At 68.5% G+C, this 50,034-nt stretch carries 43 protein-coding genes, 1 tRNA gene and 2 pseudogenes (1 of these 46 cut by a window edge); 22 read left to right on the top strand and 24 right to left on the bottom strand.

Features of this window, described 5'->3' with window-relative positions; translation table 11 throughout:
- Positions 1 to 595: 595 nt before the first annotated feature.
- The 4 genes from nhaA to ACIRA5_RS18090 all read left to right on the top strand — a co-directional run bounded on the left by nhaA (position 596) and on the right by ACIRA5_RS18090 (position 3,867).
- Complete coding sequence (gene nhaA / locus ACIRA5_RS18105) at positions 596 to 1,996, top strand: Na+/H+ antiporter NhaA (RefSeq protein WP_403691748.1); 1,401 nt, start codon at positions 596 to 598, stop codon at positions 1,994 to 1,996.
- A 117-nt stretch (positions 1,997 to 2,113) separates the two neighbouring features.
- Positions 2,114 to 2,590, top strand: coding sequence for a phage holin family protein (locus tag ACIRA5_RS18100; protein ID WP_403691747.1), 477 nt, complete (start codon positions 2,114 to 2,116; stop codon positions 2,588 to 2,590).
- On the top strand, positions 2,587 to 3,537 hold the full coding sequence (locus ACIRA5_RS18095) for an alpha/beta fold hydrolase (protein ID WP_403691745.1): 951 nt from the start codon (positions 2,587 to 2,589) through the stop codon (positions 3,535 to 3,537). Before ACIRA5_RS18100 ends, ACIRA5_RS18095 begins: the two co-directional genes overlap by 4 nt.
- A 150-nt stretch (positions 3,538 to 3,687) precedes the next feature.
- Positions 3,688 to 3,867: a hypothetical protein gene (locus tag ACIRA5_RS18090; protein WP_079065266.1), complete on the top strand. Its 180-nt coding sequence runs from the start codon at positions 3,688 to 3,690 to the stop codon at positions 3,865 to 3,867.
- Between the two features lie 60 nt (positions 3,868 to 3,927).
- Here ACIRA5_RS18090 and ACIRA5_RS18085 read toward each other — a convergent pair whose 3' ends face one another.
- The 3 genes from ACIRA5_RS18085 to nth form a co-directional block, all read right to left on the bottom strand.
- Entirely contained in the window at positions 3,928 to 5,127 is a 1,200-nt protein-coding gene (locus tag ACIRA5_RS18085; RefSeq protein WP_403691743.1) for a MarP family serine protease, read from the bottom strand.
- A gap of 13 nt (positions 5,128 to 5,140) precedes the next feature.
- Positions 5,141 to 5,800 carry a CoA pyrophosphatase gene (locus ACIRA5_RS18080; protein ID WP_075033588.1) on the bottom strand — a complete coding sequence of 220 codons (660 nt, stop codon included), beginning with the start codon at positions 5,798 to 5,800 and terminating at the stop codon, positions 5,141 to 5,143.
- Positions 5,801 to 6,053: 253 nt separating this feature from the next.
- The gene (nth, locus tag ACIRA5_RS18075; RefSeq protein WP_403691741.1) at positions 6,054 to 7,139 is read right to left on the bottom strand and encodes an endonuclease III; all 1,086 of its coding nucleotides are present in this window, start codon (positions 7,137 to 7,139) and stop codon (positions 6,054 to 6,056) included.
- A 303-nt stretch (positions 7,140 to 7,442) separates the two neighbouring features.
- On the opposite strand from nth, the gene ACIRA5_RS18070 reads away from it, so the two are divergent.
- Complete coding sequence (locus ACIRA5_RS18070; RefSeq protein WP_006382668.1) at positions 7,443 to 8,117, top strand: Crp/Fnr family transcriptional regulator; 675 nt, start codon at positions 7,443 to 7,445, stop codon at positions 8,115 to 8,117.
- Positions 8,118 to 8,232: 115 nt separating this feature from the next.
- Here the strand turns inward: ACIRA5_RS18070 and ACIRA5_RS18065 are convergent, their stop codons facing one another.
- From ACIRA5_RS18065 to ACIRA5_RS18050, 4 genes are all read right to left on the bottom strand, one after another.
- Positions 8,233 to 9,063, bottom strand: a complete 831-nt coding sequence (locus ACIRA5_RS18065; protein WP_352051317.1) for an MBL fold metallo-hydrolase — start codon at positions 9,061 to 9,063, stop codon at positions 8,233 to 8,235.
- Positions 9,060 to 9,929, bottom strand: coding sequence for an NUDIX hydrolase (locus ACIRA5_RS18060; protein ID WP_403691740.1), 870 nt, complete (start codon positions 9,927 to 9,929; stop codon positions 9,060 to 9,062). The genes ACIRA5_RS18065 and ACIRA5_RS18060 overlap by 4 nt, the downstream gene beginning before the upstream one ends.
- A 107-nt stretch (positions 9,930 to 10,036) precedes the next feature.
- On the bottom strand, positions 10,037 to 10,507 hold the full coding sequence (locus tag ACIRA5_RS18055) for a RidA family protein (RefSeq protein WP_054237401.1): 471 nt from the start codon (positions 10,505 to 10,507) through the stop codon (positions 10,037 to 10,039).
- Positions 10,504 to 10,665, bottom strand: coding sequence for a DUF4177 domain-containing protein (locus ACIRA5_RS18050; RefSeq protein ID WP_075033571.1), 162 nt, complete (start codon positions 10,663 to 10,665; stop codon positions 10,504 to 10,506). Before ACIRA5_RS18050 ends, ACIRA5_RS18055 begins: the two co-directional genes overlap by 4 nt.
- A gap of 95 nt (positions 10,666 to 10,760) precedes the next feature.
- Here ACIRA5_RS18050 and ACIRA5_RS18045 point away from each other — a divergent pair, with 95 nt between their 5' ends.
- Together ACIRA5_RS18045 and ACIRA5_RS18040 are read left to right on the top strand one after the other, a co-directional pair.
- Positions 10,761 to 11,738: an ArsA family ATPase gene (locus ACIRA5_RS18045; protein ID WP_403691739.1), complete on the top strand. Its 978-nt coding sequence runs from the start codon at positions 10,761 to 10,763 to the stop codon at positions 11,736 to 11,738.
- A complete protein-coding gene (locus ACIRA5_RS18040) occupies positions 11,735 to 13,156 on the top strand; it encodes an ArsA family ATPase (RefSeq protein ID WP_403691737.1) in 1,422 nt (473 codons plus the stop codon). Before ACIRA5_RS18045 ends, ACIRA5_RS18040 begins: the two co-directional genes overlap by 4 nt.
- 225 nt (positions 13,157 to 13,381) lie before the next feature.
- Here the strand turns inward: ACIRA5_RS18040 and wblA are convergent, their stop codons facing one another.
- Positions 13,382 to 13,720: a transcriptional regulator WblA gene (gene wblA / locus ACIRA5_RS18035; RefSeq protein WP_028799159.1), complete on the bottom strand. Its 339-nt coding sequence runs from the start codon at positions 13,718 to 13,720 to the stop codon at positions 13,382 to 13,384.
- Between the two features lie 408 nt (positions 13,721 to 14,128).
- Here wblA and ACIRA5_RS18030 point away from each other — a divergent pair, with 408 nt between their 5' ends.
- Complete coding sequence (locus ACIRA5_RS18030; protein ID WP_403691735.1) at positions 14,129 to 16,435, top strand: transglycosylase domain-containing protein; 2,307 nt, start codon at positions 14,129 to 14,131, stop codon at positions 16,433 to 16,435.
- Positions 16,436 to 16,648: 213 nt separating this feature from the next.
- On the opposite strand, the gene ACIRA5_RS18025 is transcribed toward ACIRA5_RS18030, so the two are convergent.
- A complete protein-coding gene (locus tag ACIRA5_RS18025) occupies positions 16,649 to 17,113 on the bottom strand; it encodes a GatB/YqeY domain-containing protein (RefSeq protein ID WP_403691734.1) in 465 nt (154 codons plus the stop codon).
- A 153-nt stretch (positions 17,114 to 17,266) separates the two neighbouring features.
- On the opposite strand from ACIRA5_RS18025, the gene ACIRA5_RS18020 reads away from it, so the two are divergent.
- The 3 genes from ACIRA5_RS18020 (at position 17,267) to ACIRA5_RS18010 (ending at position 19,416) form a co-directional block, all read left to right on the top strand.
- Positions 17,267 to 18,193, top strand: coding sequence for a metallophosphoesterase (locus tag ACIRA5_RS18020; RefSeq protein WP_403691733.1), 927 nt, complete (start codon positions 17,267 to 17,269; stop codon positions 18,191 to 18,193).
- A 320-nt stretch (positions 18,194 to 18,513) separates the two neighbouring features.
- On the top strand, positions 18,514 to 19,314 hold the full coding sequence (locus ACIRA5_RS18015; protein ID WP_403691731.1) for a Pr6Pr family membrane protein: 801 nt from the start codon (positions 18,514 to 18,516) through the stop codon (positions 19,312 to 19,314).
- Between the two features lie 28 nt (positions 19,315 to 19,342).
- Positions 19,343 to 19,416: transfer RNA gene (locus tag ACIRA5_RS18010), tRNA-Pro, on the top strand.
- A 121-nt stretch (positions 19,417 to 19,537) separates the two neighbouring features.
- Here the strand turns inward: ACIRA5_RS18010 and ACIRA5_RS18005 are convergent.
- From ACIRA5_RS18005 to ACIRA5_RS17985, 5 genes and pseudogenes are all read right to left on the bottom strand, one after another.
- Positions 19,538 to 20,818 (bottom strand): LacI family DNA-binding transcriptional regulator, encoded by a 1,281-nt coding sequence (locus tag ACIRA5_RS18005; protein WP_403691940.1) that lies wholly within the window; start codon positions 20,816 to 20,818, stop codon positions 19,538 to 19,540.
- A 3-nt stretch (positions 20,819 to 20,821) separates the two neighbouring features.
- Positions 20,822 to 22,059, bottom strand: a protein-coding gene (locus ACIRA5_RS18000) for an IS3 family transposase (RefSeq protein ID WP_403691938.1) whose coding sequence is annotated in 2 segments (ribosomal slippage) — positions 20,822 to 21,733 and positions 21,736 to 22,059 — 1,236 coding nt in all. Because the reading frame shifts where the segments join, the coding sequence is not laid out codon by codon here.
- A 245-nt stretch (positions 22,060 to 22,304) separates the two neighbouring features.
- The gene (locus ACIRA5_RS17995; protein WP_403691730.1) at positions 22,305 to 23,264 is read right to left on the bottom strand and encodes a hypothetical protein; all 960 of its coding nucleotides are present in this window, start codon (positions 23,262 to 23,264) and stop codon (positions 22,305 to 22,307) included.
- Between the two features lie 337 nt (positions 23,265 to 23,601).
- A pseudogene (locus ACIRA5_RS17990) lies at positions 23,602 to 23,763 on the bottom strand (DnaB-like helicase C-terminal domain-containing protein); the annotation flags it as partial.
- Positions 23,764 to 23,941: 178 nt separating this feature from the next.
- Entirely contained in the window at positions 23,942 to 24,820 is an 879-nt protein-coding gene (locus ACIRA5_RS17985) for a hypothetical protein (RefSeq protein ID WP_403691728.1), read from the bottom strand.
- A 1,075-nt stretch (positions 24,821 to 25,895) separates the two neighbouring features.
- On the opposite strand from ACIRA5_RS17985, the gene ACIRA5_RS17980 reads away from it, so the two are divergent.
- Positions 25,896 to 26,288: a hypothetical protein gene (locus ACIRA5_RS17980; RefSeq protein ID WP_403691726.1), complete on the top strand. Its 393-nt coding sequence runs from the start codon at positions 25,896 to 25,898 to the stop codon at positions 26,286 to 26,288.
- A 501-nt stretch (positions 26,289 to 26,789) separates the two neighbouring features.
- Here ACIRA5_RS17980 and ACIRA5_RS17975 read toward each other — a convergent pair.
- Entirely contained in the window at positions 26,790 to 27,695 is a 906-nt protein-coding gene (locus ACIRA5_RS17975; protein WP_403691724.1) for a hypothetical protein, read from the bottom strand.
- Positions 27,696 to 27,983: 288 nt separating this feature from the next.
- Between ACIRA5_RS17975 and ACIRA5_RS17970 the strand changes: the two genes are divergently transcribed.
- Positions 27,984 to 30,914: a tetratricopeptide repeat protein gene (locus ACIRA5_RS17970; RefSeq protein ID WP_403691723.1), complete on the top strand. Its 2,931-nt coding sequence runs from the start codon at positions 27,984 to 27,986 to the stop codon at positions 30,912 to 30,914.
- A gap of 391 nt (positions 30,915 to 31,305) precedes the next feature.
- Here ACIRA5_RS17970 and ACIRA5_RS17965 read toward each other — a convergent pair.
- A pseudogene (locus ACIRA5_RS17965) lies at positions 31,306 to 31,659 on the bottom strand (tyrosine-type recombinase/integrase); the annotation flags it as partial.
- Positions 31,660 to 32,210: 551 nt separating this feature from the next.
- Here ACIRA5_RS17965 and ACIRA5_RS17960 point away from each other — a divergent pair.
- On the top strand, positions 32,211 to 32,681 hold the full coding sequence (locus ACIRA5_RS17960; RefSeq protein WP_403691721.1) for a GNAT family N-acetyltransferase: 471 nt from the start codon (positions 32,211 to 32,213) through the stop codon (positions 32,679 to 32,681).
- Between the two features lie 171 nt (positions 32,682 to 32,852).
- Here ACIRA5_RS17960 and ACIRA5_RS17955 read toward each other — a convergent pair whose 3' ends face one another.
- A complete protein-coding gene (locus ACIRA5_RS17955; RefSeq protein ID WP_101896790.1) occupies positions 32,853 to 32,927 on the bottom strand; it encodes a 50S ribosomal protein bL37 in 75 nt (24 codons plus the stop codon).
- Between the two features lie 362 nt (positions 32,928 to 33,289).
- Between ACIRA5_RS17955 and ACIRA5_RS17950 the strand changes: the two genes are divergently transcribed.
- The gene (locus tag ACIRA5_RS17950; RefSeq protein WP_403691719.1) at positions 33,290 to 33,574 is read left to right on the top strand and encodes a hypothetical protein; all 285 of its coding nucleotides are present in this window, start codon (positions 33,290 to 33,292) and stop codon (positions 33,572 to 33,574) included.
- Positions 33,575 to 33,737: 163 nt separating this feature from the next.
- Entirely contained in the window at positions 33,738 to 34,085 is a 348-nt protein-coding gene (locus ACIRA5_RS17945) for a hypothetical protein (protein WP_403691717.1), read from the top strand.
- A gap of 54 nt (positions 34,086 to 34,139) precedes the next feature.
- On the opposite strand, the gene ACIRA5_RS17940 is transcribed toward ACIRA5_RS17945, so the two are convergent.
- Positions 34,140 to 35,414, bottom strand: coding sequence for a glycoside hydrolase family 3 N-terminal domain-containing protein (locus tag ACIRA5_RS17940; protein WP_403691716.1), 1,275 nt, complete (start codon positions 35,412 to 35,414; stop codon positions 34,140 to 34,142).
- Between the two features lie 629 nt (positions 35,415 to 36,043).
- Here ACIRA5_RS17940 and ACIRA5_RS17935 point away from each other — a divergent pair.
- Both ACIRA5_RS17935 and ACIRA5_RS17930 read left to right on the top strand, forming a co-directional pair.
- The gene (locus tag ACIRA5_RS17935) at positions 36,044 to 36,475 is read left to right on the top strand and encodes a (2Fe-2S) ferredoxin domain-containing protein (protein ID WP_403691714.1); all 432 of its coding nucleotides are present in this window, start codon (positions 36,044 to 36,046) and stop codon (positions 36,473 to 36,475) included.
- A gap of 111 nt (positions 36,476 to 36,586) precedes the next feature.
- A complete protein-coding gene (locus tag ACIRA5_RS17930) occupies positions 36,587 to 38,533 on the top strand; it encodes an NAD-binding protein (RefSeq protein WP_403691936.1) in 1,947 nt (648 codons plus the stop codon).
- 246 nt (positions 38,534 to 38,779) lie between these two features.
- On the opposite strand, the gene ACIRA5_RS17925 is transcribed toward ACIRA5_RS17930, so the two are convergent.
- On the bottom strand, positions 38,780 to 40,666 hold the full coding sequence (locus ACIRA5_RS17925; RefSeq protein ID WP_403691712.1) for a S9 family peptidase: 1,887 nt from the start codon (positions 40,664 to 40,666) through the stop codon (positions 38,780 to 38,782).
- 153 nt (positions 40,667 to 40,819) lie between these two features.
- Here ACIRA5_RS17925 and ACIRA5_RS17920 point away from each other — a divergent pair, with 153 nt between their 5' ends.
- On the top strand, positions 40,820 to 41,731 hold the full coding sequence (locus ACIRA5_RS17920; protein ID WP_403691710.1) for an SURF1 family protein: 912 nt from the start codon (positions 40,820 to 40,822) through the stop codon (positions 41,729 to 41,731).
- Here ACIRA5_RS17920 and ACIRA5_RS17915 read toward each other — a convergent pair.
- From ACIRA5_RS17915 to ACIRA5_RS17900, 4 genes are all read right to left on the bottom strand, one after another.
- A complete protein-coding gene (locus tag ACIRA5_RS17915) occupies positions 41,701 to 42,942 on the bottom strand; it encodes a hypothetical protein (protein WP_403691708.1) in 1,242 nt (413 codons plus the stop codon). The two genes, ACIRA5_RS17920 and ACIRA5_RS17915, sit on opposite strands and share 31 nt — an antisense overlap.
- Entirely contained in the window at positions 42,939 to 43,607 is a 669-nt protein-coding gene (locus tag ACIRA5_RS17910; protein ID WP_079065272.1) for a SigE family RNA polymerase sigma factor, read from the bottom strand. Before ACIRA5_RS17910 ends, ACIRA5_RS17915 begins: the two co-directional genes overlap by 4 nt.
- Before the next feature lie 684 nt (positions 43,608 to 44,291).
- Positions 44,292 to 45,350, bottom strand: a complete 1,059-nt coding sequence (locus ACIRA5_RS17905; protein ID WP_403691706.1) for an aspartate-semialdehyde dehydrogenase — start codon at positions 45,348 to 45,350, stop codon at positions 44,292 to 44,294.
- Between the two features lie 34 nt (positions 45,351 to 45,384).
- Positions 45,385 to 46,662: an aspartate kinase gene (locus ACIRA5_RS17900; protein WP_101399547.1), complete on the bottom strand. Its 1,278-nt coding sequence runs from the start codon at positions 46,660 to 46,662 to the stop codon at positions 45,385 to 45,387.
- Positions 46,663 to 46,960: 298 nt separating this feature from the next.
- On the opposite strand from ACIRA5_RS17900, the gene ACIRA5_RS17895 reads away from it, so the two are divergent.
- Positions 46,961 to 47,734, top strand: a complete 774-nt coding sequence (locus ACIRA5_RS17895; RefSeq protein WP_403691704.1) for a response regulator transcription factor — start codon at positions 46,961 to 46,963, stop codon at positions 47,732 to 47,734.
- On the top strand, positions 47,731 to 49,026 hold the full coding sequence (locus ACIRA5_RS17890) for a sensor histidine kinase (protein WP_403691702.1): 1,296 nt from the start codon (positions 47,731 to 47,733) through the stop codon (positions 49,024 to 49,026). The genes ACIRA5_RS17895 and ACIRA5_RS17890 overlap by 4 nt, the downstream gene beginning before the upstream one ends.
- Here the strand turns inward: ACIRA5_RS17890 and ACIRA5_RS17885 are convergent.
- Entirely contained in the window at positions 48,992 to 49,492 is a 501-nt protein-coding gene (locus ACIRA5_RS17885; RefSeq protein ID WP_403691700.1) for an SgcJ/EcaC family oxidoreductase, read from the bottom strand. The genes ACIRA5_RS17890 and ACIRA5_RS17885 overlap by 35 nt on opposite strands.
- 193 nt (positions 49,493 to 49,685) lie before the next feature.
- Here ACIRA5_RS17885 and ACIRA5_RS17880 point away from each other — a divergent pair, with 193 nt between their 5' ends.
- On the top strand, positions 49,686 to 50,034 hold the 5' portion of the coding sequence (locus ACIRA5_RS17880) for a TSUP family transporter (RefSeq protein WP_403691934.1). 359 nt of this gene lie beyond the right edge of the window; the window shows 349 of its 708 coding nt (coding positions 1-349); the start codon lies at positions 49,686 to 49,688; the stop codon falls past the right edge of the window.

Genomic DNA, 50,034 nt, shown 5'->3' with positions numbered 1-50,034 from the left:
TTGGGACCCCGCGCCCCCGACATCGCTCGGCCCCGCCCTGCGTCCGTAACCCACCCGGGGGCTCCGCCCCGGCACCCCGGCGGGGATCGCACCCCCTGACCACCCCGCGCTTGCGTGGCCCCGCTGAGGCCTGGTGCCCGGCCCCGGCCGTGTTCCCCGCGGCGGCGAGGCACTGGGAGGTCTCCTCCTGGGGCGTGCTGGGTCTGAGGGCTCGTGAGGTCTTTGTCGAGCCGGTTACCACCGCTCCGGCCTCCGTGCCCGGTGAGGCCCCGCCCCGCATGGCCTCGCGTCGCGGCCGCCACCCGGCCATGGGCTCGCTCCCCCGCGCCGCGTCCCGGTCAGGCTCTCGCAGGTCCGTGCGGCGCGGCCGTGCGCCATCACGTCCAGCCCTCGTTGGTGCCGGGGCGCGCCCCGGCATATCTGCGCGACCACTCACCCCCTTGCGCACCATATGTCCGTAACACGAAGTATCTCGCTGTAATGGCAAGGTAAAGTAGTGGCCTCAGGGTGTGCCGGGAAGTCTGGTCGGCGGTGTCGTCAGCGATCCCGTGTGGCGGCCGTCAGTAAACAGCCGTAACTACCCGGAGGTCCCGCCGTGGCGACGACGCCCAGCGCCAACAACCGCAAGCTCCTCGGGCGCCTGTCCCTGCCCGAGCGGAACTTCGTCGCGGATGCGTTGCGGACCGAGACCGTCGGTGGGGTGCTGTTGCTCGTCGCGGCGGTTGCCGCGCTGGTGTGGGCCAACACGCCGCTGCGGGACAGTTACGCGAGCGTCAGTCAGTTCCATCTCGGGCCCTCCGCGCTCGGGCTGAACCTGTCCGTTCAGCACTGGGCGGCGGACGGACTGCTGGCCGTGTTCTTCTTCGTCGCCGGTATCGAACTCAAGCGCGAGCTGGTGGCGGGGGAACTGCGCGACCCGAAGGCCGCGATACTGCCCGTCGTCGCGGCCGTGTGCGGAATGGCCGTACCCGCGCTGGTCTACACCCTCACCAATGCGATCGGGGGCGGATCCCTCGTCGGGTGGGCCGTACCCACCGCCACCGACATCGCCTTCGCCCTCGCCGTACTCGCTGTGATCGGCACCTCCCTGCCGTCCTCCCTGCGCGCCTTCCTGCTCACCCTCGCCGTCGTCGACGACCTGTTCGCGATTCTCATCATCGCGATCTTCTTCACCGACCACATCGACTTCGGCGCGCTGGGCGGGGCCGTCGTCGGGCTCGGCGTGTTCTGGGTACTGCTACGCAAGGGCGTACGCGGGTGGTACGTGTATGTGCCGCTCGCGCTCGTCATCTGGGGGCTGATGTACAACAGCGGCGTCCATGCCACCATCTCCGGCGTCGCGATGGGGCTGATGTTGCGCTGTCACCCGCACGAGGGCGAGGAGCACTCACCCGGGGAGCACATCGAGCATCTTGTACGGCCCCTTTCCGCCGGGCTCGCCGTGCCGCTGTTCGCGCTCTTCAGCGCCGGGGTCGTCGTCTCCGGCGGGGCGATCGGTGACGTGTTCACGCGGCCCGAGACACTCGGTGTCGTGCTGGGGCTCGTCGTCGGGAAGGCCGTGGGCATTTTCGGGGGGACCTGGCTGGCTGCCCGGTTCACCAGGGCCTCGCTCAGTGAGGACCTCGTCTGGCCCGACGTCTTCGCCGTCGCCTCCCTCGCCGGAATCGGCTTCACCGTCTCCCTCCTCATCGACGAACTCGCCTTCAAGAACGACCCGGTACTCACCGACGAGGTCAAGGCCGCCGTACTGATCGGCTCGCTCATAGCCGCCGTACTCGCCACGGCGCTGCTGAAGGTACGCAACGCCAAGTACCGTGCGCTGTACGAGGCCGAGGAGCTCGACGAGGACAGCGACGGCATCCCCGACATCTACGAGCAGAACAACCCGGCGTACCACCTGCGGATGGCCGAGATCCACGAACGGAAGGCCGCCGAGCACCGAAGGCTTGCCGAAGTGGCGGGCGGGGCAAGCGAGGAGAACCACGGTCCGGCATGATCTGAGCAGAACGGGACGGTCAGGGCCGGATGGTCGGGACCGTGCCGGCACCGTTGGCAGCCGGACCGTACAGAGCAGCCCGTACAGAGCAGGCACATACAGAAGAGGGAGTCCGCGATGAGCGCACCCGACGGCAGCCCGGTCGGCGCCGAACGCAGCATCGGCCAGTTGTTCGCCTCGGCGACGACCGAGATGTCCGCACTGGTGCACGACGAGATCGCACTGGCGAAGGCGCAGCTCAAGCGGGACGTCAAGCGCGGCGCGGCCAGCGGCGGCGCGTTCTCCGCGGCCGGAGCGGTGCTGATCTTCTCCCTCCCGATGCTGAACTTCGCCCTGGCATACGGCATCCGGACCTGGAGCCACTGGAATCTCGCGATCTGTTTCGTCCTGTCGTTCGCCGCGAACGTGCTGGTCGCCGGCGCCCTCGCGCTGATCGGCCTGGTCTTCGCGAAGAAGGCGAAAAAGGGCAAGGGCCCGCAGAAGGTCGCCGCCTCGGTCAAGGAGACCGCGGGTGTGCTCCAGAACGCCAAACCTCACCCCCGGACCGCCCCTGTGAGTGACGCGGTCGAGGTTGTGGCACGCTCGACGTCATGACGGACCCCGCCACACCTTCGGCGCAACCCACCTCAGTCGTGCGGCTCGACATCCCCGGCGGGAGAGAAGTGACCCACCGGGACGTCGCCGCCAACGGCGCGCGCTTCCACATCGCCGAGATGGGCGACGGGCCGCTCGTCCTGCTGCTGCACGGCTTCCCGCAGTTCTGGTGGACCTGGCGCCGGCAGATGGTGGCGCTCGCGGACGCGGGTTTCCGGGCCGTGGCCATGGATCTGCGCGGCGTCGGCGGCAGCGACCGCACGCCGCGCGGTTACGACCCCGCCAACCTCGCGCTCGACATCACCGGGGTCGTACGGTCCCTGGGTGAGCCCGACGCCGCGCTGGTCGGACACGACCTGGGCGGCTATCTGGCGTGGACGGCGGCCGTGATGCGCCCCAAGCTCGTCCGCCGGCTCGCCGTGTCGTCCATGCCGCACCCGCGGCGCTGGCGCTCGGCCATGCTCTCCGACCTCAAGCAATCGGCGGCGGGTTCGTACATCTGGGGGTTCCAGCGGCCCTGGATCCCGGAGCGCCAACTCGTCGCCGACGACGGCGCCCTGGTGGGTCGTCTGGTACGGGACTGGTCGGGGCCGCGACAGCCTGACGACGAGGCCGTGGAGACGTACCGCCGTGCCATGTGCATCCCGTCGACGGCGCATTGTTCGATCGAGCCCTATCGGTGGATGGTCCGTTCGATGGCACGACCGGACGGGATCCAGTTCAACCGGCGCATGAAGCGGCCGGTCCGGGTGCCGACGCTGCATCTGCACGGATCGCTCGATCCGGTGATGCGGACGCGGAGTGCGGCGGGTTCTGGGGAGTACGTCGAAGCACCGTACCGTTGGCGGCTGTTCGACGGTCTCGGGCACTTCCCCCACGAAGAGGACCCGGTGGCGTTTTCGACCGAATTGGTCAACTGGCTGAAGGATCCCGAGCCTGACCGGTGACCCGTCGGTGACTGTCCGATTGCGGCCCGTGGCCTGCCCGGTATGCGGACACGAACGCGTGTCCTACGAACAGCCAAATGCCTCGCGCATAGGCCAATTGGGGGGCTCGGGCGAGGTTATAGACCTTGGGGCAGGGGCAGACGTCGAGGTATGGGCTGGACGCACGACTACAGTGACGCACCACGCAACCGCCGCTCGGCGACGGGCCTGAGCTCCCATCAGAGGGGCACCCCGCAGTTGCCGGGCGCGGACCCCCACGTGGGGATCCCGCGCATTTTGCGCCGCCGGGCCCGCTGGGTTTCGGTACGGCTGCGTCACCCACGAGGCTGAGGCCCCGCACGCCGCCGCCCGTCACCCTTCGCTCCCGGAGCGGCCCGTCACCCTTCGCTCTCAGAGCGCGCAGCTGTCGCTGTCCACCTGCTGATCGGCCGTACGGCCCTTGGTGGCGTCCGGCTGGACCTCGTCCGCGGTGAGCGCGTACCCGGTGTTGGCGTCGTCGAGGGACTTCGCGAAGACCACTCCGTACACCCTGCCGTCGGGCGTGAGCAGCGGGCCGCCCGAGTTGCCCTGGCGCACGGTCGCGTAGAGCGAGTAGACGTCGCGGCGCACGGTTCCGCGGTGGTAGATGTCCGGGCCGTTGGCCGTGATGCGGCCGCGCACGCGCGCGGGCTGGACGTTGTACGCGCCGTTCTGCGGGAAGCCCGCGACGATCGCGTTGTTGCCGCTCGCCGCGTCCTTGGCGGTGAACTGGAGCGCGGGCGCGTTCAGGTTCGGTACGTCGAGTACGGCGATGTCGCGCTCCCAGTCGTACAGGACGACCTTGGCGTCGTACTTCCTGCCCTCGCCGCCGATCTGGACGGTGGGCTCGTCGACCCCGCCGACCACGTGCGCGTTGGTCATCACGCGGCGGTTGCCGAAGACGAAGCCGCTGCCCTCGAGGACCTTGCCGCAGCTCTGCGCGGTGCCCATCACCTTGACGATGGACTTCTGGGCGCGGAGGGCGACGGGGCTGTTCGCGAGCGCCGGGTCGGGGGGCCGGACGTCGGTGATGGGTTCGTTGGCGAACGGGCTGAAGACCTGCGGGAAGCCGTTCTGCGCGAGGACCGAGGAGAAGTCGGCGAACCAGGTGTCGGCCTGGGAGGGCAGGGCACCGGAGACGCCGTGGAGCACCCTGGAGCCGCGGACCTCCTTGCCGAGCGTCGGCAGCGTCGTGCCCGCGAGAGCCGAACCGATCAGCCAGGCGACCAGGAGCATCGCGACGACGTTGACGAGGGCGCCGCCGGTCGCGTCCAGGGCACGGGCCGGGGACCAGGTGATGTACCGGCGCAGCTTGTTGCCCAGGTGGGTGGTGAGGGCCTGGCCGACGGAGGCGCAGACGATCACGACGATCACCGCGACCACGGCGACGGTCGTACTCACCTTGGAGTCGTCTGTCAGGGCACCCCAGATGACGGGGAGCAGATAGACGGCGACGAGGCCGCCGCCCAGGAAGCCGATCACCGACAGGATGCCGACGACGAAGCCCTGGCGGTAGCCCACGATCGCGAACCACACGGCGGCGACCAGCAACAGGATGTCCAGCACGTTCACGGGGGCCACCCTGTCATGCGCGCCAGTCGAGCGGGACCTGCTTCTCGCGGTCCCAGGGCAGCTCCCAGCCCGCGTAGTGCAGCAGACGGTCGATGATCCCCGCGGTGAAGCCCCAGACCAGGGCCGATTCGACCAGAAATGCCGGACCTCGGTGACCGCTGGGGTGCACGGTCGTCGCACGGTGGGCGGGGTTCGTGAGATCCGCCACGGGGACCGTGAAGACCCGGGCCGTCTCGGCCGGATCGACCACGCCGACCGGGGTCGGCTCGCGCCACCAGCCCAGGACCGGGGTGACCACGAAGCTGCTCACCGGGATGTAGAGCTTCGGCAGCACGCCGAAGAGCTGGACGCCGCTCGGGTCGAGCCCGGTCTCCTCCTCGGCCTCCCGCAGCGCGGCCCGCAGCGGCCCGTCGGCCTTCGGGTCACCGTCCTGCGGGTCGAGGGCGCCGCCGGGGAACGAGGGCTGTCCCGCGTGCGAGCGCAGGGAGCTGGCACGCTCCATCAGCAGCAGCTCCGGGCCGCGGGCGCCCTCGCCGAAGAGGATGAGCACGGCGGACTGGCGCCCCGCGCCGTTCGCCGGCGGCAGGAAGCGGCTCAGCTGGAGCGGTTCCACGGTCTCCACGGCGTGCACCACCGGGTCGAGCCAGGCGGGCAGACCGTCCTTGGTCACCACGACCCGGCCGTTGTGCGAGTCGGGGCCTTCGTGGGTGCGGTGGTGTGCGCCGGGTCCGTCGTATGTGCGGTGAGAGCCCGTCTCGTTCTGCGTGCCGTGCGTCCCCGTCTCGTTCTGCGTGCGGTGTGTGTCCCGCTCGTTCTGCGTGCGGCGTGTGTCCGGCTCGTCGTGCCTGCTGTGCGTGTTGCTCGCGTGCGTCATCGCCACCCCCGTTCTGCTCTCCCCAACGCCGGGCGGCGCCGTGTTCGTTCCGTCATCCGGCGCCCAGTGGGGGTGCCGGGATGCCGCCTGCGTCCAGGTAGGACTGCGGCGGGTTGAGGCGTTGGCCGGGGAAGCCGCCCTTCTCGTACTTCAGGAGCTTGCGCGCCTTCTCCGGGTCCGTCTCGCCTTCCCCGTAGGCGGGGCAGAGCGGGGCGATGGGGCAGGCGCCGCACGCGGGCTTACGGGCGTGGCAGATGCGGCGGCCGTGGAAGATCACGTGGTGCGAGAGCATCGTCCATTCGCTCTTCGGGAAGAGCGCGCCGACGGCGGCCTCGACCTTGTCCGGGTCGGTCTCGTCGGTCCAGTGCCAGCGGCGCACGAGCCGGCCGAAGTGGGTGTCCACGGTGATGCCGGGGCGCCCGAAGGCGTTGCCCAGGACGACGAAGGCGGTCTTGCGGCCTACGCCGGGGAGCTTGACGAGGTCTTCGAGGCGGCCGGGGACCTCGCCCCCGAAGTCCTCCACGAGGGCCTTGGAGAGCCCTATCACCGACTTGGTCTTGGCCCGGAAGAAACCGGTCGGCCGGAGGATCTCCTCGACCTCCTCCGGATTCGCGGCGGCGAGGTCCTCAGGCGTGGGGTACTTGGCGAAGAGCCCCGGCGTCGTCTGGTTCACCCGCAGGTCGGTCGTCTGGGCCGACAGGACCGTGGCGATCACCAACTGGAAGGGGTTCTCGAAGTCCAGCTCCGGGTGGGCGTACGGATACACCTCGGCGAGCTCGCGGTTGATGCGGCGGGCGCGGCGCACGAGAGCGGCGTGGGACTCGGCGATCGCCTTCTTGGGGGCGGCTTGGGCCGGGGCGGCCTTCTTGGCCACGCTCTTGGCAGGCGCCGCCTTCTTGGCGGCCGTCTTGGCGGCCGTCTTGGCGGCCGTCTTGGCGGCCGTCTTGGCAGGCACCGCCTTCTTGGCCGGTGCCTCCTTCTTGGAAGCAGCCGACGCCTTCGTGATCGAGGCCGCCGCCTTCTTGGCCACGCCTGTCGTCTTCCCGGTCGTGGCTGTCGCCTTTTTGGCAGCCTTCTTCGCGACCTTCTTCGCGACCGGCTTCACCGGCGTCGGTTTTGTCGCTTTTGTCGTTTTCATACTTTCGGCGGAACTCTGTTCGCCCACAGCGGAATCGCGACGTACAACCACCCGCCCAGCCCCCTTGGCCTGTGCTCTCACCGGCGATTTGGACACCCAGCCAGCCTAAAGCCCCCCACCGACATCCGCCCCGGACCCAGAAGATCAGCCCCCAATTGGCCCCCTGCCGCACTGCCCGGCACGCCAGTGCGGCAGACTTGTGACTGATCACACTGTTTGGACCGTCCAGCAAGATGGGGAACACGCTCCCCTGGTATCACGGGGGAGCAAGATCCCCTGAGCAGGTCGACAAGGAGAGAACTCGTGGACGACGTTCTGCGGCGCGCCCCGCTCTTCGCGGCGCTCGATGATGAGCAGGCCGCGGAGCTCCGCGCCTCCATGAGTGAGGTGACCCTCGCACGCGGCGACGCTCTCTTCCACGAGGGCGACCCCGGTGACCGCCTTTACGTGGTCACCGAGGGCAAGGTGAAGCTCCACCGCACCTCACCCGACGGCCGCGAGAACATGCTGGCCGTCCTGGGCCCCGGTGAGCTCATCGGCGAACTGTCGCTGTTCGACCCGGGCCCGCGCACGGCGACCGCCACCGCGCTGACCGAGGTCAAGCTGCTCGGCCTCGGCCACGGCGACCTCCAGCCCTGGCTGAACGCGCGGCCCGAGGTGGCCGCCGCGCTGCTGCGCGCCGTCGCCCGGCGCCTGCGCAAGACCAACGACCAGATGTCCGACCTGGTCTTCTCGGACGTGCCCGGCCGCGTGGCCCGCGCGCTCCTCGACCTCTCCCGCCGCTTCGGCGTGCAGTCGGAGGAGGGCATCCACGTCGTGCACGACCTCACGCAGGAAGAGCTGGCCCAGCTGGTCGGCGCGTCCCGCGAGACGGTCAACAAGGCGCTCGCCGACTTCGCGGGCCGCGGCTGGCTCCGGCTGGAGGCCCGCGCGGTCATCCTGCTGGACGTGGAGCGCCTCGCGAAGCGCTCGCGCTGACCGCACCGCGCATCGGCTTTCGACGCACCTGAAGGGCCTCGCTGCACAGCGGGGCCCTTCTCGCATCCCTGGTATCGCACGGGCCCCCACCGGCCGCCCGGACGCTCCCTGGCGCCTAGATGAGGCCGTGTTCCCGGAGGTAGTCCATCTGCGCCCGGACCGACAGCTCCGCCGCCGGCCACAGCGAGCGGTCCACGTCCGCGTACACGTGCGCGACGACCTCGGCCGGCGACCGGTAGCCGCTCTCGACCGCCGTCTCGACCTGGGCCAGGCGGTGAGCGCGGTGGGCGAGGTAGAACTCGACCGCGCCCTGGGCGTCCTCCAGGACGGGCCCGTGCCCCGGCAGCACGGTGTGCACGCCGTCGTCCACCGTCAGGGACCTGAGGCGCCGCAGCGAGTCCAGATAGTCGCCCAGACGGCCGTCGGGGTGGGCCACGACGGTCGTACCGCGGCCGAGGATGGTGTCACCCGTCAGGACCGCCCGATCGGCCGGGAGATGGAAGCACAGCGAGTCGGCGGTGTGGCCCGGGGTCGGTACGACACGCAGTTCGAGCCCGCCCACGGCGATGACGTCCCCGTGCGCCAGCCCCTCGTCCCCGAGCCGCAGCGCCGGATCCAGCGCCCGCACCTTCGTGTCCGTCAGTTCCGCGAACCGCCCGGCGCCCTCGGCGTGATCGGGGTGCCCGTGGGTCAGCAGGGTCAGCGCCACCCGCTTGCCCGCCTTCTCGGCTGTGTCCACGACATTGCGCAGATGTACGTCGTCCAGGGGCCCTGGGTCGATCACCACCGCGAGGTCGGAGTCCGGCTCGGAGACGATCCAGGTGTTGGTGCCGTCCAGGGTCATCGCGGACGCGTTGGGCGCGAGCACGTTGACGGCGCGCGGGGTGGCGGAGCCGGAGAGGACCCCGCCTCGCGGCTGGCCTGGGAGGGCTGCGGCGTCGGTCATGCGGGGGCTCCACCGGTCGGGATGTGCTTGGTGAACTCGTCGTGGCCCGGCCAGGCGAGGACGACTTCGCCGTTCTCCATGCGGGCCTTGGCCAGGACGGGGGTCAGATCACGGGTGGGCGCGGCGGCGAGGACGTCGGCGGCGCTGTCGTACGGGATGAGCTGGCGCAGGGTCGCGACGGTGGGCGGCATCATCAGGAGCTCGCCCTTGTCGTACCCGTCCGCCGCGTCCGCGGGGCGGATCCAGACCGTGCGGTCGGCCTCCGTGGAGGCGTTGCGGGTGCGCTGGCCCTCCGGGAGGGCTGCCACGAAGAACCAGGTGTCGTAGCGGCGGCTTTCGAACTCCGGGGTGATCCAGCGGGTCCAGACGCCCAGGAGGTCGGACCTGAGCACGAGTCCGCGGCGGTCGAGGAACTCGGCGAAGGAGAGGTCGCGGGCGACCAGGGCCGCGCGGTCCGCCTCCCAGTCCTCGCGGGTGGTGTCGCCGACCACGGTGTCCGGGGTGGGCCCGGCCAGCAGGACACCGGCCTCCTCGTACGTCTCACGGACCGCCGCGCAGACGACGGCCTGGGCGGATGTCTCGTCGGTGCCGAGCCTGTTCGCCCACCACGCGCGTGTGGGGCCCGCCCAGTGGATCTGGTGCTCGTCGTCGCGTGGGTCCACGCCGCCGCCCGGATACGCGTACGCGCCTCCGGCGAAGGCCATGGAGGCGCGTCTGCGCAGCATGTGCACCACGGGGGTGGTGGGGGTGTCCTTGAGCAGCATGACGGTGGCCGCGCGCTTGGGGGGTACCGGGATCAGGGTGCCCTCCGCGAGCGCGCGGATCCGCTCGGGCCACTCCGGTGGATACCACTGCCCATTCGCCATGGCCGGAGGCTATCCCGAGCCGGGCGAATGTTCGAGGGGCCCAGGGGATCCCCGGGCCGGGGGCGGGGGCGGCGGGGGCGAAGAAGACCGCCGCCGGTCCCGACCGCCTACGCCTCCGTCAGCTCCACCTGGATCTCGACCTCGACCGGGGCGTCCAGCGGGAGGACGGCCACGCCGACCGCGCTGCGGGCGTGGACGCCCTTGTCGCCCAGGGCCGCGCCCAGGAGCTCGCTCGCGCCGTTCAGGACACCCGGCTGGCCGGTGAAGTCCGAGGCCGAGGCCACGAAGCCGACGACCTTCACGACACGCGCGATGCGGTCGAGGTCGCCCGCGACGGACTTGACCGCGGCCAGCGCGTTCAGCGCGCAGATGCGGGCCAGGTCCTTGGCCTCCTCGGCCGTGACCTCCGCACCCACCTTGCCGGTGAGCGGAAGCTTGCCGTCCACCATCGGCAGCTGCCCCGCGGTGAAGACGTACACGCCGGACTGCACGGCGGGCTGATAGGCGGCCAGCGGCGGAACGACGCCCGGCAGCGTCAGACCGAGCTCCGCGAGCTTCGCCTCAACGGCGCCGCTCATGCCGACTTCTCGCGCTTCAGGTAGGCCACCAGCTGCTCGGGGTTGTTCGGCCCGGGCACGACCTGGACGAGCTCCCAGCCGTCCTCGCCCCAGGTGTCCAGAATCTGCTTCGTGGCATGGACGAGCAGCGGCACGGTTGCGTATTCCCACTTGGTCATGTCGCCGACTGTAGTCGTTGCCGCGGGGGGCCTCGCGCGCACGTTGTCCACAGCCTCCTGCGTAGTACGGCGGCGGACTGGTTAGGCTCGAAGACGTGAGCAGGCTCCAGGTCGTCAGCGGCAAGGGCGGTACCGGCAAGACCACGGTAGCCGCGGCCCTCGCGCTCGCCCTCGCGACCGAGGGCAAGCGCACCCTCCTCGTCGAGGTCGAGGGCAGACAGGGCATCGCGCAGCTCTTCGAAACAGAAGCGCTGCCCTACGAGGAGCGGAAGATCGCCGTCGCTCCGGGGGGCGGGGAGGTGTACGCCCTCGCCATCGACCCCGAACTGGCCCTTCTGGACTACCTCCAGATGTTCTACAAACTGGGCGGCGCCGGCCGGGCCCTGAAGAAGCTCGGCGCCATCGACTTCGCGACCACCATCGCGCCCGGTCTCAGGGACGTGCTCCTCACGGGGAAGGCGTGCGAGGCCGTCCGCAGGAAGGACAAGAGCGGGCGGTTCGCGTACGACTACGTCGTCATGGACGCGCCACCCACGGGCCGCATCACCCGCTTCCTGAACGTCAACGACGAGGTCGCGGGGCTCGCCAAGATCGGGCCGATACACAATCAGGCGCAGGCCGTGATGCGCGTCCTGAAGTCGCCGGAGACGGCGGTGCACATGGTGACGCTGCTGGAGGAGATGCCCGTCCAGGAGACCGCGGACGGCATCGCCGAGCTGCGGGCGGCGAAGCTGCCGGTGGGACGGATCATCGTGAACATGGTGCGGCCCGCTCTCCTGGACGACGTCGACCTGGAGCTCACGGGCGCCGTCGCGCGCAGCGCCATCGCCAAGTCGCTCTCGGCGGCGGGGCTCGGCGGCGCCCGCCGCGGCGGGAACGCCGAGCGGCTCGTCGGGCCCCTCCTGGAGCAGGCCGAGGAGTACGCCGAACGGCACACCCTGGAGCGCGAGCAGCGGGCCGTCCTGACCGAGCAGGGCCTCCCGCTGCACGAACTCCCCCTGCTCGCCGAGGGAATGGACCTGGCGGGCCTGTACGAGCTCGCTACGGAACTGCGCACTCAAGGGATCTCATGAGTCTGGACCCGGCCCGCGTACTCGACCTCGACCCACTGCTCGACGACCCCGACACCCGCATCGTGGTGTGCTGCGGCTCGGGCGGTGTCGGCAAGACGACCACGGCGGCGGCCCTGGGGCTGCGCGCCGCCGAGCGGGGCCGCAAGGTGGTCGTTCTCACCATCGACCCGGCGCGCCGCCTCGCCCAGTCGATGGGCATCGACTCCCTCGACAACGTCCCACGCCGGGTGAAGGGCATCGACGACTCCGCGGGCGGCGAGCTGCACGCCATGATGCTCGACATGAAGCGCACGTTCGACGAGATCGTCGAGGCGCACGCGGACGGCGAGCGCGCGGCCGTGATCCTGAACAACCCCTTCTACCAGTCGCTTTCGGCGGGCTTCGCGGGCACGCAGGAGTACATGGCGATGGAGAAACTGGGGCAGCTGCGGGCCCGGGACGAGTGGGACCTGATCGTCGTCGACACGCCGCCGTCCCGCTCGGCGCTCGACTTCCTGGACGCGCCCAAGCGGCTCGGGTCGTTCCTCGACGGACGGCTGATCCGGCTCCTGACGGCGCCGGCGAAGCTGGGCGGGCGTGCGGGGATGAAGTTCCTGAACGTCGGGATGTCGATGATGACCGGCACCCTGGGGAAGCTGCTGGGGGGACAACTCCTGAAGGACGTGCAGACGTTCGTGGCGGCGATGGACACGACGTTCGGGGGCTTTCGCACGCGCGCGGACGCCACGTACAAGCTGCTCCAGGCGCCCGGGACGGCGTTCCTGGTGGTGGCGGCCCCGGAGCGGGACGCGCTGCGCGAGGCCGCGTACTTCGTGGAGCGGCTGGCGGCCGAGGACATGCCGTTCGCCGGTCTCGTGCTCAACCGGGTGCACGGCAGCGGTGCCGCCCACCTCTCCGCCGAGCGGGCGCTGGCCGCCGCCGAGAACCTCGATGCCGAGGCCGCGGAAGATCTTGAAACCACAGCTGTAGAAAATCTTGACGACGCCCGCATTGTGGATCAGGAGGGCGGGAAAGCTGGACTTCGTAACTCTCCCGACACGTACGGCAGTTCAGAATCTCCCGCTTCCGAGACATCAGCTCCCGACGGCTCCGAAGGTCCAGCCGGCTCCGACGGTTCCGATGAAGGCTCCCCCGCCGCCACGGACAGCGCAGACGCCACGGACAGGACCGACACGCCGCCGCACGCGCACCGGACCGTCGAACAATTCACCGCAGGTCTGCTGAGGCTGCACGCCGAGCGCATGCAGCTGCTCTCCCGCGAGCAGCGCACGCGTGACCGCTTCGCCGCGCTCCACCCGGAGGTGGCGGTTGCCGAAGTGGCCGCACTGCCCGGCGACGTACACGATCTCGCGGGACTGCGGAACATCGGAGACCGGCTCGCGGCCAACCGGCCGGAGCTGCCTGAAACCGACGCCTGAGTGGCGCCGTCCACGGACCCGGGGCCAGGTCTGAGTCAGAACTCGTGGTCACGAGTTCATGGTCATGAGTTCATGTCATGAGCTCGTGACCGACCCGAGGTGGCCTGAGGCGGCAAGCCCGAGATGGCCTGACGCAAGTGGGTCCGAGGCGGTGAGTGGGTCTGAGGCGGCGGGTGGGTCCGGCGCGGGCCGAGGTAGCCCCGCGGGACGCCCTCCGTGGCGCCCTCAGCCCACCGCCGCGTAGCGCTCGTACACCTCTTCCTCGTCGAGGGGCAGCAGGCCCGCGCCGCGCTCGTACTCCGTACGCGCGGTCTCCAGCAGGCGACGCCACGAGGTGACGGTGGGACGCCTGCGCAGCAATGCGCGACGCTCCCGCTCCGTCATGCCACCCCACACGCCGAATTCGACGCGATTGTCGAGCGCATCGGCGAGGCACTCCGTGCGTACCGGACATCCGGTGCACACTGCCTTCGCCCTGTTCTGCGCTGCTCCTTGAACGAACAGTTCATCCGGATCGGTAGTGCGGCAGGCCGCCTGCGCACTCCAGTCGGTTACCCAGCCCATACCGGCGCCGTCCTCTCCCGAATCGAGGCTCCCCCACGGCGGCAGCGGCATATTCACCGCCGCCAGTTGAGGACGTTACGGAAGGCAGGCACAGCGCAACACCCCCTGCGGGCCCAATCTTGAATGGCCCGAACGGACTATGCGTAAGCGGCAGATCACCCGGGGGAGTGAGCGGCGGACATACGTGAGTATCCCGGCAAAGCGGGACAGTTCAGTTGAGTCACAACGGACGCCAGGTGACGCATGAGGCTGATTCGGACACGACCTCCCCAAAAAAGTTGGGGAACCTCCGGAACGATTCGGGGTCGCCGGACGTATTGATACGTGGCCATACTGCTGTGACAGTTGAGAGCAGCTTAGGCCAAGGCATATACGCGTGTCCGGCGAATGAGAACGTAGGCTGCCCCTATGCCAAAGAAGCGCTCGGGCGGTGGTCTGTCGCCAACGCAGCAGGCCGCCAAGTTCCTCGGTGTCAGCGTGCTCGCTGGAGCAGTCATGGCCGGAATCGCGCTGCCCGCAGCGGGCGCGCTCGGTCTCGCGGCCAAGGGTTCCGTCCAGGGGTTCGACGAGATTCCCGACAACCTGAAGAGTCCCGCGCTGAGTCAGCGCACCACCATCCTGGACAGCAAGGGCGGTCAGATCGCGACGGTCTACTCGCGCGACCGCACGGTGGTCGACCTCAAGGACATCTCGCCGTACATGCAGAAGGCGATCGTCGCGATCGAGGACTCCCGCTTCTACCAGCACGGCGCGATCGACCTGAAGGGCGTCCTGCGCGCCCTGAACCAGAACGCGCAGAACGGCGGGGTCGCCCAGGGCGCCTCCACGCTCACCCAGCAGCTGGTGAAGAACTACTTCGTGGAGGAGGCCGGCGACGACCCGACGAAGGTCGCCCAGGCCACCCAGCAGACCCTCGGCCGCAAGGTTCGCGAGCTCAAGTACGCGATCCAGCTGGAAGAGAAGCTCGGCAAGAAGAAGATCCTCGAGAACTACCTGAACATCACGTTCTTCGGCGAGCAGGCCTACGGCATCGAGGCCGCCGCCCAGCGCTACTTCTCCAAACCCGCCAAGGACCTGAACCTCCAGGAGTCCGCGCTGCTCGCGGGCATCGTCCAGTCGCCCAGCCGGTACGACCCGGTGAACGACGAGGCGGAGGCCACCAAGCGCCGCAACACCGTGCTGCAGCGCATGGCCGAGGTGCACGACATCTCCCAGCAGGAGGCCGACAAGGCCAAGGAGGCGAAGCTCGGTCTGAAGGTCAGCCAGCCGAAGAACGGCTGCATCACGGCGGTCAAGGGCGCGAGCTTCTTCTGCAAGTACGTGGAGAACGTGTTCCTCACCGACCCGGTCTTCGGCAAGACCAAGGAGGCCCGGGCGAAGCTCTGGAACCAGGGCGGCCTGACCATCCGTACGACGCTCGAACCGCAGGCGCAGCAGTCGGTGCAGTCCTCGATCAAGTCCCACGTCAACAAGTCGGACTCGGTCGCCACGGCGGCCACCCTGGTCGAGCCGGGCACCGGGAAGATCGTCGGCATGGGCCAATCGAGGCCGTACGGCTACGGGAAGAACGAGACGGAGTACAACTACTCGGTCGACCGTGACATGGGCGGTTCGAATTACGGCTTCCCGACCGGTTCGACCTTCAAGCCGTTCGTGGCCGCGGCCGCGCTGGAGGAGGGCCGGCCGGCGACCCAGCAGTACCCGTCGCCGTACGAGATGGCCTACCCCAGCCCCGTACAGACGTGCAGCAGCAAGCCCTGGACCAACCTGACCGGCGAGAAGCTGTCGAACGAGAGCACAGAGGAGAAGGGTCCGTACGCACTGAAGACGGCGATGGCCAAGTCGGTCAACACCTACTTCGTGCAGATGATCTCGGACATCGGCATCTGCCCCGTGGTGAAGATGACCGACAAGCTGCACGTCGTGCAGGGCAACGGCGACAAGCTGCCCGAGGTGCCCGCCATCACCCTCGGCTCCAAGGGCATCTCTCCGCTGACCATGGCGAGCGCCTACGCCACCTTCGCCTCTCGGGGCATGTACTGCACGCCGATCGCCATCGAGTCGATCACCCAGAAGGCCGACGGCAGGGAGAAGTCGCTCGAGGTCCCGAAGTCGACCTGCTCGCGGGCCATGTCCGAGAAGACCGCGGACACCGTCAACACGCTGCTCCAGGGCGTGATCGACTCCGGTACGGGTCAGCAGGCCGGCCTCTCCGACCGCGACAACGCCGGTAAGACGGGTACGACGGACGAGCGCAAGAACGCCTGGTTCGTCGGGTACACGCCGAACCTGTCGGGCGCGGTCTGGGTCGGCAGCCCCAAGCAGAACGTCAAGATGACGGGCATCCGCATCGGAGGCGTCTACCACGACCTCGTCTACGGCGGTCAGGTGCCGGGCCCCATCTGGAAGGACGCCATGACCGGCGCCCTCTCGGGCAAGGACTCCCCGTCCTTCAACCTCGTCGACATTCCCGACGAGAAGCCCAAGGACGACGGCCATGGCCCAACCGACGGGAACAACGGCAGCAATAACGGCAACAACGGCAACAACAACGGTGGGAACACCATCAACGGGAACACCATCAGCGGCAACACCATCAGTGGCGCCAACGGCGGCACAGGTGACACGAACGGTGGCGGATTCCCGACGCCCACGTTCTCGATCCCCTCGGGCTTCATTCAGGGTCAGAACGGCAACGGGGGTCGTCACGGGTAACCCGCCCCGTCACGGCCGCTGACAGAGAACGGCACAGCACAGCCGTCGGCCTCGGCGCTCCCTCTGTCGGGAGCGCCGAGGCCGACGGCTTTTGGTGAGCGGGGTGGTGCGGGTGCAGGTACTCGTGCGGGTACAGGTACAGGTAGGTACAGGCACTCGTACGGGTACAGGTACAGGTTCAGCGTCTGCTACTGGTTCCGGTCCCTCTCGGACTCAGCCCGCGAGCAGCTGCTTGACCACGGCGGCGACACGACCGCCCTCGGCCTGCCCCGCGACCTTCGGGTTCACGATCTTCATGACCTGGCCCATGGCGCGCGGCCCCTCGGCACCCGCCGCCCTGGCCTCCTCGACGGCCTGCCCGACGATCTGCTGGAGCTCCTCGTCGGACAGCTGCTTGGGCAGGTACGCGGCGAGAACCTCCCCCTCCGCCTTCTCCCGCTCGGCCGACTCGGGACGCCCGCCCTGCGCGAAGGCGTCCGCGGCCTCGCGGCGCTTCTTCGCCTCGCGGGTGATCACCTTCTGTACTTCGTCGTCGGAGAGCTCGCGCTTCGTCTTGCCCGCGACCTCCTCCTTGGTGATCGCGGCGAGGGTCAGCCGGAGCGTCGCGGAGCGGAGCTCGTCGCGCTCCTTGATGGCGGCGTTGAGGTCTTCCTGCAGCTTCGACTTGAGCGTGGTCATGCCGTTGATTGTCGCAGGTGTGGTGCGGCGGTCGCCTGCTGATTTCAGTGCCGTGCCCCGGGACGCGCCGTCGATGGGCGCGAGGCTGTCCACAGATCCGGGGTTGTCCACAGGGCGGCAAGCGGGGCTGTCGGGGTCTGACACGATGGACGTATGCGCGCGCGATACGGAGTACCCCTGGGAATCACGGCGGTGGGCGCCGCCGGAGTGTTGTACGCGGCGGGTTTCGAGGCCCGCTCGTTCCGCCTCCGACGGGTGACGGTCCCGGTCCTGCCACCAGGCATGCGGCCGCTCCGAGTCCTCCAGGTCTCCGACATCCACATGGTGAGCGGTCAGCGTAAGAAGCAGCGCTGGCTGCGCTCCCTGGCCGGGCTGCGCCCCGACTTCGTCATCAACACCGGGGACAACCTCTCCGACCAGGAGGGCGTCCCCGAAGTCCTGGACGCCCTCGGCCCGTTGATGGAGTTCCCCGGTGCGTACGTCTTCGGTTCTAACGACTACTACGGCCCCAGACTCCGCAACCCCGCTTTGTACTTGCTGGAGAAGTCCCAGGGCCGCCACGGTCTGAACGGCAACAAGCCGGCCGTGGGCGTCATCCACAACCCGTGGGAGGACCTGCGCGACGGCTTCGACACGGCGGGCTGGCTGAACCTGACGAACACCCGGGGGACGCTCAAGATAGAAGGCGCCGAGATCGAGCTGACCGGCCTCGATGACCCGCACATCAAGCGGGACCGGTACGCGCGCGTGGCCGGCGGCCCGTCGGAGTCGGCCGACTTCTCGATGGGCGTGGTCCACGCCCCGTACCTGCGTACGCTCGACGCGTTCACGGCGGACGGCTACCCCCTGATCCTGGCCGGTCACACCCACGGCGGTCAGCTGTGCCTCCCCTTCTACGGCGCTTTCGTCACCAACTGCGACCTGGACGCGGACCGCGTGAAGGGCCTGTCCACGCACACGGCGGAGGGGCAGACGTCGTACATGCACGTCTCGGCGGGCTGCGGTACCAACCGCTACACGCCGGTACGGTTCGCGTGCCCGCCGGAGGCGTCACTGCTGACGCTGGTCGCTCGGGAGTAGGTCACTCGGCAGCAGGTCGGACGGCGGTGGACCGGACGGATGCGGGTCGGCCGGAGTGTGGTGGTCGAGCGAGGGCGCGAGCGGAAGCGGAGCCCGGGGCGACGGCGCCGTACGGGTCGATCGGGTCGTTGGTGTCGTCGGGGTCGTCCGGGACGCCGGGGGGCGTTGGGGTCGATCGCGCCGGGCAGGTCGATCGGGTCGATCAGAGCGTTGATGTCGATGTCGATCTCGATGCTGGTGGGGAGCGGGTCCGCGTTCGGCCGTCACCCACCCGGGTGACCCATATCGCCCGATTCGCCCCACGCGCTTAGCGTGAGAGCATGATCGCCCCGATCCCCAGGGACATACCCGACCTGCCCGCGATACCGGGCATCCCCCCGCCGAACCCCTTCATCGTCCCGGCGACGGCAGTGGTGGCCCCCGTGCGCCGCCCGGTCGTGGCCGTCTTCCGTCTCCTGGTCGCCCTCGTGGCGACCTTGGGCGTGGCCATCGAGATGCGCCTGGGCAGTCCGCTCCACGTGCTCAGCTACTTCACCATCCAGGCCAACCTGCTGGTGGCGGTGGTCTTCGTCGCCTCGGCCCGGCGGGCACGGGCAGCGCGTCGCCCGCTGCCCGCGGTCCTCATGGGCGGCACGCTGCTCTACATCTCGATCACCGGCCTGGTCTACCACCTGATCCTGGCGGACCCGTCCAGCGGCTTCTCCATGATCGGGGGTATCGCCCGGCACGCCGGCTGGCAGGCGGTGTCGAACCAGATCCTGCACACAGTGATCCCCATCGCCGCGGTGATCGACTGGCTCCTGCTGACCCGCCCGGCCCCGTTCGCGGTCCGGCATGCGACGACGTGGCTTGTCTACCCTCTCGCCTACCTGGCCTTTTCCCTCGTCCGCGGAGAGATGCTGCCGCCGGGCACCCCGGCGCGCTACCTCTACCCCTTCGTGGACGTCGACCGGCACGGCTACGTGGGCATCCTCGGCAACACCGCGATCCTCGGCGTCGCCTTCTACGCCCTCGCTCTCCTCGTCATCGCCCTGGACCACGTCCGCCCCGACCCGTTCCGCCGCCGCGGCCGACGCCCCGGAAACCGGATTTCGTCTCCGGCCACCGGTGGGCTAAAGTAAACGACGTCGCCGCGAGAGCAGCGACAATCGGGGTGTAGCGCAGCTTGGCAGCGCGCTTCGTTCGGGACGAAGAGGTCGTGGGTTCAAATCCCGCCACCCCGACAGCTAAATCGCAGGTCAGGCCCGGTGCTGAGTAATCAGCACCGGGCCTGCCTCGTTCTCCGGGGGCTCTCTGGAGAAATCCTGGAGAAGATCTTGGAATCTGCCTCCAGATCGGCGCCCGCTAGCGAGCCTTCAGCGCCGCATCCAGAGCAGCCACGGGCGAGCCGAGACTCATCGTCCGACGCGCATCCAACGCTTCCTCCCACATCCCGGTCAGCGCAGTCATCAGCGCCTGCCGCATCCCTGGCGTGATGTGGTCATAGCGCGACTGGACAGAGCCGTCCTCATGGCCCATGCGTTCGTCCATAAGCTTCGGGGGGGTCCCCACTTCCCTCATCAGGGTCTTGTGCGTATGGCGCAACCCGTGCGGGGTGAGTCCCGGGGCGATCGGCACCCAGCACGCCTCAGCCCGCTTGGCGGCTCCCCGCCCGCGGGCCGGGATGCCGGGCCAAGGCTCGGCAACGACGGGCACCGGCCGCTCTTCCTGACTGCCCCGCCCCGAGTACCGCCCTGTCGCGGCCGGCCGAAAGAGCCACGTGGCGAAACCGGAGCGCCGCCAGTGAGCAGCCAACTCCCCCGATGCCGCGTTGCGGATGTATCCGAGATCGCTGACAGCTTCCAGCACCTTCAGACGAGTCGGCTCCGCCACGGCATCCGGGCGGTTGAGGACGTTGGAGACGGTGCCGGTCGACACGCCGGAGCGGCGCGCCACGTCGACTAGCTTCGCCCCGGGACGACTTGCGGACCCGTTGGCGGTTCCATGGCCGCGGAATACGTAGGCCAGTCCGTGACACTCGCAAGGCTTCGGTCTTGTCCGGGCCATGTGGCTAGCAAGCAGGGAGGCGAGGAAATCCGGAGTGTCAATGTCGCGGTAGGAGTCGTCCTTGGGCGGGCAGCGGTGCAGTTCGCCGGTGTCCAGTTCATAGAGTTGCCACTCCACGCGGATGCCCTTCGGCCGGACGAACTCAGGCTCAAGGCCCACGATTTCGCCCCAGCGCATGCCGGTGTAGCCCTTGATGATGCCGGCAACGAACTCGTCGTCGCGGCCGGACAGCAGCGCCATTCTCTCGGCGAGCAGCAGGATGCCAAGTGCGGTCGTGACCGCCTTCTCCGGGCCACGGTTACGTGAGCGGCCGGCGCGCTTCCCTCGTCCGCGGCGCTTGGTTGCCGGGTTGGAGTCGCGCAGCCCCTCGTCAACAGCATCGGCAAGGATCAGGTGCAGTGTCGCCCGCCACGTCTTGACGCTGGATGCCGCATAAGGCACCGCGCGTTCGTGCTTCTCCCAGGCGGCAATGTCGGTGCTCAGGATGTCAGCAACGGCGGAGTCCTCGAATGCGGGGAGTAAGTGCTCTTCGATGTGCCGCCGGTGGGCCTTCCCCCGGGAAGGTGGGCACGCGGTTATTGATCACGCGGCGAGCGTGAGTTTAGCGGTGTGGTGTCGGTGTTCGTATTCGTTGGGGCTGAGGTGGCCGTTGGCGGAGTGCCGGCGGCGGGTGTTGTAGCGGGGCAGCCAGGCGAAGACGGTCCTGCGGCAGGTGTCGGAGTCGCCGTAGTCGTGGGCGCCCTGGAGGGTCTCGCGTTTCAGGGAGGCGTGGAAGCTTTCGCAGGCCGCGTTGTCGGCGCTGGTGCCGACCGCACCCATCGACCGTGTGACCCCGAGCTGGTCGCAGAGGTCGGCGAAGGCCCGGGATCCGTATCGCGCTCCGTGGTCGGAGTGGAACACGGCGCCGTCCAGGCGGCCACGGGTCGAGGCTGCCATCCGCAGTGCGTCGGCAACCAGGCCGGTGCGCATGTGGTCGGCGATGGACCAGCCGACGACCTTGCGGCTGAAGCAGTCCAGCATGGTCGCGAGATAGAGGAACTCCCCGCCTGCGAGCGGGAGATACGTGATGTCGCCCATATATTTGCGCCCCGGCTCGGTAGCGGTGAAGTCCCGCTGGAACAGGTCCGGGACCGGTGAGGCTGCCGGGTCCGGGACGGTGGTGCGCACGCGTCTGCGCAGGCGGATGCCGGTGATGGAGAACGTCCGCATGATCCGGGCGATCCGCTTCTCGTTGACCCGCCGCCCTTTCTCACGGAGCTCGGCCGTCACTCGCGGGAAGCCGTAAGCGCCGCCGGACTCGCCGTGGACCTCGCGGATCTCCTCGGCCAGGGTCCGGTCCTCCCGCTGCCGGGTAGCCCGGGCCTCGGCGCCGGCGAGCCACTTGTAGTAGCTGGACCGGTTCACGTCCAGGACTTGGCAGAGCCGCTTCACCTCGTAGGTGTTGCGATGGTCGTCAACGAACTGGAAGCGGCTCCTCACCAGTTCGTCTCTCCGGCGAAATACTTGGCCGCCTTGCGGAGGATGTCCCGCTCGGTGGCGAGCATGCGCTCACTTGCCTCGAGCTCGGCCACCCGGGCCTCCAACTGCCGTACCCGCTCGTCCGGATCAGCGGACGGCACCGCCTCCCGAGGCTGGGCGCCCGGCTTCGCAACCGCGGCGGTGATGCCACGGCGTTCGCGGTCCCGCAGCACCCACTCACGCAGGGTCGCCCGGTTGACGCCCAGGTCAGCAGCGATGCTCTTGTAGATCGCCCCGGGTGTGGACTCGTACAGGGCCACGGCATCGGCCTTGAACTCGTCCGAGTAGTCCTTCATCGCCATCGGCGGTCTTCCCGCTTCCTCCGGATCAAGCAGATCCAGTATCAGCGTGTCCACCACTCAGGGGGAGGTCCCCCTGAGTGTGAGAGGCCCGATGGAACGCGACCCGGACAAACAGTCAGGGTTCGTTTACGGCCGTGCCGTCGCCGCGGGCGGTTGTCCTGTCTCAGCGGAAAGTAAGTGCGTGCCTCGCTCCCTGTCCTTCGCCGAGGGGGTGCTGCGCGACCACCGAGACTTAAATTAACGCGCTAGGAATCTTCGACTTCACCTCGATGGTAATCCTTGTGCTCCTCTTTAAATTCTGCCTCAAGGTCAATCATCCATGAAAAAATATTGAGCAAACTAGGCGGGTCAACATCACCCCCCATGCGCGAAGAAATGGTTTGCAGGACTACTGAAATGAATCCTCGGAATTGAATAAGGAACCCTATAGGGTGACCTTTACCCTCCTCACCAATGGGTAGGCGCATCGTTATTTCTTTTATAATCTTGGCAAGAATCTCATAGCGTTCAAGAACGCCCGGATGGGTACTGCTTACGCCCTCAGAAACCCAAGATTGATTAACATGCGCAAGGGCGACCAGGGCTATCATCGAACCTCCGACCGCTCGATATACGCGAGGGCGACTTCCACCTTCCGAGAGAAGACCACAGGTGAGCAGAAAAGCAGCCACATCTGCTTCCACTTCCTGTTTCTGACTGCTATTAAGCTTCTCCATTATTCCGTCGGCGTCAATTTGGGAAAGCCACTGGTAGACCACTTTCTTAGCTCCACCAGCATGCCGAAAATACTCGTCAGTGTGCCCCAGCATATGATGGCAGAATTCGTGAGCGACGACGAAAGTTTCGGCAGCAGTGACCAACGTGTGATAATCATTCTCTGTTCGCCGGACAGGTAGCTCAATGAGCAAGGGGTGTGCCGCGTAGACGTTTCCTTCCGTCGCCCACTTCCCGACCGACTGATCTGCAATCAGGATGGGCTCGAATGCAGACCGCTCAAGCTCATCCACAATCATCTGAGTAATTTCCTCATCCTCATCCGAAAAGTCCACCTCCGTGGCAGCCGACAGTACGGATTCATAGAAATGACAGAAAAGCGTGCTATAGATCATGGCCGCCATAGTTAGACCATGATTTATTTCTACAATTCCGGCATTTCTGAATGAGGAAGCTTCCGCGTTGGCATCTCCCTTGAAGGCGCGGGCCACGAAAGTGTTCTTCATTGTGGCCCGCCACTCTATGGGAGCCAGGTTTACCAACTCCGTGGCAACCACTTGAAGTTCAGGACAATTTGAACTCTCGGGCTTCCATCCGAGAAATTCTGCATAAGATCCTGTCGCCCAGCCTCTTCGAACAAGGTCTTCCAAAAATTTTCTTCAGGCCTTCCGCAATCGACATAGAACTGGCTTCGCGATCCATTCAGCTTCCACATTTTTCCCCCACAATTGCTTCCCACTCGGGCACCTCGCGGTGACGGCAGACGAGATTGCGAATGCGGTCGCCGAGAACAAGCCCGGATTCATGCCCCGCTGAGCAGCCCACTACTTATCTACCCATGTCGACGAACTGTGCATAATGACCGTGGAAAGCTACTGCGACCTTCGCGGTTGGACCGCTGCGGCTCTTCGCAATAATCAAGTCAGCCTCGCCAGCCCTCATTGATTTGCTTTCGTACGCGTCCTCTCGGTGCAGAAGGATGACCACGTCGCGAACTTTTCCAGGCTTCCCGGATACCGTGCGCGAGGTGAAAGCGATGGACCCGACGGGGCGGCGGTGGCCCCGTTATAAGTCTGGCGACGACGCGGCGATTGCATTCTGCGCGTGGTGATTCTACCGATTCTTTTGTTCATCGCGGCAAAAAGGTAACGGTGGGCGGGCCTGTTTTCTAAATAGAGCCGGGACTAGCTGGGCCCCCTTGCGGTTGCTGGGACGACGAGGCATCTTGTGTGCCACCGCTGTATGAACTTCTAAGCGATCCCATGAAATCTCTCGGGCCTATGCCCAGACGCTTACTACCCCAGAGAGCCGCTGGCCCCATCAGGAACACCAGTGCTGCTGGGATCGAAACAGTAGGTTGCACGCCAACAGCTGCGCCCAGAGCGATAACAAGGGCAGCGGCCGCAGCTCCCAGGATGATGATCCATGAGTCGCGTCGATCGCGCTTTGTATCTACTGGGTCTATAAGAGAAGGGCTCGGTTCAGTGGAATTAGGTACATCCAAAAGGGACATCCATCGCTCATCAATCAAACGGTCTAGCACGTGTTTATGGACTCGGACAAATTGCGGCAGAGCTTCGGTGCCGCGCATGAGTACATCGTCGGTAACCTTCCTAAGCTCGTGCTGCACGGCTGTAATGTGGAGAGTTACATTACGGTATTGTTCCTGAGGCGCAGACCCCCACTTGGCCCTGGCAAAGCTGGACAGCTCGTCGCTAAACTTTTTGGCGAGATCGTCAAGGCTCAAAATGCTGCCCGACCCCTTGACTATCTGATAGGCCTCTTCGAATACGACGAAACATCTCCGAATCGCACCGAGGTCAGCAACCAGGAAAGCGATATAGCGCATCGTAAAGTGAAATGCAACTAGCGCCGTGAGGCACGTTATGACCAAACCTGCGTAGACCACAAGGGAATTCAGATCGTCCCAGGAGTATTTCTGACTAGTTGCACTCGGGGGGTTTTTCGTTCCAGTAATTGCCGTAGAGAATCCGAACAATATCGCCATGGAGACCAGGAAGAGGTAAAGGGTTCTTTGGAACCACACGTATACAGAGTCTGCTCTCCTGTATGCCTGGGTGTATGACTTTGTGCTTCTCTCGGGCGCTTCCCCTAGAAAACGTAGCGTGGCAACCGCGTGGCGTACGCGGGTTTTGATGTGTCGTCTCCTTTGAGGTATCGGAATGGGAACGAGTGGGAATATCCCTGGGCGTCTCCACGGCTTGAAATATCTCGCCAGCATTCTCAAATACATAGATATACCGTAAGTGAACAAAGGGAGTACGATCCAGGTAAGCGCGAAGCTTCTAACGACGATCTGCCAGTCATGGAGTTTCAATGCGTCCCCCGATTCTTGGGATTTTTGGGAGAGGTCTACTGGCGGGAGATTCTACAACTTCTTTCATTTCCCAGTGTGCAACTCTGGGAAAATCGCCCTTCGAGCGTGACTAGTCCAGATACTTGTCGCCGCGCACCGCTGCAGAGGTGAAGGCCGGCGGCTGGACGGGTGCTACGTCGACGCGTTGCACAAGGGGTCAGTCGACGCCCCCATGCGTCGGGCTCTGGGGCATGCTGTCCGCCGTTCCTGCTTGCCGCCAATGCTGCTATGCGAGGATCCACGCCGCCGAACCGCAGGGCGCCGCGAACCTGCCTCCCCTCCGAACTGACGAGCAGGTCACCGACGACGGTGGAAGGCCAGTCTCAGTTCTAGTTTCGATTGCTGCTCAATCCCGTGCGGTCCACGTCCGTCCGTGAACGTCCGGCACGTCGCCTGACCTGTAACGCAACCGACGAGCGGACGTGCATGGATCACTAGGGAACATGCATTGACAACTCGTAATGCGTAGGTGGTCGGCTAGCGGTGCCTGGCCGTGGCGATCGAAGCCACGCGTGCGGCGGGACCGACGTGGGCACCATGGACGCCATGGCCAACGAAAAGGACCGGCAAGCAGCACCGCTTCCTCGGCGACGCGAGTCGCTGAGGAAGCAGAGCTGGGCCCTCTAGTCGCGACCGGGAGCTCTCTCAGTTCAGGTCATCGACGGCCCGTACAGGCGGCGTGGGGTCGGTTGCGATGGCGGGAGTTCGCCTGATTAACGGTGTGTGCGCCTCCGACGATGTCAGCATGCCGACGCCTGTAACGCCTCTCCCCGCTGCACTCATCCCCGACTGCACCAAACCGGATGCTCACCACGCGGCCTACAGAAGCGCCAAGACCAACGACGCGATCTTTGTGTGCATCGCTCGCCAGGGATCGCGCTGGAAAGTGGAGCTTGACGCTCTGGCCAGCAGTGGGCCCACCATCCCGGACGAGGCAGTGGCAGTCCTGCAGTCCGCGGTTGAAGTATTGGTATCTGCTGGCACGGTGACGCAGGCCAACATTGCACCTGACTACATCTCCATATGGGCGATCGAGAGCGAGCAGAAGGCGCGCGAAATCGCGGCTGCGTTCCATGCCGCCATGCAGGGACTCCGGCAGCTATACATCGCCGTTCCAGTCCCGCGTAGAAGTGCCTAACCTCCAAGGCTCGCGGTGCCTCATGCCGAGGCGGGCGGTGCGGCCAGCGGACCACGGATCTGCGGACCACACGCCGGCTCCTGCATCGCGCGCAGTGAGCGTGAGTGAGCCTTGGAGAATTCTTGGAGATGATCTTGCGTCAGGATCCCTGAGGTACCAACGAAGACCGATGCTCCCCAACGTCCTGACCTGCACATTTGACCTAGAGCACAGATAGGCGATCTTCCAGGGCCTAATTCGGGACGAAGAGGTCGTGGGTTCAAATCCCGCCACCCCGACAGTGAAGTACCAGGTCAGGGGCCTGATCCGCATCGCGGGTCGGGTCCCTGAGTGGTTGTGGGGCCGATTGAGAAGTCGACTCGGAAGCTGGCCCCCAAGGGCGCGCCCGCAAGATCGCCGGGATCAACCGTCGACAGGGCGAGTCTCCGCCTGAAATCAGAAGCGGCAACCGGGGCACGTACGTGTGGTGTCAGCTTGCCGCCGCCGAAGCCCCGGCGCGGGTCACACCAGCTGTGCGAGTGGCTCGACAGTCTCCCAATGCTTGAGGTACTCGACGGCCGCGTGCGGGTTGGTGTTGCGGTTCTTCACCAACCGGGTGCGCTCCAGCACGGCGTCGTTGTCTGGGAACACGGTCCGCAGCCGCAGCGTGGAGACGATGAAGTCATCGCGGTCGGCGACGTTCACCCAGCGCTTGAGGTGGCCTGGTGAGCGCAGTGGCTGTGGGCGCAGCCGCCGACGGATGATGGAGCGCAGGCCGAGCGGCGACCCGAAAGTGATCAGCAGCGGCAACGGTTGTTCGAGCCGGTGCAGGGCCTCGTAGGCGACGATGGTGCCCAGCGAGTGCGCAAGTACCACCTTGGTGTCCGGAGCCACCTGGGACAGCACGGCCTCGATCGCGCCCTCGCGGACGGTCTCGTCGTCCAGGTAGGCCGCAACTTGTCCGAGGTGGAACACGCCAGTGCTGCTCAGCGCCGCGAAACCGGAGCGGGCAACCGGGCCGAGCCGCCCCAGCATCGCGACGAACATGCGCAGCAGCTCGGCCGGACCCTGCTCGGGGCCGACCTCGGCGCGCAGTTCGTCCAAGGCGCGGGCGGCTTCGGCGCGGGCCGCCGGATCGGACGCGTGCTGCTGAATGTTGTCCATGATGTCGACGGCGACGTCCTCGCCAGTCGCTGCCATCGGGTCGGGCAGCGGCATGTCCCAGTCGTCCTGCGGCACGTAGCGGGCGTACAGGTGGCGGTAGTACGCCATCGCAGCCGAGACGGAGCCGTCCTCCAGCCGGGCGGCCTGCTCAGCACGGCCATTGTCCCGCAGGGTCCGTGCCAGCGTGCGCATCCAGTCACCACGCAGCTGCTCCTCGGTCTCCTCGTCGGGGCCAATGCCGTGCACCATGACCAACTCAGCCATCTGTCTCCGTCCGCTTGACGCCGTGCCCTGCCCGCGCGGCCAACTAATCCTAGATTGAGCATTAGTTGCCCGATCCTCTGTGCCGATAATGCCAGGGTGACGGATGAACGCAGAGCGTTGGTGATCGCCTCCCACTGGGACGCGCGGGAGCGGAAGCCGGCGAGTCGGCTAGAGCTACTGGAGCCCTGTGCGACGGAGTTGACGGGGCTCTTGCTGGACCCACTGCGCGGTGACTGCGAACCAGCCCTTGGCGACGGCCTGCTGATGAACCCGCAGACGGTTACGGAGGTGACCTCAGCCCTGGCCGAGGCATTCGAGGGAGCGTCGGCCGCCGGAGCGCCCCTGGTGCTGGGCTTCCTCGGGCACGGCCACGTCGTCCGCGAGGGCGAGTTTCTCTTCCCGGTCCACTCCACCCCAGATGTGCCCGGTCCCGAGACTGCCTTCGATCTCCCCTCCGGGCTGGGCGATCTGGTGCGGCGCCACGGCGGCGTCCGTGAGCTGACAGTCGTCATCGACGCGTGCCTATCGGGGTATGCGGGGCTCTTCGCGACGCAGAGGTGGTTTAAACCCGCCATGCAGACCGGCCGGCGGATCGAGGTGCTGACCTCCTCGGATGGCCGGGTCTCGTACGGACTGCAATTCTCGGGAGCCTTGAACGGGCTTATCCGGCAGGGGGACATCCGACTCGAACAGATCCTGCGCACCCGGCCGGTGCGGCAGGCGGTGGAGGCCCGCCTGAAACGGCAGGTGCCGCAGGCCACCTCGTACGACGGTGGCGGGGGCGCTCCCGAGGCCCCGTACGACACCTGGCTCGCCCGCAACGTGGCGTACCAGCGGGAGCTGAGCGTGCTGGCGGGGTCGGTCGACGGAGGAGTGCTCATGCCGCCGCTGCGGCACTTCCAGCCGCCCGCGGAGCTGGGGGAGTTCGTCAAGGCGGTCGGCCGGAACCGGTTGGTCGCCGTGCTCGGCACTATGGGTACTGGGAAGACCACGCTCGCCTCCGCGCTGTGCCGCGCGGAGCTGCTCCCGCCGGAGGAGGCGGACCGTGCCCCGGCCGTCTGCGGGCTCATCCGCCTCGACACCACCCGCTGGACCTCCGGCTCGGTGTGGTCGCTGCTGTCCGACCAGCTGAAGAAGTACCTCCCCGGGTTCGCCGACGGGAAGAAGGCGTACAACGCCCGTGTGCCGGAAGGCGAGCGGACGCTGCTGCCGCGTGCAGTGGCCGAGATCGGCGGGCCGCTCGGGCAGATGGAACCGTGCGACCCGGTGCGCGTGATCGTGGACGGACTCGATCAGGTCGACGCTCCGCACCGCCCTGAGCTTGTCCGCGAGCTGACCGCGCTGGCCGATGCGGCGCCGAAGTGGTTCGGCGTCGTGGCGACAGTCCGGGACGGGGTGCCGCTGCCCGGTGACTGGCACCGCGCGCCGGTCCCCGCGCCCGGGGAGGAGCAGCTACGGGCGTACCTGCGGGCGGCCCAGCATGCGGCCGGGCGCACGCAGAACGTCATTCTCCAGCAGGCGAACGGAAACTGGCAGGTCACCCGGGTGCTGGGCGAGAGCGGCCCGCTGGCCCGGACAGGTCAGGTGTCCTTCACCGAGATGTACCGGGAGACGCTGCTCGCCAAGAAGGCGCAGGTCCCGGGCGGGCGTGGCGGGTGGCTCGACGCCGTCCTGGTCGTGACCGCCGCCGCCGGGTCGAGCCCCACGCTGCCCCGCCCACTGCTCGTCCGGGCGTCCGCCGAGCTGGGCGGTCCCATGGACGACGAGGCGTTGGATCAGGTTCTGGACCTGGTGCCGGGACTGGTGGTGCAATCGCCGCACCCTGCCGGAATCGAACTGTTCGGCGTGCACCACCCTTCTCTGATCGAATACGTGCAGGAGGAGGACGACGTGGTGGCCGGCCACCAGGCCCTCTGCCGGGCGCTTGAGACCATGGCCCCCATGGACGAGCATTCGCCCGACGACCCCCTGCACGCCTACGCCGAGCAGGCGGAGCCAGAACACCTGTGGCAGGCGGCCGCGCGCAACCCATCGCTGTACGACCGGCTACTGAAGTGTCTGGAACGGCGCCCGGCGGCCGAGGCGACGGTCAACCGGGCCCGGTGGGCGGCCTGGGGGGACCGGCTGGCGGAGCGACCCGGTGCCGACTCGCCGGTGACACTGCTTGCCCGGGAGCGGGCCGCCTACTGGACGGGCAAGGCTGGGGCCTACGGTCACAGCCGCGAACTGTATCGCGATCTCCTGGAGGACCAGCGCCGCGTGCTCGGCGACGACGACGCCCGAGTGCTGGAGGCCCGGTACCGCATCGCGTACGCGACCGGCGAGACCGGCGATTTCGCCGAGGCTCTGCGGCTGCACCACGCCGTACTATCCGACCAGATCCGGGTGTTCGGTCCTGACGACCCTCGCACCCTGAAGAACCGGCACGACATCGCGTACTGGACGGGCCGGGGCGGGGACATGGCGCGTGGTCTGCGGCTGCACGAAGAACTGCTTGAAGATCAGCGCCGCGTGCTCGCGCCGGCGGACCAGGCAGTGCTGGAGAGCCGCCACTACATCGCGTACTGGCACGGCATGCTGGGCCGGTACGACACGGCGTTGGCGCTGCACGAGGAACTACTGCGGGACCGGATCGCGGTGTTCGGCGAGGACCACGCACAGGTGCTCTTCAGCCGATTCAACATCTACAAGTTCCTCGGTGAGTCCGGGCGTCGGCAGGAAGCATTCGACGGTTTCCGTGCACTGCTGCCGGACGTGCGGCGCATCCGCGGCGAGGACCACCCCAACACGCTGCTCGCGCGGCTGAACATCGCCCGCTACACCTGGGAACTGGGCGACCCGGCGGGCTCGCTGGCGCTGCACGAGGAATTGCTGGAGGACCAGCGGAAGGCACTCGGTAACACCCATCCCGCCGCGCTGATCACCCGTTTTAACATGGCCATGCTCAAGGCCGAGCTGGGTGACCCGACCGTAGCGCTCGCCGAACTGGACGTTCTGCTGGAGGAGCGGCTGGCCCGCTACGGCAACCCGCTACACCCCGAGGTGATCAGGACCCGGTTCGGACGGGCCCAGGTCGTCGCGCGGCAGGGGGACGTCGAGAGCGCCATGGCCCTGCTGCGCGAGGTCCGGGACGACCGCGCACGGGTCCTCGGCGAGGACCACCCTGACACGCTGGCCGCACAGGCGGAGATGGACGGTCTGTCGGTCACGGACCTGTGAGACGGCGCGAGGCGGTCGGTGACGGTGGAGTCGGGTGCGGTGCATGAGCATCATTGGGGTCGGCGCTCATGGACAGCCACGGTGGGCGCGCTGCACGGCTGATGGTCCGCCAAGGGGCGGCATAGCTGGGAGCCATCTGGGAGCCAACCTGCTCCCCCAGCCCCTCTGGGACCACCCGAGACCATCCCACCCCAACGCCCTGACCAGCCAAAACAGCAAACCAACCGGTGATGATCACGCCCGACCCTCATTCGGGACGAAGAGGTCGTGGGTTCAAATCCCGCCACCCCGACAGCTGGATAGCAGTTCAGAGGGCCTTTACCGGATCGGTAAGGGTCCTCTGGCGTTGCTGCGGGTCTGTCTGGCGTGACGATCGATTCCCGCGTGCCTACTAGCGGTGCGGGATGGCGCTGAAGATGCCGTCCATGACCACGGCGCCGGTCTGGATCACGGGTCGGATCTGCTTCCGGTACACCTCGTCGGTCACGGCCGTGAGGGAGTGACCGACGAGTCGGGAGATCTCTTCCAGCGGGACGCCGCGGTCGGAGAGCAGGGACACGAAGCTGTGCCCGAGCTCCCGAAGCGTCCGCTCGTCGGCGCTGGTCCCGTCGGCATCCTTGAGCGCTTGGTGGAAGGCACGACGGAGGTTGGTCGCGTCGAGCGGCTTGCCCACGGCCGAGGAGAAGACGAGCCCGTGTTCGTCCCACTTGTCGCCGGGGGCGAGCCGTTCGCCGCCCTGACCTTGCTCGTTCCCGCTCCGCATGCGTGTGGGTCGACGGCGGACGGGATGGGAGGTTGGGTGAGTGGTGGGAGAACCGGGCCGGTGACGGGGGCAGGGCCGCGAGGGGGATGATCCGCTCATGCGCATACGACGAGAGGTCCGCTGGGTCTTGTGGGGGCTGTGGCTTGCGTGTCTGGTGTTCTGCATCTGGTTCTTCGCGGAGGTGATCACGCTGTTCCTGCAGGCCGAGTCCTGGTGACGCGGGCGGGGTGGTAGACGGTCGGGCGCGGCCGGTGTCAGGGGCAGACTCGCAGCTCGGCGTCTTGCCAGGTCAGGTCCAGCGCGGTTACGCGATCTTCCGAACTGGGGCGGTGTCCGACCCACGGCAGGGGGTCCTCGGACGCGGTCACAGTCCGGCGTGCCAGTCCCGCTCCAGATCACCCGTGTCGCATACGCTGCGAAGACGTCCGACCTGGCGTCCCCGATAACACGTACGCACAAGGGAATGCCGTCCGGTGGCGGCTCTTCACGTCGGTTCGGATGGCGCGGCTGCCGGATTGCGGAAGGGGTGTGGCATGAGGTCCCCAGGTGTGCACCTACGGGAGATCACCGACGCAAACCGGGATGCCGTACGCGCCCTCCGGGTCCGACGTGACCAGAAGCAGTTCGTCGCCTCCGTGTCCAAGTCGCTCAAGGACGCGGCAAGGAAACCGGAGGCCAATCCCTGGTATCGCGCCGTGTACCGAGGCGACGAGCCGGTCGGCTTCGTGATGCTGTCGTGGAAGCCGCCGTCCGGCCTTTTCCAAGGGCGGCACTTCCTCTGGCGCCTCCTCGTCGACAAGCGGTACCAGCGACGAGGGATCGGCCGAGAGGCACTCACGGAGATCGCCGCCCTGGTTCGCGCGGACGGCGCCACCGAGCTGCTGACCAGCTACGAGCCCGGCGACGGCGAACCGTGGCCCTTCTACCAGAAGTTCGGGTTCGAGCCCACCGGGGAGATGGACGACGGTGAGATCGTTCTGCGGCTCGCCTTCCCCGCTCAGTGAGCTCACACGGGAAACCGCGACCGCGGAAAGGCACCCCGTTTTCAAGAGCCGGCCTCGGTCTCTCGTCGGGTCCGGCTCTTTGCCGTGCTCCCGCACCGCTGCGGATCCCAGTCCTTGACCGCGATCCGGGCAGCGAAGACATGGGACCCCGCGGCTCTCTGCTCGGTCGGCTCAGGCGTTGGGACGCTTGCCGTGATTGGCCTTCTTCTTCTTGCGGCTGCGTCGCTTGTTCCCTCGCTTAGCCATGGTTCATATCTCCCTAATCCAGTGCTTTCTACGCCCTCGCCAGTCTAGATTTGGACCGGGATGTCCGCATCAGCGGTGCCGCCGACAGCGAACTCCCACCCGCGGACCGTCCCAGTCCCTTCGTGGGCTTTCGGCCGACGCGGCAATCCAAAAGGGCGCCGTCAACGTACTGATAAGAGAGCCGCAGCCCGGGGATACGTCCCGGTCGGCTGGTTCCCGTGCAGAGGAGATCTTGGCTGCAAGACGTGCTCCCGTCTGTGCGAGGCGACGTCTGCGACCGTGCCGCTCCTCCCTTTCGGCTGCGGCTGCCCCTCTCGTGCCGCTGAGAGCTGCGCGAGACGATGGAGGAAGGTGCATCCATCATGCGAATACGACGCACGAGGCGTCTCGCCGCAGTGTCCGCGGTCGGCATTCTGATGGCCGGCGGCGCTGCGATCGGCACAGCAGGCACGGCCGCAGCAGCAGCCCCTGCCGTGCACACTCAGGTGACCACCAACTGGTGCGGGGGCCAGGATGACTGGGGCGGGCGCTGCTTCGACCACCACTTCGGCGACCACGGGTTCCGCTTCGACCACCGCTTCGACCACCGCTTCGACAACCACCACCGCTTCTTCAACGACGGAGGGTTCGTGATCATCGTGCCCTGACACTCCCTCGTCGCTTCAGTACCTGCTCAATTTCGCCCAGCCCGGGTGAAGATCACGCCAACAATCGCCGCTGTCCATTCCCGTCGTATGACTGGCCTGACATGCTCTCTGCGCTGCTGGAGCGAGTCGCAGAGCCGACGTGGTGAGGGATGGGTTTTCGGTCATGGACACCTTTGAATGGGCAGTGGCGATCCTGGCCCTGGCGATCTGCTTCGGCCCCGGCCTGGCTGCCGTGACAACGGCCTGGCTGTTCCCCTGGCTCAGAGGCTCGATTGCACGGCCACGCCTTTGGGGCTGGGGCCAGCTGATGCTCGGCCTCTTCTTCGCCATGCAGCTCATGGACCAAACGATCATTTTCACCCCGCACAGCGGCGACGTGCTCTTCTACGGAGGATTGGCATTCGGCATCGGCGGCCTGTGTCTGATGATGCTCGCCCGGAGTCCGGGCACAGCTCCTGAGGTGCCGGTGCGGCCGTACGGCAGCGAAGTGCGGCTACCTCCCAGACCGTAGCCCGCGTCCAACCAACCCCAGACCCAGCTCTGCAGCAGGAAGCTTCGGCCGGGCTCAGGAGCAGAGCTTCACGTGCCGGACGGCCAGGACGTGGCCCGCCGCGTCGATGAGGCGGCTGCGGGAGAGGTGTCCGCTGGCCACCGCATTGGTGATCGCCGTGGCGATCGAGGACGTCTGGGAGCTGACGTTGCCCCCCAGGTCGAACATGACCATGTCGGCGCCCGAGCGCAGGGCCTGGACGGCGGCGGCGGGGACGCTGAAGCCGGCGGCGGAGATCGCCTTGGCGCTGAGCGAGTCGGTGACCACCAGCCCCTTGAATCCCATCTTGCCGCGCAGCTCGGAGCTGATGGCGGTGGGTGACAGGCTCGCAGGATTGGTGCCCAGGCCCGGCACGATGTTGTTGGAGACCATGATGGCCGGGGCCCCGGCCTTGATGGCCGCTGTGAACGGCGGGATGCCCACCTTCTGCAGAGTGGACCACGGCAGGGTGCGGGCGGGGCCGAAGTCGGAGTTGTAAGTGGAGCCGCCGAGGCCCGGGAAGTGCTTGACGACGGGTATCACGCCTCCGGCGCGCAACCCGTTCATGTACGCGACACCGGCCTTGGAGACCACCGAGGTGTTGCCGCTGAAGGACCGCCACCCGTCGGGATTGGTCTTGCTGGGGGCCACGTTCCTGCCGTCGACGTCGACCACCGGCGCGAGGTCCATGTTCACCTGGGCGGCCGCCATCTTTTTGGCGACCTTCGTGACGTTCTGCTGGATCTGGGCCGGGGTCCAGTGCGCGCCCATGTACGCGGGCCAGGGCAGGGACCCGACGAGGTTCGACATGCGCTGGATACCGCCGCCCTCCTCGTCGGTCATCACCAACAGGCCCAGGTGGCCGGGCACATGAGACTTCAGAGTGGTCAGCCGGGAGCCGAGGTCGGACGGCGCCTTGCTACCGAACAGCAGCACACCGCCCACACCGGCGCTCACCTCGGACGTGACGCCGGACACCGAGGTCTCCGACACCGGGACGGCGATGGTCAGCATGGCCAGCCGACGGTTCGACCACCCGGCCAGCTTCGTGGTGTTGGTACACGCGGTGGCGGCGGAGGTGAGGCCCGGAGCGAAGGTCGAAGAGGAGGGAGAACGCGCGGCGGACGGGGCGAGAGACACACCGGGACCACTGGAGTGCGGGGACGCCTTGGGGGTGCCCGTGTCACAGCCCACCAGGAGCATCGCCGCCACGGCGGCGGCAGCGCTCAGTCGTCGTGTGTTCCTGGCCCGGCCGGGGAGCCGCGGAGGTGCTGTCGCTCTTCTGTGGTCACGGTGCGGCGGGAGATTCATCGCCCGGCCTCCTTCGGGAAGGCGCGACGGTACCCGCCGCGCTGAGGGCCGTATGACCATGAAGTGGGCTTTACGACGCGTGAGAGGCGCACCAGCCCGCCTTTGTTCGCTGGTCCACGGTCGGAGTACCAGGATCTCGCGCCTCGGAGCCGGACGAAAGTCCAGCGGCCGTGAGTCAGGGCTCGTCTGGGACATTCGGCTTCGGAGGGGACGGGAGACAGCGGCGCGTATGTGGAGACAGCGGCGTCCTGCGGCTCGTGTCCCAGCGCGGTCAGGGTGTCCAGCAGCGCGTCACTGTTGCTGACGGCGACGCCTGAGTCGCTCCGCGCGACACCGAGCCCGGCGTCGATCCGAAGGCACCGGCAGGAGTGGATCAGTGGTGCGCGGTCGGCGCTGGCAGGTTGCCTCCTGGCCATCGACGAAGCCCGACCGTCGGTTGGGTCCCGGACGAATCTCCGGGCCGCCCCCAGACAGGCCGGGGATGCAACCATTCCCTTCAGAGTTGGAACCCCCGGAAGCCGACCGCGCGTGAGAGACCATAGCCGCGGACACTGACAACGGACCTCGCGACGGATCGTCAACTATCGTCTGCGGCTGTAGACGTACGTTCGACAAGGAGGGCCGATCCGTTGAACCGAGCCTCGGCCGGCAGGTCTCGTACGGTGGCGATCGGTGCCGCCGCGTCGCGGCCCTGCACGCTGGTCGTCTGCCGTGGGTGTTGTTGCGGCGATCCGCGGAAGTATCCCGACGACGATCACACCTGGCAGCTGGAGCGGTTGCGGGCCGGGGCCGAGGCGTCCGGGGGGCGGTTCGTGGTGCGGACCGTGGACTGTCTCGGACCCTGCGACCAGGCCAATGTCGTGGTCGTGCAGCCTTCGGGGGACGCGCGGCGCCGGGGTGCTCGGGCGACCTGGATCGGGTTCGCGATGGGGGACGACTGCACCGAGGAGCTGGTGAGTTGGGCGACGGCCGGAGGGCCGGGGGTCGCCGAACCTCCGGTCGCGCTGGAGTTGCAGTTCGTCCGGCCGCCGCGCGAGGCACGGGCCCGTACGCGTCGCTGAGGCGAGCCGGTTCGCCGGCCGCCCTCTGGAACCACACCTCCCAGTGCGGCACTCTTCTCCCTCGTGGGGACCCTTCCGTATCAAAGCCCGTCGACCGACACGACCGCGCACATGGTGGTGGCCGGTGACGACGCCCTGGCACACCGGCTGGCCGCCGAGCTGCGGGGTGTCTACGGCGAACGGGTGACCCTCGTCGTGCCGCCCACCCAGCGCAGTGTGCGGCCGCCGGTGGTCGGGCGGGTGCGGGCCTCGACTCTGTTCGACCGGATGTCCGCGGCGGTGAACCGGGCCGCGGGCAACGGGGAGGGGCCGCCCCACCGGACGGCCGAACCCACCGGTTCCGAGCGGGTGTTGGAGGCCACCGAACTCACCGAGTCCGTACTCGCCGAGGCGGGTGTCGAACGGGCCGCCGCCCTCGCGCTCGTCCATGACGACGACGAGACCAACATCCGGGCCGCACTCACCGCGCGCCGCCTCAATCCCCGGCTGCGGCTCGTCATACGGCTCTACAACCGGCGCCTCGGGCAGCACATCGAGGAACTCCTCGATCAGGCTTCGGCGTTGGCCATGGCCGTGGCCGATGGTGAAGGAGACGGTGGCGGCGGGAGCGGGGGGCTCGGGTTCGATGCCTCCACCACCGTGTTGTCCGATGCCGACACCGCCGCGCCCGCGCTCGCCGCGACCGCCGTCGCCGGGACCAGCAAGGTCGTCCAGACCGATGGGTTGATGCTGCGGGCGGTGGAGCGGCCGCCGCCGGGGCCCGGCGAGGTCGCCGATCCCGGGCTGTGCACGCTCGCGTTGCTGTCCGCGACCACCAACGACCCTGCCGGGGCCGACGGTTCGGAGAGCAGCGGGTCGCAGGGGCCTCGGCTGCTGCCCGACGAGCGGGCCGTGGCGGCGGCCACCGGGCGCGGGACCGTCGTCCTGGAGACGGTGTCGTACGCCGCGTCCGCGCCGTCCGCCGGGCGCAGTGTCGTGCCCTTCGGCTCGCTGCTGTCGCGGCGGCTGCGCTGGTCGTTCGCCGGGCTGGTGGGGTGTGTGGTCGGGCTGGCGGTCGCGTCGATGGTCGTCACCGGGGAGCCCCCGCTGCAGGCGACCTATCTGACGCTGCTCGATCTCTTCGCCATCAACAATCCCGCCATCGGTGAGCCCATCGGGCGGCAGATTCTTCAGCTCTTCTCCGGGCTCGTCGGGTTGTTGCTGCTGCCTGTGCTGCTCGCCGCCGTGCTGGAGGCGCTCGGTACGTTCCGCAGCGGGTCCGCGTTGCGCAAGCCGCCGCGGGGGCTGTCCGGGCATGTGGTGCTGCTCGGGGTCGGGAAGATCGGGACGCGCGTGCTGACGCGGCTGCGGGAACTGAACATTCCGGTGGTGTGCGTCGAGGCCGATCCGGAGGCGCGGGGGCTGGCGCTGGCGCGGCGCTTGCGGGTGCCGGTGGTGTTGGGGGATGTGACTCAGGAGGGTGTGCTCGAAGCCGCGAAGATTCATCGGGCGCATGCGCTGCTCGCGTTGACCAGTGCGGACACGACGAATCTGGAGGCCGCGTTGTACGCCCGTAGCGTGCGGCCCGATCTTCGGGTCGTGCTGCGGTTGTACGACGACGACTTCGCCACCGCCGTGTACCGGACCCTGCGGGCCGCGCACCCTCAGGCGCTGACCCGGAGTCGTAGCGTGTCGCATCTGGCGGCGCCCGCGTTTGCCGGGGCCATGATGGGGCGGCAGATCCTCGGGGCGATTCCGGTGGAGCGGCGGGTGTTGCTGTTCGCGGCCATCGTGGTGGGTGGGCATCCGCAGTTGGAGGGGCGGACCGTGGGGGAGGCGTTTCGGGCGGGGGCGTGGCGGGTGCTTGCGTTGGATACGGCCGCGTCGGGGGGACGGCGGGGTGGTGAGCCGGTGTCCGCCGTGGGGGGTGGTGGGGGCGAGCGGGGTGGTTCCGGGCTGGTCTGGGATCTTCCCTCTACGTATGTGCTTCGGGCGGAGGATCGGGTGGTGCTGGCTGCGACTCGGAGGGGGCTGGCGGAGTTGTTGGGGCGGCGGCGACGGGAATCAGCGGGTACGTAGGTTTTTGTCTCGGGGGTGTCTGATGCCGGTGCCGGCGGTCGTGCTGGTGCCGGTTCTCGTTCGGGCGCGGGGAGTGGGATGGGGGGATGGGGGATGGGGGATGGGGGATGGGGGGATTTTCTTCGCCCCCGCCGCCCCTACCCGTCCCATCCCTGGGGCTCCGCCCCAGCCCCCGCCAAAGGACGCCCCTCGGACGCCCTCGGGACTGCGCCCCAGCCCTCGCCGAACGACACCGCCTCCGGACTCTTACTGGGGTAGGTGTCTGGTGGCGAAGTCGAGTTCGAGCTTTACCTGTTTGATGCGTTCGTCGACGACCAGGGAGCCGTGGCCCGCGTCGTAGCGGTAGACCTCGTGGATGGCGCTGCGGGCGGTGAGGCGGGCTACGTAGTTGTCGATCTGGCGGATGGGGCAGCGGGGGTCGTTGACACCGGCCGAGATGTAGACGGGGGCCTTGACCGCGTCGACGTAGGTGAGGGGGGAGGACGCCTCGAAACGTTCGGGGACCTCCTCGGGGGTGCCGCCGAGGAGGGTGCGGTCCATCGCCTTCAGGGCTTCCATCTCGTCGTGGTACGCCGTCACATAGTCGGCGACCGGGACGGCGGCGATGCCGAGGGTCCACGCGTCCGGCTGCGTACCGAGGCCCAGGAGGGTGAGGTAGCCGCCCCAGGAGCCGCCGGTGAGGATCAGGCGGGCGGGGTCGGCCAGGCCCGACGTCACCGCCCATTCCCGGACCGCCGCGATGTCTTCGAGTTCGATCAGGCCGACTCGGTGCTTGAGGGCGTCCGTCCACTCGCGGCCGTAGCCCGTGGAGCCTCGGTAGTTGATCCGGACCACCGCGTACCCGTGGTCCACCCAGGCCGCCGGGCCCGCCGCGAAGGAGTCGCTGTCGTGCCAGGTCGGGCCGCCGTGGATGTCGAAGACGGTGGGCAGGGGGCCCGTCGTGCCCACCGGCTTCTGGATGAGCGCGTGGACACGGCCGCCGGGGCCCTCCACCCACACGTCCTCCACGGGGACCGAGCCCGGGGACTTCAGGCCGGGGGGATCGAGGACGATCTCGCCCGTCGTCGAGCGGACCACGGACGGCTCGGCCGCCGAGGACCACAGGTACTCCACGGTTCCGTCGGGGCGTGCCGTCGCCCCGGAGACGGTGCCCTGCGGGGTGGGCACCTGGACCAGCTCGCGGGACGCCAGGTCGTAGCGCCACAGGTCGCTGCGGGCCTCGAAGCTGTGGGCGATGAGGAGAGCCGAACCATCGGGGTACCACTCCGCCGCCACGTCGCCCGGGAGGTCCAAGGCCAGGTCCGTCTCCTCCCCCGTCGCCACGTCCCACACCAGCGGCTCCCAACGGCCGCGCCGCTGATGGCCGATGAGGAGGCGGGTGTCGCCGTCGACGGGGGCGAAGCCGAGCACTTCCAGGCCCAGCTCGACCGTGCCGCCCTTGGTGTCGTCCAGCTCGGTGACCGTCGAGCCGTCCGGGCGCAGCACCCGCAGCGCCGAGTGCATCGCGTCGCCGTGCTCGGTGTGCTCGACGGCGATCAGGGAGCCGTCGTGCGAGAGGTCGCCGACGCCCGCCGACTCCCGGTGGCGGTAGATCTCCACCGGCTCCTCGCCGAGGCGGACCACGTGGATCGTCGAGCCGTCCTCGTCCGTCGAGCGGCCCACGACCGACGTCCGGCCGTCCCTGCCGATGGCCAGGCCCCCGGGGTAGGAGGGCTCCAGGCCCGGAGCGGCGGGGGCGTCGGCCTCAGCAACACCGTCACCGGCACCGGTATCGGCATCGGGGCCGCCGTCGCCGTCGACGGTATCCGTGCTCTTGGGAGCGGTGAAGCGTTGGCGGCGCCAGATGCCGAACTCGTCCCCGTCCTTGTCGTCGAACCACCAGATCCACTCGCCGTCCGGGGAGAGCACCCCGTCCGTCGTACCGTTCGCCCGGTTCGTGACCTGGCGCTGCTCCCCCGTCCCGCGGTCCCACGCGTACAGCTCGTACGTCCCCGTCGCGTTGGAGACGAACAGCGCGCGGTGCGGGGCGTCCTCCGCCCAGTCGGGCAGCGACACCCGCGGCGCCCGGAAGCGCTTCTCCCAATCGGGCATGGCTGCCTGCTGCTGCTCGATGGACCCGTTGCTCTCAGTCATGGCCCCATAGTGCCTGGCCCGACCGACCCCGCGCTGGCGAGGTCCCCAGCCTGTGGATAAGTTCGCCGATCGCTTCGAACGAACTTCGAAAGAGCACCGGCAGGAGGGGCCCCGAAGCCTCGGCGTCGTGCGCGGCACCGTACCTTTGAGGTCGTGTACCGGTTCCTGCTGACGCCCCGCTGGTGGGGGATCAACGTCTTCGTGCTGTTGGCCATCCCCTTCTGCATCTTCATGGGTTCGTGGCAGTTGAGCCGGTTCGAGGCTCGGGTGCAGGACCACCGCGCGGCCGGTGAGCAGGCTGCCGCGGCCAGGACGGAGGCGGCCCGTCCGCTCGCCCGGCTGCTGCCCGTGAGCACGGAGACCTCCGGGAAGCAGGCGACCGCGACCGGCCGGTACGGCAAGCAGCTCCTCGTGCCGGGGCGCGAGCTCGACGGCGAGCGCGGGTTCTACGTGCTGACGCTGCTGCGCGTCGACGGCGGCAAGGCCCTGCCCGTCGTGCGGGGCTGGCTGCCCGGAGCCGCCGACCCGGCGAAGGCGCCCGCCGCCCCGACCGGTGAGGTCACCGTCACGGGTGCGCTCCAGGCCTCCGAGAGCCCGGGGGCGAACGGTGTCACCGCCGCCGGGGGTCTGCCCGCGGGACAGACCGGCGCGATCAGCTCGGCGTCACTGGTGAACCTGGTGCCGTACGAGGTGTACGACGCCTGGATCACCCTCGCGAAGGCCGACAGCGGGATGCGTGCGGTGCCCGCGACCGAGCCTCAGGGCACCGGCCTGGACCTGAAGGCGTTCCAGAACCTCGGTTATACCGGTGAGTGGTTCGTCTTCGCGGGCTTCGTGGTCTTCATGTGGTTCCGGCTGCTGCGCCGCGAAGCGGAGTTCGCCCGGGACGCGGAGCTGGGACTCGTCCCGGACCATGACGAAGAAGACGCCACGGTCACCGAAGCCACCACCCACGCCGAAGCCACGGCCGAATCCGATGCCGAAGCCACGGCCGAATCCGATGCCACCGCCCGAGCAGGTGCCGCCGACGCCCCTCAGGACGCCGACAACATCCCCGTCCGGTAGATCGTCCCGGCGCACGCGTTGGGCACGGTCGTCGTGGCCGTCGCCGCGCCCGTCTCCGCCGTGTACGACACGGTGACGCTGCCGTCGGCCAGTCCGCCGTCCTCCGTCACCAGCTGGGTCGAGGTGCCGGTGCCACCGGTGTCCGTGGCGGTGCCGCCCGTGCTGGTGGCGCCGTCCGTGGTGGTGGTCGGGGTCGGCGAGGGCTGGCCGCCGCCGGTGGTCGGACAGGTCTCCGAGGGCACCCAGGCGAACTTCACGACGTACGAGGCGCTCGGCTTCAGCACCACCGAGGCGACCTCCGTGGTGGGGTCGGGCAGCCCGGTGGCCGCGTCGCCCGCCACATGCGTCACCACACTGATCTTGGCCGAGTCCGCGGCGCCCTGGGCGAGGGTGCCGAGCGTGCCCGCGCCGCTGACGGTGCAACTGGTGGCGGAGACGTTCGAGAGGGTGAAGGAGCCGTAGACCGCGCCGGTGGCGTCCGGAGTGCCGACGGTACTGGTGGCTCCGCCGAGCTGCGCCGGTGTGCACGCGGGTGAGATCGCGGCCGAGGTCGAGGGATCGGGGCCGCCCGTGGCCGACCCGGTGTTCGTCCCCTTGCCCTTGTCGGGCGTGCCAGTCTGGCTGCCGCCCTTGCCCTTGTCCTTGGAGGTGCCTGAGCTGCCGCCCACGGAGCTCTCGCCGCCGTCGGGGCCCTTGCCCTGGCTGGTGCCGCCCTGGGCCTGTGAGCTGTTGCCCGCTATGGACGGGTCGGCGTTCGACCCGGAGGCGTTCGAGACGTGCACGAGGGCGGGGACGGCGGTGCCGATGAAGAGCGCGGCGGCGGCCACGCCGACGATGGCCTGACGCTTGCGGGCCCGTCGTGCGGGTACCGCGCGGCGCAGGTGCTCCAGCGTGCCGTCAGTGGGTTCGATCTCCTGGACGGCCTGGTGCAGCAGCCGGCGCAGCGCCAGCTCGTCCGAACCGAACCCGTCGGGGCCCAGCTCGTCCGAACCGGACCCGTCCGGGCCCGGTGTGTCGGGGCCCAGTGCGTGCGGGCCCTGTGCGTCCAGGCCCTGCGGGTGGGGACCGTTTGCGTCGGGGCCGTCGTTCACAGTTCCGTTCCCAGCTTGCTGCTCGTGCTCGTGCTCGTCTTCGGCGGGCGTGGTCCGGTGTGTCGGCTCATGCCACTCGTAGGGCTCGTGTCGATCGTGGTGGTCGCGTCGCTGGCTCATGCCGGGGCCTCCATGGCGACACGGAGCGCCGCGATGCCGCGCGAGCCGTACGCCTTGACCGACCCGAGCGATATCCCGAGGGTCTCGGCGACCTGGGCCTCGGTCATGTCCGCGAAGTAGCGCAGGACGAGGACCTCGCGCTGACGGCGTTGCAGGCCCTTCATCGCCTTGATCAGGGCGTCGCGCTCCAGCTGGTCGTACGCACCCTCCTCCGCGCTCGCCATGTCGGGCATCGGCTTCGAGAGGAGCTTGAGGCCGAGGATGCGCCGGCGCAGCGCGGAGCGCGAGAGGTTGACGACGGTCTGACGCAGATACGCGAGCGTCTTCTCGGGGTCACGGACGCGTTTGCGCGCCGAGTGCACACGGATGAAGGCCTCCTGGACGACGTCCTCGCAGGAGGCGGTGTCGTCGAGCAGGAGTGCCGCGAGGCCCAGCAGCGACCGGTAGTGGGCGCGGTAGGTCTCGGTGAGATGGTCGACCGTGGTGCCGGCGGCCATGCTGTCTTCAGCGCCGTCGCGCTGACTCGGTATGCGGGCGGGCCGCGCTGCGGGCATGGGCGCGATCACCGGCATGCCGCCGGGCACGCCGGGGCTGCGGAGTCGGCGGGGTGGACGCAGGGGCGTGCCCCTGGTCTGTACCGCGGTGAATTCGAGAACCTCTGCCACGCCAGTTGGACACGCCTACCCCCGTCAGGGTTGTACGCGACAGGCATCACATTCGCTCCAGGGTTCACACCGGCCGAAGGGACCGCTCCCACGCGCCCCACGACACCCGTCCCCACGCACCGCACAACGCCCGCCCCCACGCACCGCACAACGCCCGCCCCCACGCGCTCCACAAGACCCGCCCCCACGCACCTCGCAACGCCCGCCGGACCATGTGCCGGAACGCCCGCCGACGCGACCCGTAGCGCACCTGGCAGTGCATTGAATGCCCTCATGCGTACTAGCTCATCCCCTATGCCCCGTTATGCCGTGCCGTCCCCGGACACCCGTTCAGGGCGACCGCAAAGACGCTCCCCGCCCTCCGCACGGTTGCGGAGAACGGGGAGGGAAATCTTCGAACGCCAAGCGGGTCCTGGACAAGTGGTCCGGACCATTATTCCGGCCACACAACTGACACAGATCCTACAAACGAATCCGGACATGGCCAGGGAGATTTTGCCCCCTGGACACCCTGAGCAGGGAAACCCACCGGCCGGGCAGGACGACGCCCGGAGCCGCGCCACCAAAATCGGTTCGCGGCTACGGCAGTCGCCCCTCCAGCCTTCGGATCCGGTCGATCCAGTTGATCCGGTTGATCCGGTTGATCCGGTTGATCGCGCGCACGCCGCGCCCTGACGCGGCTGTCTAGAACAGCTCCGCCGCCACCAGTTCCGCGATCTGGGCCGTGTTGAGGGCGGCGCCCTTGCGGAGGTTGTCGCCGCAGACGAAGAGTTCGAGGGCGGTCGGGTCGTCGAGGGCCCGGCGGACACGGCCCACCCAGGTCGGGTCGGTGCCGACGACGTCCGCGGGGGTGGGGAACTCGCCGGCGGCCGGGTTGTCGAACAGGACGACTCCGGGCGCGGTGGCCAGGATCTCGCGGGCCTTGGTCACGGTGACCTTGCCCTCGAAGCGGGCGTGCACGGTGAGGGAGTGCGTGGTCACGACCGGGACGCGGACGCAGGTCACGGCCACGGGCAGGTCCGGCAGCCCGAGGATCTTGCGGGACTCGTCCCGCACCTTCATCTCCTCCGAGGACCAGCCGTCCTCGCGCAGCGACCCGGCCCACGGGACGACGTTCAGCGCCACCGGCTCCGGGAAGGGGCCCGTGTTGTCGCCCACGGCCCGGCGCACGTCACCGGGGCTGGTCCCCAGTTCCGTACCGGCGACGAGGGACAGCTGCTGGCGCAGGGTGTCGACGCCCGCGCGCCCGGCGCCGCTCACCGCCTGGTACGAGGAGACCACCAGCTCGCGCAGGCCGAACTCGGCGTGCAGCGCGCCGAGCGCCACGATCATGGAGAGGGTGGTGCAGTTCGGGTTGGAGATGATCCCGCGCGGGCGCACGCGCGCGGCGTGCGGATTCACCTCGGGGACGACCAGCGGCACGTCCGGGTCCATCCGGAACGCGCCCGAGTTGTCGACCACGATGACGCCCTTGGCCGCGGCGATCGGCGCCCACTGCGCGGCCACCTCGTCGGGTACGTCGAACATCGCGACGTCGACCCCGTCGAAGGCGGCCTCACTGAGCGCCATCACCTCGACCTCCTCGCCGCGCACGGCCAGCTTGCGGCCGGCCGAGCGCGGGGAGGCGAGCAGACGGATCTCGCCCCAGATGTCCGCGTGCTGGGACAGGATCTGGAGCATGACCGTGCCGACGGCCCCGGTCGCACCCACGACCGCCAGCGTCGGTCCTGCCGGCCTGGTCATCAGCGCCGACCAGTGCCGCCGTACGAGAGGACGGTCATCGTCCGGTGCCTCCGTAGACGACGGCCTCGTCGCTGTCGGAGTCGAGTCCGAAGGCGGTGTGCACCGCGCGGACGGCCTCGGGGACGTCGTCGGCACGCGTGACCACCGAGATGCGGATCTCGGAGGTGGAGATCAGCTCGATGTTCACCCCCGCGTCGGACAGCGCCTCGAAGAAGCCGGCCGTGACACCCGGGTTCGTCTTCATGCCCGCGCCGACGAGCGAGATCTTGCCGATCTGGTCGTCGTAGCGCAGCGAGTCGAAGCCGATCACGTTCTTCGCCTTCTCCAGGGCGTCGATGGCCTTGCGGCCCTCGGTCTTGGGGAGGGTGAAGGAGATGTCCGTCAGGCCGGTGGAGGCGGCGGACACGTTCTGCACGACCATGTCGATGTTGATCTCGGCATCGGCGATGGCGCGGAAGATCGAGGCGGCCTCGCCCGGCTTGTCCGGGACACCGACGACCGTGACCTTGGCCTCGGAGGTGTCGTGAGCGACACCGGAAATGATGGCCTGCTCCACCTTCTGGTCCCCTTGCTTGATCGGTGCACTGCTGACCCAGGTGCCCTGGAGCCCGCTGAAGGACGAGCGCACGTGGATCGGGATGTTGTAGCGGCGGGCGTACTCCACACAGCGGTGGAGCAGCACCTTGGAACCGGAGGCGGCGAGCTCCAGCATGTCCTCGAAGGCGATCCAGTCGATCTTCTTCGCCTTCTTCACCACCCGCGGGTCGGCGGTGAAGACGCCGTCCACGTCGGTGTAGATCTCGCAGACCTCGGCATCCAGCGCCGCGGCGAGCGCGACGGCCGTGGTGTCGGACCCGCCGCGCCCGAGCGTGGTGATGTCCTTCTTGTCCTGCGAGACGCCCTGGAAGCCCGCGACGATGGCGATGTTGCCCTCGTCGAGCGCCGTCCGGATACGGCCCGGCGTGACGTCGATGATCCGCGCTTTGTTGTGGACCGAGTCGGTGATGACGCCTGCCTGGCTGCCGGTGAAGCTCTGGGCGCTGTGGCCCAGGTTTTTGATCGCCATCGCCAGCAGGGCCATGGAGATCCGCTCTCCGGCGGTCAGCAGCATGTCGAACTCTCGTCCGCTGGGCATCGGAGATACCTGCTCGGCGAGATCGATCAGCTCGTCCGTCGTGTCGCCCATCGCGGAAACGACCACGACCACCTGGTGGCCGTTCTTCTTCGCTTCCACGATTCGCTTGGCGACGCGCTTGATGCCCTCGGCATCGGCTACGGAGGAGCCTCCGTACTTCTGCACGACAAGGCCCACGTGCGCTCCTCGCTCAATCCGTCTCTGTACCGCACAACTGCGGTCGGCTCAGTCTAACGAGCGGCCGGATTTCCCTTCCGGAGTGTCGAATCGTGAGATGTCCCGCCCACGACGTGATCACTCCGGACCGTCAAGGTCCACCGGGAGTCCACCGGAGTCGTCAGATCCACCGGTTTCGGCAGGGTCCCTCCGGCCGCTCCGAGCGGCACCTGCCCGCCCGCACGCCCCGCCACTCCGGAAAGTGCCCCGTGTCACACGACACCGCCATGTCTTAACTCTCAAGCACTAAGGTTCGGCTGTGCGCGTACTCCTGGTGGAAGACGATGAGCCGGTCGCCGAGTCACTGCGTCGGGGACTGCTGCGCTACGGCTTCCAGGTCGAGTGGGTGACGACCGGCCACGCGGCGCTGGCCCACCCGGGCCCGTACGACGTCGTCCTCCTCGATCTCGGCCTGCCCGACACCGACGGCCTCGACGTCTGCAAGGCGCTGCGGACCCGCGGTGACGTGCCGATCATCGTGATCAGCGCGCGCAGCGACGAGACCGACCGGGTGGTGGGCCTGGAGATAGGCGCCGACGACTACGTCTCCAAGCCCTTTGGCGTACGGGAGGTCATCGCGCGGATCAGGGCGGTGATGCGGCGCGTCCGGCCCCGTACGGAGACGTCGGCGGGACCCGACCGGTACGGGTCCCGGCTCACCGTCGACCGCAAGGCCGCCCGGGTCCGCCTCGACGGCGTCGAGGTGGCGCTCGCGCCCAAGGAGTACGACCTGCTCGCGTTCCTCACCGAGGAGCCCGGCGCGCTGATGTCACGCGAACAGATCATGGAAGCGGTCTGGGACGCGAACTGGTTCGGCCCGACGAAGACGCTCGACGTCCATGTCGCCGCACTGCGGCGCAAGCTCGCGGGGGCGATCACCATCGAGGCGGTACGGGGGGTCGGATTCCGTCTGGAGGTCGTACGGGATCCCGTGCCGGACTTGAAAACGGCCTCGCCCTCGAAGACGGCCTCGACGACGGCCTCGTCCTCTGACTCGGCCCCCGCTCCGGAGCAGGGCGCGCCCGGCTCATGATCCGGCAGCTCATCGTCAGTTACGTCCTGCTGGTGGCCGTCGCGCTGACCGCGTTCACCGTGCCGGTGGCCTTCACGCTGACCGCGCAGCTGCGCGGCGACACCGAGGCCTCGGTGCGCCGGGAGGCGAACACGATGGCGCTGATGCTGGCGCAGGGCGACCCCGCCTCACGGGCCGCGCTGAACCGGCTGGCGACCGCGTACGCCGACCGGACGCCCGGCCACGTGGACGTGCTCCCGGCCTCCGGCACGGACGGGACGGACACGGCGCGCTGGGGCGACGGCGCGCTGCGGGTGACGGTTCCGGCGATCAGGGACCACCACATCGTGGGCGCGGTGCGCGTCACGTACCCCACCTCCGATCTGACCGCCCGGCTGTGGCGGATCTGGGGCTTCCGGGCGATCCTCGCCGTCGGAGTGCTGGCGGTGGCCGCCGGGCTCGGCGCGCTGGTGGCACGCCGGCTGACCCGGCCACTGCGGCAGCTCAACGAGATGGCGAGCAAGTTCGGCGACGGGGATCTGACCGCGCGCTCGCCAGTGACCGGACCGCCGGAGACCCAGCGCCTGGCCCGCACCCTCAACTCGGGCGCGGAACGCCTGGACACCCTCATCGACTCCCAGCGGATCTTCGTCGCCGACGCCTCCCACCAGCTCCGTACCCCGCTCACGGCGCTGCGCCTGTCCCTCGACAACATCGCGGACGGGGTCGAGGACGCGTTCGTGCGCGAGGACGTGGACCAGGCCACCGCCGAGGTCGTCCGGATGAGCCGACTGGTGAACGGACTGCTCGTGCTCGCCCGCGCCGAGGCGAAGGTCTCGGCGGCCGAGGCGCTGCCGCTGCGGGAGTTGGTGGAGAACCGGCTCGCGGTGTGGCGGCCGGCCGCCGAGGAGCGCGGGGTGACCATCGCGCAGGAGGGGGAACTCGGCGGCCGGTCGCTCGTGCTGGCCAGTCCCGGGCACCTCGACCAGGTGCTGGACAACATCCTGTCGAACGCCCTGGAGGTCTCCCCGGACGGTTCGGTGATCACCGTGAAGGTGGCGGTCCGCCCCGACGAGGTGGTGCTCTCGGTGCTGGACCAGGGCCCCGGCATGTCCGACGCGGAGAAGGCCCGCGCCTTCGACCGCTTCTGGCGCGGCCAGGGCCTGACCGGGCGCTCCGGCTCCGGGCTCGGCCTCGCCATCGTCAAACAGCTGGTGGCGGACGACGGCGGGACCGTGGCCCTGCGCGACGCGCCCGGCGGCGGGCTGTGGGTGGCCGTCAGCCTTCGGGCATCACCGAGGAGTGGTGGTTGACGATCAGCCACTTGCCGCCGCGCTTCTCGTACTCGTACGTGTAGCGGGCCTCGACGGTGCGCTTGGCGCCGGTGTCCGGGTCGGTGAGCGTGAACTCGTACAGGCCGGTGTCGATGGCGGAGTTCTCGTCGAGGACGTTGACGATCGTCTCGGTCTTCTTGCCCACCGGCTTGTTCTCGAGAAAGTGCTCGAAGTAGTCGACGATCTCGGCGTGCGTGTCGCGGATCTTGTTGGAGACGGTGGGCAGCAGGACGGCGTCGGAGGCGTAGCGGTCGGCCACCTTCTCCGGGTCGCCGGTCTTCAGCGCGGCGTTCCAGCCGTCGAACAGCGCGGCGATCTGTGCCTTGGTGGGCGGCTTCTGCGGGGCCGCGCCGGCCGATGTGCTGATGCCGAGGCCCACGACGGTCGCGGCGGCGAGGGTGGAGGCGGTGATGACGGCGGCGCGCTTGCGTATCCGGCGCTTCATGGGAACTCCAGTGCGGTGGGGGTGCTCCGCTTGCTGCGGGAGCGACTCCAGCCTCTCTTCGCGCTGGTTAGGAGCCGTCCAGCGGACGTGCAGGGCTGATCCAACTCCCGGCCAACTCACGCTGTGCGAGGGGATGGTGACGGGCGTGCAGGGGTGCAGGTCGGGGTAAGGGGCGTGGGTGACGGGCGAGTTGATGCTGGGCGGGATCGTGCTGCTGGGGTCCTGTGTGCAGTGGCTGACCGGGATGGGCTTCGCGCTCGTCGCCGTGCCGGCGCTGGTGCTGCTGCTCGGGCCGGCCCAGGGTGTCGTCCTCGCGAACTGCGTCGCCGGGGCGATCTGCGTCGTGGGGCTGGCCGGTGGGTGGCGGCGGGTGCGGCCGCGCGCGATGGTGCCGTTGTGTCTGGCGGCGGCGCTCACCGTGCCGGTGGGCAGCTGGGTCGCACGGCGGCTGCCGCCCGCCGAGCTGCTGGTTTTCATGGGCGCGCTGGTGACGGTGGCCGTGGTCGTGGTCATGCGGGGCGCCCGGCTGCCCGCGCTGCGGG

The sequence above is a fragment of the Streptomyces sp. NPDC096311 genome (assembly GCF_044763085.1).
Classification (GTDB): Bacteria; Actinomycetota; Actinomycetes; order Streptomycetales; family Streptomycetaceae; genus Streptomyces.
Note: the sequence above shows the minus strand (reverse complement) of the source record. Positions and strands in the feature narration are given on the sequence as shown.

Excerpts from the sequence above, each read along its gene's own strand:
- ACIRA5_RS17940 (WP_403691716.1), bottom strand. The coding sequence starts at position 35,414 with ATGAATCTCCCGCCGCACCGTGACCACAGAAGAGCGACAGCACCTCCG.
- ACIRA5_RS18050 (WP_075033571.1), bottom strand. The coding sequence starts at position 10,665 with ATGACCAAGTGGGAATACGCAACCGTGCCGCTGCTCGTCCATGCCACG.
- ACIRA5_RS17915 (WP_403691708.1), bottom strand. The coding sequence starts at position 42,942 with ATGAGCCAGCGACGCGACCACCACGATCGACACGAGCCCTACGAGTGG.
- ACIRA5_RS17960 (WP_403691721.1), top strand. The coding sequence starts at position 32,211 with ATGAGGTCCCCAGGTGTGCACCTACGGGAGATCACCGACGCAAACCGG.
- ACIRA5_RS17905 (WP_403691706.1), bottom strand. The coding sequence starts at position 45,350 with ATGACCAGGCCGGCAGGACCGACGCTGGCGGTCGTGGGTGCGACCGGG.
- ACIRA5_RS18060 (WP_403691740.1), bottom strand. The coding sequence starts at position 9,929 with ATGGCGAATGGGCAGTGGTATCCACCGGAGTGGCCCGAGCGGATCCGC.
- ACIRA5_RS17980 (WP_403691726.1), top strand. The coding sequence starts at position 25,896 with ATGCCGACGCCTGTAACGCCTCTCCCCGCTGCACTCATCCCCGACTGC.
- ACIRA5_RS18065 (WP_352051317.1), bottom strand. The coding sequence starts at position 9,063 with ATGACCGACGCCGCAGCCCTCCCAGGCCAGCCGCGAGGCGGGGTCCTC.
- ACIRA5_RS18020 (WP_403691733.1), top strand. The coding sequence starts at position 17,267 with ATGCGCGCGCGATACGGAGTACCCCTGGGAATCACGGCGGTGGGCGCC.
- ACIRA5_RS18030 (WP_403691735.1), top strand. The coding sequence starts at position 14,129 with ATGCCAAAGAAGCGCTCGGGCGGTGGTCTGTCGCCAACGCAGCAGGCC.
- nth (WP_403691741.1), bottom strand. The coding sequence starts at position 7,139 with ATGAAAACGACAAAAGCGACAAAACCGACGCCGGTGAAGCCGGTCGCG.
- ACIRA5_RS17885 (WP_403691700.1), bottom strand. The coding sequence starts at position 49,492 with ATGAAGCGCCGGATACGCAAGCGCGCCGCCGTCATCACCGCCTCCACC.
- ACIRA5_RS18090 (WP_079065266.1), top strand. The coding sequence starts at position 3,688 with ATGGGCTGGACGCACGACTACAGTGACGCACCACGCAACCGCCGCTCG.
- ACIRA5_RS18015 (WP_403691731.1), top strand. The coding sequence starts at position 18,514 with ATGATCGCCCCGATCCCCAGGGACATACCCGACCTGCCCGCGATACCG.
- ACIRA5_RS17890 (WP_403691702.1), top strand. The coding sequence starts at position 47,731 with ATGATCCGGCAGCTCATCGTCAGTTACGTCCTGCTGGTGGCCGTCGCG.
- ACIRA5_RS18100 (WP_403691747.1), top strand. The coding sequence starts at position 2,114 with ATGAGCGCACCCGACGGCAGCCCGGTCGGCGCCGAACGCAGCATCGGC.
- ACIRA5_RS17975 (WP_403691724.1), bottom strand. The coding sequence starts at position 27,695 with ATGGCTGAGTTGGTCATGGTGCACGGCATTGGCCCCGACGAGGAGACC.
- ACIRA5_RS18095 (WP_403691745.1), top strand. The coding sequence starts at position 2,587 with ATGACGGACCCCGCCACACCTTCGGCGCAACCCACCTCAGTCGTGCGG.
- ACIRA5_RS17925 (WP_403691712.1), bottom strand. The coding sequence starts at position 40,666 with ATGACTGAGAGCAACGGGTCCATCGAGCAGCAGCAGGCAGCCATGCCC.
- ACIRA5_RS18040 (WP_403691737.1), top strand. The coding sequence starts at position 11,735 with ATGAGTCTGGACCCGGCCCGCGTACTCGACCTCGACCCACTGCTCGAC.
- ACIRA5_RS17945 (WP_403691717.1), top strand. The coding sequence starts at position 33,738 with ATGGACACCTTTGAATGGGCAGTGGCGATCCTGGCCCTGGCGATCTGC.
- ACIRA5_RS17950 (WP_403691719.1), top strand. The coding sequence starts at position 33,290 with ATGCGAATACGACGCACGAGGCGTCTCGCCGCAGTGTCCGCGGTCGGC.
- wblA (WP_028799159.1), bottom strand. The coding sequence starts at position 13,720 with ATGGGCTGGGTAACCGACTGGAGTGCGCAGGCGGCCTGCCGCACTACC.
- ACIRA5_RS18055 (WP_054237401.1), bottom strand. The coding sequence starts at position 10,507 with ATGAGCGGCGCCGTTGAGGCGAAGCTCGCGGAGCTCGGTCTGACGCTG.
- ACIRA5_RS17930 (WP_403691936.1), top strand. The coding sequence starts at position 36,587 with ATGGTGGTGGCCGGTGACGACGCCCTGGCACACCGGCTGGCCGCCGAG.
- ACIRA5_RS18025 (WP_403691734.1), bottom strand. The coding sequence starts at position 17,113 with ATGACCACGCTCAAGTCGAAGCTGCAGGAAGACCTCAACGCCGCCATC.